Consider the following 56,668-nt stretch of genomic DNA (forward strand, 5'->3'; position numbering starts at 1 on the left):
TTAGTGAAAAAGTTTTTGAGTTATTTGAAATGGACTAGTGGTAATTGATTGTTGAAAATACTTGGGAAATAAGGGTTTGGTGGAGTTTATGGTTATTAGGATTTATAAGTAAAGTTTATAATATAAATAATTATAAAAAACCAAAATCCTATTTCAAATTATTTTAAATAGCTTTATTTTTAGTATTGCAATTAGAAAAATCATTTAATTTTAAAGAATTTGAATTTGAAATTTAGATTTTAAATCTAGCAATATCTAAGATTTATTTTAAACTCCTGTTTTAAATTCTTTAAGTACAAACAATAATAGCACCTCGTTTTAACACGATTTTATTATCATTTTTCAACTCTTTTAAAACCCTTGAAATACTTTCCCTTGAGCTACCTACTACTCTTGCTAATTCTTCGTGAGTGATTTTTAATTCATTATTACTTGCATTATCTTTTATATATTTTAAAACACGATTTGAAAGCGGCATAAAAGCAAAATCTTCTAAAAATTGCATAATTTCGCTAAGTCTTTTAGAAATAATGTCTAATTTTAGCTGTTTAAATTCTAAATATTTTTCGCTTAATTCTTCTAAATCTTTGCTAGGAATTACCCAAACATTAGTGTTTTTTACAAACTCAATATTAACATCAAAACTAATATTATTTAGCACACAAGAAGCTGATAATAAGCAATATTCATCATTTGATAAATTAAAAATATCAATCTTTCTAATGCCATTATCAATAAATATCTTAATACTTCCATCAATTATAAATATAAGCCCTTGACAATCCCATAAATCATCACCTTTTTTATAAGTCTTAAAAAGACCTTTTTCTAAACATTTTTTAATTAGCTCATTATTTGTAAATATAGAATTTAAAAAATCTTCAATCTTTTTCATTGTAACTTTATCACATACATAATTTTTAAAAACTCTTATACTTTATCAAAAAAAGGAATATTATGAGTTTAGATAGAAGAAATTTTTTAAAAATCGCAGGAATTGCTAGTGTAAGCAAGGTTTTTGCGAATACTAATCAAGAAAAAATGGCAAAACTAATTGATTTAAGCCTTTGCGATGGCTGTGCTAATTTAGCAACACCTTTATGCGTAAGTGCTTGTAAATTAAAAAATAAAGATGTTTTTCCTAAACCAATTAGCGAAATACCAAATTATTATCCACAAAAATTTTATGAAGATTATCAAGACAAAAAAGATGAGATTAATAGGCTAAATCCTTATAATTTCATATATGTTGAAAAATTAAACATAGATAATAAAAATATAAATATCCCAAGACACTGTATGCATTGTGATGACCCAACCTGCCTTAAAATATGTCCTTTTGGAGCAATTAGCAAAGATAATTCAGCAGTTAAGATTAACCCTAATGTTTGTTTTGGTGGAGCAAAATGTAAAGATGTTTGCCCTTGGCACATACCACAACGACAAGCAGGAGTTGGAGTTTATCTTAAAATAGCACCTAAATTAGCAGGTGGTGGAGTTATGTATAAATGCGATTTATGTGCTGATATTAGTATTCCTGCTTGTGTGAGTGCTTGTCCTAAAAACGCAATGATATATGCAAATAAGGAAAAAATAAAATTACTAGCCCTAAAAAAGGCACAAGAATATAAAGATTTAGCTAAAGATGATGGCACATATATTTACGGAGATAAACAAAACGGCGGAACTGCGACTTTTTATGTATCGCCGATTTCATTTGAAAAAATTCAAGAAGCAATAAGCAAAAAACACGCAAACAACACTCAAGGAATAGCACATATGAAAGTAGATATAAATAACAAAATAACCAGTAATGACAAAATTATTAAAAGTGTTTTATTAAGCCCTATTGCAGGTGTTTTAGCAGGTGTTTTACTAAGGAAAAAAAATGAAAATTAAAAGACAAAGTATATTTAATCAAATAACTCATTTAGGAATAATGATTAGTGTTTTTGCGTTGATTTTTAGTGGTATTTTGCAAATGCCTGTCGCAAAAAGATATATGATTTATAAACTACCTTTAATGTCTTGGAGTGTGGATTATTATATTAGTTTGATGATTCATTATATTTTTAGTATTAGCTTGATATTTTTTGTATTTTTGCATATTACATATTATATTTTACGCAAAGATTTTTCAATACTTCCAAAAAAAGGTGATATTAAAAAAAGCATAAAATTAATCTATGCAATAATTTTTAACAAAGAAGAAGAACCTTGCGAAAAATACCTACCAGAACAACGCCTTGCGTATTTAGGACTTGTAATTATTATGGCTGTTTTGATTATTACAGGGCTTATTAAAACTTATAAAAATTTAGCAGGAATTTCAATTAGTGAAAACTCTATATTTTTAGTAGCATTACTACATAATATTGGAATGTTTTTAATGATTTTTTGGATATTTATACATTTATTTGCTTTTGTTTTTAAGACTAATAGAGCACTTTTAGGTGCTATGTTTGGTGGAAAAATTGATGCTAAATATGTATTAAAAAGACATAAATTATGGCATGAAGGTGTAAAAGCCGCTAAAAAGGTCTTAAATATGTTATGAGCTTTACTAGCTTATATCGTAATTAAAATAATAAAATTTATAACAAACAATACAAATATTGTATAAATCAATAAATTATTTTATACAATTCATTGACTTATAAAATACCCATAATAAAATATAATTTTTTAAAATTCCCTAAACCTTATATGTTTAAAAACGCTTTGTTTTATACCATTTTCATCTTTTAAAACTTCTCTTTTTGTAGTGGAATAAATGGGTTTTAAAGCTTTTGATTTAGCGTAATTTATAAGTTTAAAACACAAGCCAAAATCCCCACTAATAAGCACATAATCACCTTTTTTGGTGCTTTCATCGATATATTCATAAAAATCTCTTGCATAATCATCTAAGTTATCAAGCTCTGGCGGGACATTGGAAAACTTAGTTTGCAAATCCTTTGGCAAGGCTTTAAATTCTACTATTTTTAGGCTAGTTTTAGCGTCGTTTATTTGCTCATCGCTTAATTCGTGTGAAAAAAATAAGTGCATAGCAATCATTTTACTTTTGCCTTTATGTCTAAAATCAATTTATCTTTTAATTCTTGACTAAAATTTAAATTATTAAATATTTCATCATAAGAATTAAAAAATTCTTCTATTCTAGTTTTATAATTGTTTTCATAATCATCGCTAAAGGCATCACAATGAGACATTCTATTCCTTAAATCAGCTATTTTTTTAGTTAAATTAATCACAGAATTAAATAATTTTATATCATCAGGAAAAGTGTTTTTATACTTAGTATATCTGTGATTATTTTGATTTACATTTGGCTTAGTTTCTTCAAAACTAAGTAAAAAATTTCTAATTGCTTTATATTCAGAATAACAATATTCATATTTAGCCCTATCTAGTTGTTGTTTAAACTCATTAAAAATATGTAAATATATAGATTCAAGTAAAAACTGAACGCAATTTAAAAAATAATCGTGTTTTTTATAAAGCACAGCTAATTCATAATAAAAAGCTCTTTTAGGCTTGATTTTACCATTACCTGCTGACTTGATATTTACTTTATTTAAGCCTTGTAATTCAAGCATTATCTCATTTATTAAAGGTTGCAAATTTAAAAGACTTTGCAATGGATTTCTTTCGTAATAAAAAAGATTTTTTAAATTTTTATTTATATCTTGAATTTGATTTTTAAAAAGCGCGTCGCTAAAACCTTTTAAAGCTAAATAAAGCGGATTATCAAGGTTATAATCAGGCACTTTTAAGCATTGTTTAAAAGTGCTTAAGACATTTGACATAACCATATTTTCAACATATTCATCAAGGCTTATAAATTCATATTCTTGTTGTTTGATTATCTCCTTTGCCACGATGAAATTTATCTTAAAATCTTTATTAATATTAGCTTGAATAAGCCCTGCAAAAATAGCCAAAATCGTATTATCTCTAAAGCCGTGGGTAATATCTATTATGATTTTTTTATACTTATTTGAACTAAAATCATTTTTTAAATCATTTATCAAATCCCCTAAAAATTTAGAATATTCTTTCTGATCAAACTCTTTTGGGGTAATTTTATCACCATAAATTGGGCTTTGCTTTTTATTTGATAATTTTGTGCCGTATAGTGTAAAGTCAAAATTATCGTTATTAAATTCTTTAAGCAAACACTCCGTAGCACTCCACATATCAAGCTTAATCGTATCTTTTTCTACTTCAAAAACCTTATAAAAATTGCTTGTTAGAATATATTGTGCTTGTTTTGGTTGTTTTAGTCCTTTTGTATTTATATCTTCTTTGCTTTTTATTTGAAAATCTTCTACATCTTTATAAGTATTTGTCATACCTAAAAAACTAATGATTTTTATTTTGGTTTTGCCTTGTAATGGTAAATTTTCGTTGGTTTGCTCTGCGCTTTGAGGGTTTTGCGTATTTTCACATTGCATTTTATTTTCCTTTTTATCAACACTTTTCTTTACAATTTGAAGTCCTTTTCTAGAAGGTATTTTTATTTCACTCATTTTTACACCTTTTGCAAGGCTTTTAACCTTGCTTTTTTATTAATTCACTAGGGAGTGGCAAAACCTTATCTTTATGCTTAAAATCGTTAATATCCATATATCTACTATCAATATTTTTTGATTTTTCATAATTAAGCATTATTTCTAGCTCTTTTAGTCTCGGCTCTTCCCATAAGCTATTATTTTTTGAACCAATTTGCTCCAAAATCTTGCTTTCAAACGCCTTTATATAGTCTTTTTGCTCGTTGATTAAACTTAGCTCACATATGCCATTATCTGAAAACAAATTCTCATAACTTTTAGCTATATCATACACGCTTAATTTAGCATTTATTTCAACACTTCCAAGCCCAAGTGGTTTAGCTCCGCCAAGCTTATGAAAACAATTTTTAGGCAAGTTCAAAACAAACATTAAAGCACCTAATTCATAATCTTTTAGATTAGAAAATCTGATTTTACCTTTAAAATTAACACCACTTTTTATAGCTCTTATAACATTTTTCATTTTTTCATTATCTGGGCGTTGTTGATCTGGAATAAATTCATAATCCTTTTCATTTTTTGTATCTTTATGGTGATACATTTTATAGCCTCTTAGCATTACATCATCATTATAATGTTTAACGCTACTAACTTTTGATTTTAAGCTATTTTCTAAATACATATTATAAGAAGTTGGTTTTGGACCTTGCAAATTTTGAGTTCTTGTTTCTTTTTGAAAAATATCTTTTAAATCACTTACTAGGTTTGCATCTTCAAAGAACACCCTAGAAGCAAATTTGCTTTCTTTACCAAAAATACATTCTGTTAAATCAAAATCATTTTCACCAAATTCATACTTAGGTATATGCTCTTTTACGCTTTTAAAATAAGGTATTCTAAAATACGGTGTATGACCAAAAAATACATATTTTATCCCTGCTCTTTCATGTTCAACAAAAAAGCACGGAACTCCGTTTGGGTATTTTTCATAATCATTTGCAAGCTTTACAAGGTTTAAAAACTTTTTATCCCTTTGTGGCTGTCTTTTATTATCAGCTTCGTAAAGCTCTATAAGCTCATAATCAAGACTTATTTTATCCAAAGCCTTTAACTCATCTTTGCTTAGTTTTTTGAATTTAAAATATGTTTTTTTAGCACTTTTAATATTTTTGCTATGATTAATTTTTGCCGTTGTAACTCCTGTATAAACTATATATTTATCACCAACCAAGTTAATTTCCATACTTTTATTTGCTATTTCTTGGCATAACTTTAAAGCATTTGGGTGCTTTTCTAATTCACTCAATCCTTTTAGATGGTTATCTTTATAAATACTACATTTATATGCTTGTTCTTTTGTAGCTTTATAAATTACATATTTTCTCTCGCTCTCTTTTACAAAATACCCAAACTTAGCGTTAGGTCTTGGCACCCCATCTTTATCTTTGCTTGACATTATTCTTGCATATTCAGCTTTAAGCGTGCTTTCACCTTTACCTGCCATATTTCTATAATAAAAAGTAGTTAGATTTGTATTTTCAAATTTGCCATAACTTACGATTTCTACAAGATTTCTTATCATTCCTCTTAGGCTTGAACCTGGAATTTTTGGAGTTGCTCCGTCTATACTAAAGAATTTTTTAACTTCTCCTTGTTTTTGTTCATCACCTATAAAAAATGGTGTTTTTGTGGTTATTGTTAGGTTTATTTCCCCACTAATTCCATTAAAATTGTCAAAATCATCAGGTTTTTTAAACTTAGCAAACTCATTTTTATGATTTAAGGGAATGAAATTATATGAAGCTGTAGCCTTGCCAACAATTCCACCTTCACTTTTAGTGCCACCTGATTGTTTTTTATGATTATTAAAATTAGCCTTTTCTTGTGCTTTTTCTTTTGTTTGCTTTTCTTGGTTATTTCTTTTAGCTATTTCTTTTTGTTTATTTGTTCCATTATTTGCAAAAAAATCTCCAAACGGATTATTCATCTTATCTCCTTTATTGCATAGCCTTTTATATAAGCTTGATTTGTGTCTTCGTGATAACCTATAATGTCGTATTTTTCTATGATGATTTCATTGTCCTTTTGTCTTTCAAGTGGCAAGTAAAACTTCCCACCCCTACCATCATCTACCTTGCTCCAGCCATTTTCACAATCCACAACTTTGCCTAACATTATTGTTGTACTATTTATTTCATCACCTTTAAATTCATAAAGCCTTGAATTATCACCCCAAAAATAAAGCTCTTTAACCTCATCAAATGCACGAAATTCTAAAATCTCATCTTTATTTAAAGTACTAATTCCTGATTGAAATTCCATTTCGCCGTTTGTTACCTTACCAAATAGCATTTTATCCTTTGTCCATATGATGATTTTTGCATTATCAAAATCTTTTAAAAGCTCTTTCATTTTAGCAACTCCTTAGCTATCTCACTCATCTCGTTTGGCTTTAACTCTTTGCCGTTTTCATAAGCGCTAAACTTACCACTAAACACCCCACGACCGATATTTTTACCCCCACCAACGGCTAAAAATCCAGCACACAAATCCCTTGCTACAAAAAGCATTAATGCTTTTTCTTTAGGGCTTGGGTTTTTTAGCTCTATACTTAGATTGATTTTGCCATCATAAATAACCTTAGCATCAAACAATGCTCCATCAATGGTCGCCCCACTAAATCTATCTATTTTATTTCTTTGATGAAGTTTTTCCATGACGTTTTTAATTTCACTTTCACCAACCCTAACTCTTGATTTTTGAGTATCGCCTGCTTTTTTAGTATCAGTATTTTTATCTACTGCGTAACCAAAAAGCTCATCTATAAAATCATCGCCTAAATTAAAAGTATTTGCTATTTTTAAAGCTTGATTTTTAATAGCACCTTTAAAGCTTGTCCCGCTTGCTATAAATTTGTCATTTTCTTTAAGACTAGCTACTTTTGCATTTTCATCATAGTTATTTACACTACCAATTAAAAGTGAGTTTGTGATATCCAAATCAATTTTTATTATAAATCCTAGTTTTTTGTCTTGTTTTTCTAGAATTTGACATTGTGCATTTTCGCTATTGTTTAAGAAATCCTTATATTTTTCAAAATCATTTGGAAATAAAAACTCGTATTTTTTAAGCTCTAATTTGTTATTTTCAGTATCTTTAAAAGCAAATCTACCAAGACCTGACATTGTTTTAGCACCTATATTTATTTCACTTTGTAAGATATCTTCATAAGCTTTTATATCATCATCTAAATTATCATTTTCATAAATGTTAATTTCACTTTCAAAAACAAAATCCGAACCAGCTGAAATAACTTCATAATCAAACAATGCTGTATCTTCTGCTATATTTGTTGTAGGAACTATCTTTATGCCATTTCTAATATTAACTTGATAATTACTTCTCTCATCTAAATAACAATCATTTAAAATAAGTCTACTTTTTTCACTCTTTTTATTATTTTCAGTTCCTAGCAAAAGACACTCGCCAAGCTCACTTTTTAGCACTCCAGCTAGACTTGTAGCGCTAATATAAGGCTTATCAGATTTATCCTTTAAACACATGCTATCTATGAAATCGCCTTCACTTGAGCCTATTTTAAAAGCTGTTTTATTTACTAAAGTTCCTTTATAAAATATCTTTTTTATTAATTTTTTATGCACTTCTTGGCTCATTTTGTCTCCTTTCTAGCTTGTTTGAGTTTGCTTATAAGTGTTTTAATTTTTAAATAAAACAAATACTCTTTATCATAGTATTTGTCATAATTTGGTAATTTAAATTTTTCAATATCAATACCGCTTAAATTAAGTCCTTTTTTATTTCTTTCCATTTTGTCTAAAAATTCATTTTGTTTTCCATTTTGCTTAGGCTTAAACTCTTTTTTAAACAAATCTATTATAGATTTTTCGTTATCAAATCCTATGATATTTAAAACCTTTTCAATTCTTGCCAATTCGCTTTTTGTCATTTTATCTTTACTACGATTTTTACATTCTGGATATTGAATTTCATAGTTTTTATACTCATTGCTTAAAAACACTCTTTGTTCTAGGTCTTTTTTTAAGATATTTTTAAGTGCCGGTTCTATGCTCTTAAGCTCATCATCACTTAGTTTTGGTTTTTCTAGTTTATTTTTAGAATTTTGATTTGTTTCATTATCTTTTTTATCACTTTTTAACTCTAAATTATCAAAACTTTTATAAGCTTTAAGCCACCCAAAACCAAATTCATCTTGAGTTTTAAGTTGCACTAATTCCTGATTTAAATTCCCGCTAACCTTAAACACACTACCTATGCTAAATCCCATTACTTGTGGGGTTTTACACTTGTAAGAATTGTTATAAAATTGTGCTTTTTCATATCTTGAAATTACGATTTTTTCTAGCTTTAATCCTTGTTTTTCTAGTTCGTTTTTAAGTGCGTCAAGACTAGGTTCAAATCCGCCAATTTCGTTTCTTAATAATACCGGACTAATTGCCACTAGATAAAACTCATTATTAAAATTACTTTCTTTATTGCTTGAACTCTCAAAGCTGATTTTTACCCTACCATATTGAGAATTTGCACTTTTGCCAAGTCTTAAAACCTTGCCATCAAGTTCGCTAAAATTCTCTTCATCCATTAGCTTTATAGCAAATTGTTGCCCCTTGCTAATTGCTGTGTATGAGAAGATTTTGTTTTTATATTTGCCTTCACTTTCATATTTTTCAAGCTCTTTAAGGCTCATATTTTCTTTATCGGCTAAGCTTACATGGGTTTTATTTATAGTGCTTATTTTTGCTTTAGCTAAAACGCCATTTTTTATACTTATATATCCACCTATGCTTGATTTTTTCTCTATTTTAAAATCATTATTTTTCTTTAGCTCTTCTTTTTCTTTTTCTTCATCAATTTCTGTGTAAATTTTCAAATTTTCTTGTGCATATTTAAGTTTTTTAAGGTTCATCGGTGCTGGATAAAAAATATTCTTATCATCATAAAAATAAGCATTTTGTGGCTTAGAATACTCCACCCCAAGCTTTTTAAAAGCACCTTTAATCGCACTAGCACTCAAATATTCCTTAGTATCAATGGTATTTTCATCGCCACTAAGATTTGTAAGCACCACATCATCAAGCAAAGTAAAGACCATAATATCCCCACTTTTTTTAGATATTTCATTGATTTTTTTATTTTTTATTATTTCGCATTTTACTTTACCAAAACCTCTAGTTCTTTTATGCCCTATATAACGAAGATTTAGGCAAATTAGTTCTAAGTCTTTTTGAAATTCCTGTTTGAAATTCTCATCAATCTCGCTTTCAAATATAAGCCCTTTATCATAAGCCCTAAAGCGTCTTAAACTTCCTTTTTTAGCTACTCCACGCTCATCTAAGCTAGTTTGACTTAGCACTACTGAAAAAGAGTTTTTAAACAAATCTGGCTTAAAATCATTTGATAATTTTTCTAAAATATCATAATCTTGCAATCTCGCATCGCTTAGTTTTATAATGCCTTCGTTGTTTTCATCGCCAAAAAGCCTAAGCACATTTATATCTTGCCCCATAGAAACAAGCTCATTTGCACTATCTTTTAGCATTCCCTTTAGGCGTTTTGCACTGATATATGGCAAGCCGTATTCATTATAATCGCAATCCAAATCTATTAAAGCATCGCCGTTGCCATTTGTAATTATCGTATTACTTAAAAGTGTAATTTTTAATATCATTGTCCGTCCTTTTGTGGGTAAAATGCACTTAGTTCTATTGCATCAAATAGCATATTTTTATGTTTTATTTCGTCGTTTTCTAGTAAGTCGCTAGGCTTAAACTCATCGTTTTCGCAATAAATCTCAATATATTTTTTAATATTTTCATCATCATTGTAAAACAGCAAATCCCTAATTTTCATCATCTTAGACCTTGCCATTTTGTTTAAAATCTTAACAAGCTTTAAAAGGTCATCAAAATAATAATGTTTGCATTTTTCGTTTTTATTTATAAAATATCCTTCGTGGTTTATGTATTTATTCTCGCCACTTAATCTCTCGCTTGTATAAGTCTTTTCAAGGTAATTTAATCCTGATTTTACTTGATTTGAAAGAATTAAAAATGCTAGGCTTGATTTAGAATTATCCTTTTTTGCTAGTGTTTTTGCCTTACTTGCTAGCTCTTCGCTAAGCTGATACGCCCTACTAAACGGCGTTTTAGCCTTGCATATTACTATCCCTGCACTTGCATAAAGACTATCAAAATATTTTTTAGAAGCATTTTCAAGCTCTTTTATAAAAGTCTTACTAAGCCAAACCCCAAGCCTACCTTCACTAACAAAAGTAAAATCATCTCCGTTTAAAATAATCGGTCTAATAGGTAGATAATATTTATTTTCTTTTTTAAAATCATCTTTAGTGATTTTTATATCTTTAAACTCAAAACCATCATTATCTAAGTGATTAATTAGCTTATCTATCATTTTCTCAAAGGCTTCTTGCATAATTTCATCAATTTGTTTAGAAAATTCTTTAGATTTTTCTTTACTATCAAGCTTTTTTACCTTTTCACTAAGTGCATTGATATCGCAATGCACCACACTTATAAAAGCGTTATTATGAATATAAATATCATCTAACTCATTGCTAAATTCATATCCTTTATTAACTAAATACTTATCAAATCTTTTAGCATTTTCTACCATCTTTCTTTTACTAGCTGTTGCGTTGCTAAACTCCCCACTCTCATTTACACCGATATTTGAGCTAGGGCATAATCTTTCAAAGCCAATATTTAATGAATGCGTAAGTGGATAAAAGCTGTTTCTAATATTATCTAACTCATCTTTAGCACCAGCGATATCTTTTTGATAATCCCCACTCATTTTGTAAGGCACTAGATAAGGCACTAAACTAGGATAAGTTTTAAGTAAATATAGGCTGTATTTTTCTATAAATTCTCTTGCAATTTCAAGCTTATCAAAAAACAAATAAGCATTCCCGCCACCACTAAAACAATCCTTTATCTTGCTTATCTCAAAATTAAATTCCTTACAATTTTCTTTTATTTTTGCAACATCACTCGCAAGGGCTATAATCTCACTAGCACCTATCATATCTTTAAGTTTATTTGAGCTAAAAATATATTCTTGTTTAGCCGCTATATCAATTAAAACTAGATAATCACTCATTTTCTATCCTTTCTAAATCAATTTTGCCAAAACCAAAAGCCGTATGTTTTCCGACCCCTATAAGCCTTGCAATCTCAAGCAATCTCACGCACTCATCACTAAGGTTATAAAAATCAATTTCGCCAATTTTTGCATAAAAATTCATTTTTTTGCTTTGATTATTTGAGTATCTTAATAATTTATAGTCCATTAATCTTTGACTAAAAGAAAAATTATCATCAAAAAACACTCTTTCGTTTATGCCATTTATTTCATTAAAACGGCGTTTTAACGAGATAAAAAAGCTAAGTGGGTTAAAATCTGTGCTTTTATCATTTATCATAAACGGGGTTTTGAAAATCACTTTTATATTTTTATAGGAATTTTGCGGGATTATTTCAATACTTTTTATATCTTTATTTAATAATTCACCTTTATTACTCATAAAAGGCTCATCGTTTAAAAATATTTTTTCATAATCATATTTTTGTCTATCTACTCCAAGCCCTAAAGCTCTCATTTGCTCCATAGCCAAAGCAAAATAAGGGGTATATTTTATATAATCATTAAAAAGATAAATACTAAAATCATAAGAATTAAAATCAATTTCTAAGCGGTATTTTGAACTTGCGTTGTCTTTATTAAAAAACATCTCAAATATATTCTCATCAACCCTTTTTAACGCCCAACCCAAAGTCCCCCGAACAGCCGAGCCATTAAACTCATTTTTAGGCTTAATATTTATGCCTTTTACACTTAATTTCACATATCTCACCACACCACCTTGTTTAAAAATAATCAGATATTATCATTCATCATTTGAAATTTATTTAATGAAATAGCAAATAAAAAAAGGAATTTGCAATAAGAATTATAATAATTTTATTGCAAATAAGCCTTTATTGATTGTTAATATTTAAAGCTAAAACTTAGATATATTTAAATCCAAAAAGAGAAAATTATGAATAATTCGCAAAAAACATCAAAACAAGTCTTGCATATAAACAAAGCAAATCTTAGCTTGGTTAAAGATAATGAATTTATAAGCATAAAAGATAATAAAGAAACTATAAGCAAAATCCATCCAAGCAAACTAAAATCAATTATCATAAATACAACGATAACAATAAAATCAGATGTATTATTTTTAGCAGCTTTATATAAAATACAAATAACATTTATAAATCAAGCCTTAGATAGTATAAGCTTGTATAAAAACCAAAGCTCAAGCAAAACATTGTTACTACAAGCAAAACTAAGTGATGAATTTAAATTAGAATTATCAAAGCAAATAATACTAGCAAAATGCAAAAATCAATGTAATTTCATAAAAAGAATGGATAAATATCACAAAACCTATAAAAACAATATCTCAAATATGAAAGAATATATATCAAAAATCAAACAAGCTAAAAACTCTCAAGAGTTACTAACTATTGAAGGAAAAGTTGCTCTATGGTATTTTGATGTATTTACAAAAAGATTTAATGATTATGGTTTTATAAAACGCCATAAAAAAGGAGCAAAAGACATTATCAATATGAGCCTAAATTATCTTTACGCCATACTTTATAACAAAATTCAAAAACTTATGATAGATATCAATATAAATCCATATTTAGGATTATTTCATTCAAATAATGATAAAAACACTAGTCTTGTATATGATTTTATTGAAGAATTTAGAGTGTATGTTGTAGATATGATTGTATTTGCGTGGTTTTCTCATCGTCCTAATGCTAGTAACGAATTAAATAGCGAACTTAAAGCTAAGCTTGGCAAAATGTTTGCTAAAAGACTTTTAGATACTTTATATTATGAAGGCAAAAATCTAAGCATAGATGAAATAATACAAAAACAATTAAAAAAACTAAAAATAGCAATCACAACAAATACAAAATACAAAGGTTTTTGTCCTAATATTTGCTAAATAATATTGAAATTATCTACGATTTTACCTATTGTATGACTTGGTATTTGCATTTTGACTGGGTATATTTTGATTATATCTGTTTTAGGATTGATTAGGGATTTGAAATATTTTATAAGTTTATTTAATTTATCACAGCTTATATTTAATTCAAATACACTTAAATTTATTCTCTCACCACAGCTTAATAAAGTATCGTGGATTATCTTACGAGTTTTATTAGAATTTATATCATAACAAACTATATAAAGCATTTAATCTCTTTTTTTTTTTTTTTAAACCATCATAATCATTTTTAGTCTATAAATCTATGACTATCTAAATAAATTAAAAGTTAAAATTCTTATTTAAATTCTATATTTTTCAATATTTTCAATTTATGGAATTTAAAACAAGAAATATCACTCTAAACCCCATTTTATCATTTCGCATTTACCTAGTTTTAGGCTTAAAATCAGCTTAAATATTTTAATTTTATGGGTTTTTGTGAATTTTTGCTTGGCATTTTCTAAAATTTATTTTTGTTTAAGATTTAAAAGCCCTAATTATGGGCTTTTTAGACTTTAAAAATTTCTTAAAATCAGAAAATGATAAGCAAATTAAAAATTTTTATAATGAAATAAGCGTTTTAGTAGTGAAATTTAACTTTTGCTTGGCATTTTCTAAAAAATTTATTGTATTAAAATTATTTGCTGATAATTAGGCATTAATCAAGGATATTTATAATGATTTTTTATTTTAGTTCTTTTACAAAGTATGGGAAAATTAAGGGTTAGAGAATATTGCCCCGCTTTAGGGGATTGAAACTTATCTTCTAGAAAAGATACCACTAAATCCCTTAAGTTAGAGAATATTGCCCCGCTTTAGGGGATTGAAACTTTATAACATTTTGTTTAACTTTTGATACTGCTTCTGTTAGAGAATATTGCCCCGCTTTAGGGGATTGAAACTAATTTAAACAATAATCGCCCCTTTGTGATTTTTTAGTTAGAGAATATTGCCCCGCTTTAGGGGATTGAAACAAAAGCTAGGGGCAAAGATCCAGATCTAGCTAAAGTTAGAGAATATTGCCCCGCTTTAGGGGATTGAAACTTTAGCATCTATCTCAGACATATTTCTTTGCCAACGTTAGAGAATATTGCCCCGCTTTAGGGGATTGAAACTTAATTCTTCAACTTTTTGCATAGCGTCTTTATATAGTTAGAGAATATTGCCCCGCTTTAGGGGATTGAAACTAAAAAATATAAAATTACGATAGCTTTGTACCATGTTAGAGAATATTGCCCCGCTTTAGGGGATTGAAACACATAAAGCTTTTACTATATCTTCTGCTCTTTGTGTTAGAGAACATTGCCCCGATTTAGGGGATTGAAACCTTTACACCTACAATTAAACCCATTTGGTGGATAAGTTAGAGAACATTGCCCCGATTTAGGGGATTGAAAAAATCCAGCCTTTGCATTAACATGGTTGATATTTGTAAAAGTCAAATGGCATATAAAATTTCAAAAGTGGTATAAAAATAAAAAATCACATATAAAGAAACGGAAGTTTAAAATAAGAAAGGTGATAAAATTATACAATTATAAGTGAAATATTTTGATTATAGTGATAATGATTTTTTAATGTATTCTCATTATAAAAAAGTATTTTTGTAATACATATTCTTAAGAATGTTTATGTATTACAACATATTCTTATCAAATAAATTTAGATTTTAATATTAAATATATTATTTTTTGATTTTCTTTACTTCTCCTTTTGATTAAATTTTGGCTTTTAGATTTATTTTAATAACTCATCAAAATCATCAAAAGTATTATCTAAGCGATTTGAATTACCTGAATTATTTGAGCTTATTATTGCCAATGCTATCGTTGTTATTGTGCCTGCTATAATTTTTAAAGCCAATTCGCTAATTTTTATTTCCATTTTTTTCTCCTTTTAATCTCGTTGTATTTATTAAACAATGAAATAATATACTTTTAAAGTCCTATTATTATTGACTAAAACAATAAGGAATAAAAATGATAAGAACAAAAACCAAAAGAAAACCAGCAAACTTAGATAACTTCACTCTATATTTAAATATTATAAAAATAATTTATGAAAAAGGCGAAAAAGGTGCTACTAGAGAAGATATAACTAAGTATTTAAAAGTAAAACTAAATTATAATATTTCAAAACAAAGCATTTCAAAAATCATTGAAAACATTAAAATATCAAATTATCTTAGTCAATATATTAAAATGTATGAAGAAAAACGCCCATTTAAATACATAATAAATTCTGATTATTTAAATGATGATTTTTTGAGATTTTTTACAGATAAAAAATATAATTATGATGAATTTTTAGCATTTAATACATTAAAAACATTGAATTCTAACAACATAACAGAACTTACAAAAGATTTAAAAAATAACTTTATGTGTCTAGATAATCCTTTAGTAGATACAAAAATGAGTGAATTAGAATTAAAATATACTAAAAAAATTTTCAAATTAATGAATAAAAAATTAAAAGCTACTATTACAATGAAAAGCAATGAAGTTTATAAAGTAATTTTTCTAAAAATAATTTATAGTGATAAAAATTGGTATGCTTTAGTAAAACAAGAAAATGAAAGCATTGAACTTAAGAGATTAGCATTTATTGAAGATATCACTGAAATTATTGGCTCTAACTATAAAGACATAGAAATTCCAGATAAATTAGATATAAAACTAAAAAAATTAAATAATGCTTTAAGTAATTATAATAATTTAGATAATGTAAATACGGCTACATTAGAAATTAGCGACAATATAAAACAATATTTTCAAAAAGATATGAAAAAATTTTTTAAACATCAAATAATAATTCAAGAAAATCCACTAATAATAGATATACAATATACAAGTGAGCTTGAAATATTAAGATTTGTTAAAAGTTGGTTGCCTGATATAAAAATATTAGAACCAAAAACATTGCAAGAAAGCTTTAAGCAATCATTAAAACAAGCATTGAATACCTATCAATAGTGTAGATAAATTAAAACTTGTGATGATTTATAAGAATTTAAATTTGCTTAAAATATAGTCTATTATTGTTTTACTTTTAGCTTTGATTTTACTCAAATCTTCAACCAAGAAAAACTTAGAAAATATAAATATATTCAAATAACGCTCAATAATAGAAAAAATAGCGATAGATATTAAAAAAATCGCAAATAATATAAAGATAAAAAATACAAAATTTTCATTAGCTAAATTCTTATTTGAAGTGGCAAAAATTATTGTAATAATAGCGCTAATAAAACCAAAAATAACGCTCAAAGCATTGCTAAAAGAAAAGCCATTAATTTTGCTTTTTAAAATATAAAAAGCATTGCAATTAGGACATTTTAGACTAATAAATCCTAAATCTTTTTTATAAGTTAATTTTGAGATTTTACAAGAACAAATATCGCACTTTTTATAAAATATATTTATATTTTTACTAAGATTAATCATAAAGTCTTTTAATTTGCTTAACCTAGATTTTTTAATTTCAATTGTTTCACTATTATCAAATAAAACAAATTTTGAAAATATAAACAATTCTAAATAATCATGAATGAATGAAAAAATACTTGCAATAATCAAAAAAGTTAAAAACCATATTGCTACTTGAATAATTCTGCTATTAATAAATTTATCCAATAAAGCAATAGGCACAATAGAAAGCAATGCACAAACCCAACGAGAAATATCCACTAAAGCAGCATCTATCATAACAAAAGACATTTTGTCTTTTAATCTATACAAGGCATTACAATTAGGACATTTTAGACTAATAAATCCTAAATCTTTTTTATAAGTTAATTTTGAGATTTTACAAGAACAAATATCACACTTTTTATTGATAATTTCCACTTTAATTTCCTTGTAACAAAATGTTTTATTTTATATCAGATAATACTTGTGATTTTATCACTAATTTAAATTCTTTTAGTTATATTTAGCTAGTTGTATCTTATTAATATTTGCTTTTTTACTTCATTTAAAAATAAGAATATTTCTTGATATTTTTTTGCATAATTAATATAAAAATATTTTGTTTAATATATTTAATTATGAAAAATTAATTCAAATAATTATATTAAAAATAAAAATGTGTATTCTAAACTACAACTCATTTTAATTCTCCTTTTAATTTATTTAAATAATTTTTATAAACATCATTAGAGCAACTACCACTGCTAGAATAATTACCTAAATCAAGATAATAATTATCAACAAATAACCTAGCAAAGGAATTAGAAATTCTATCAAAATCAGGATGCTCTGGGATTTTTAGCTCTCTAAAAGACATATATGATTTTGCATAGTTACAAGGCACAAAATAACCATAAATATCATAATTTATTAGCTTATCTTTGCTAAGTCTAGTTGGTAATTTTGAAGCTTCTTCTTCAAAAATTTTTTCATATTTTTTATAATTTTCATATATTTGCACTTCTTTATCAACTATCAATTTTACACTTTTAAAAAATTTTCCATCTATCGTATAGTTTTGCTTTTCAATTGTGCTTAATAATAAGGTATTTGGTTTTTTAAGTTCTGTTACTTCGTGCTTTGGACTTTGCTGTAAATTAAAATGACTTATTAATAATATTCCGTGAAAAGCAATCATTAAAAATGAGAAAAAATAAAAGATAACTTTAATAAATTTTTGATTTTGTTTCATTATTAACTTATAAAACCACCAAATTAATAGTGAAAATACAATTGGTAGCAATAGTTGTAAAACTACAAATCCCCCACCGATATCTCTATCAATAAGCCCAACTCTTATAACCAAATAAAAAAATAAAATATATAAAGCTATTATAAATCTAGGATAAAGGTTCATTCCTATAAAAAATGTAAGGGCAAAAAGCGTAGGATAGGTAATAAAAAATGGCACATAATCTATAGGAATTAAAATACTAATAATTCCACTAGCTAAACCATGTAAATTATCTAAAAAATATGTTAGATATATTAAAAACTCATTCATATCTTACCTTTAAAATAAAGTTAATTTAGTAATAATACATTCTTTATTACACTAAATCAAACCAAAAATCTTAAGCAAAACAATAACTAATCTAATAACAAAATAAACACAAGCTAACTGCAAACCAAATATAACAACTTTCATAAAAGGATTGTAGTATTTGTTAAAAAATCTAAAAGCTTTATCATAGTATTTATAAAAAAATCTAAAAATATTAAAACCACGCACGCCGTATTTTTTATATATTGACAATTGTTTTAGAAGTAGTTCTGTTTCTTTTACATGTTCTTTGAAAAATTCCTTCTCGCGTCTAAAAGCATCAAGCAAATCTTCATAATACCATGCACAATCATGATAAAACTTCTTTGGTATATCATTTATCATAGTTATATTTTCATTTTTCATAATCTCTTTACAAGTAGCATGAACAAAACTATGACTAGGATTATCGCTTACTATCACACGCACCGCACCTGATGTCTCTCGTGCAAAACGCTTTAAAAGAGTCTCATACATAATTTCAAATTCCACATAAGCTTTGTATTCTTTTGTATCATGCAATTCTTTGTTTAAGCGAGAGCTAAATATATTATAAATATCAACACACTTAAACATATCGCTTTTTAAGGTTTTTAACAAGCTTTGCTCGTCTATATCAAAAACCCTTATAAAAGCGTTTTTCAAGCTTGTATTTGTATCAATATCCAAAAACTTTAAAGCGATAGTTTTATCAATACTTCTTGTATCTTTTATATCATTTACCCCTTCGCAAAAAACGGTGTATTTATTAAAAACTCCAAGATATCTTAAATCTAAATGCTTTGCTATATAATCAAAATACCCTGTATCATCAGCAATATCCAAAATTTCGTTTGCCTCATCTAATGATAGTTTTGTTTGTTCTAACTTTTGTTTAGTTATCTCATCTAAAACATATATTTTTCCTCCATAGCCTTTACAAGCTAACAAAGCATCTTTTACTACGCTAAAGATTTCATCTTTGCTAAGCGGTGATTTATCTTTAATGTCTAAAACTCTACATATATAATCATACCCTATTACATTAAAGCCTTCTTTGTTATCTTTAATAGTAGAATCAAGCACTTTTATATCTAAAATCTCATAGATATAATCATACATCTCGTTTCCAATCATCTCGTGCAAATTATAATCTATCACAAGCTCTATAAAGGTATTTTGATACCACATAATATACACAGCCTTGCTAAGATAAGCATGATCAAACTCTGGGTCTTCATAATGGTAGCATTCAAGCAAAAAACACTCTTTATCACTATCAAATAAAAACTTTTTTCTTTCTGGAATAGTTTTATACCTTCTATTGTAAATGTTAAATATTTTAGATAATTTATATTTTTCATCAAGTTCTTTTGTAATTACTACATTTTCAAAAGCCATTTTTACCCCACTTTTTATAATATTTTAAAATAATACTATTTTTATATTTTAAAATCATTGTATTTTTTAAATACCTTTAAATTAAAATATAAAATATGAAAAATATCAATAAAAAATATCTAAAGCATTTATTTAAATTCTACTAATTTTAAAGAATTTAAAACAAGATTTGAAAGCTAAAAAATGTAGTTAAAAATTATAGCTATTTAAAATATTCATATTTATTTAAATATTGTAATTAGAAAATATATTGTGGTATTAATAATAAATAAGGGGATTATATCCCCTTACAATTAGTCGTTTTTATGAATTTGTAATTTTGCTCTTGAATAAAGTCCCGTTCCAACAGGTATCATTCTACCTAAAACAACGTTTTCTTTTAAGTCTTCTAAATAATCTACTTTACCAGTTACACTAGCTTCAGTTAATACCTTAGTAGTTTCTTGGAACGAAGCAGCCGAGATAATACTATCACTGCTAACTGACGCACGAGTAACACCCGTTAAGCGTGGTTCTGCAATAGCTGGACTTCCACCAAATTTCATAACAGCTTCGTTTTCTTCAGCAAATCTACGCTTGCTTACTACATCGCCTACTATAAACTTAGTATCTCCACTATCTATAATGGTTACTTGTCTTAACATTTGTGAAATAATAATTTCTATATGTTTATCACTAATTGCAACGCCTTGTCCGCTATAAACTTGCTGAATTTCGCTAATTAAATAATGGTGCAATGCTTTCTCACCTAATATTCTTAAAATATCATTACTTGTAATTGTTCCATCAGTTAAACGTTCACCTGCATGAACCATCTCACCATCTCTTACTTGGATTTGGCTATGGCGGTCAATTGTATGCTCAACTAAATTGCCATCAGCACCTTCTATAGTAATAACTTGACGCATACGGCTAGCTTGACCTAGTCTTACAATTCCATCAATCTCAGCTAATGTAGCAGGGTTTTTAACCTTTCTTACTTCAAATAATTCAGTAACTCTTGGAAGACCACCCGTAATATCCTTAGACTTAGTTGCTGCCTTTGGAGTTTTAGCTAGAATTTGAGCTACTTTTACCTTTTCATTATTATTTACATAAATAACGGTTTTTGATTCTAGTTGATATCTGATTGTGCTTCCATCATCTTTTGTAATCACAATAGCAGGTTTCATACTAGCAGGTAAATATTCATTAACTACTAAAGAGCTATTTCCTGTTAATTCATCAGTTTGCTCTTCAACACTAAAGCCTGGTTCAATATCTACAAAGCTTACAACACCATCGCTCTCAGCTATTATAGGGTTATTATATGGGTCCCATTGAGCTATTATATGGCTTTCATTACTTGCATCTGTAACTATTAAATCATTAGCGTTTTTAATTATTTCATTACTTCCAAATTCTATTTTAGATTTTCTTGGAACATAATGGCGAATAGCTTCTCTATCATTTCCATCTGAAATAATTACAAATAAACCTTTTTCATTAACTATATGACCTTTTTTAAGCTCAATTTTTTCTAAACCATCGCTTTTTTGAATGTAATAGTTTAATTTACCAACCGCATTTGCTCTAATATCTTGAGCTACTGGTGCTCCATCTTCTATTAATAATTCTGATGCGTAAGGAATACGTCTTGGAATGTTATAGTCTTCTTTAATAACTTCAACTATACTTTCATTTTCAACAACTTTATCACCTTCTTTATAAGGTAAATAAAGCTTTCCTAATAAGTTTCCGCTAACACCAGCTAATTCGTTGATTTTTGCAACATCGTGTTTTCTTAAAATATATTTTTGCTCTTTTTTACCTGATTTTACAACTATAGTTATATCATCGTGCGCATTAATATATGAAATACTTCCATCAAATGGAGCTTTAATCTTAGGCTCAACTAAAAGGATATTTGCATTTCTACGATTTGCGATAATTTGTTTGCCTTCATTATTTTTATAAGTTTGAACATTATAAAATCTTATAAAACCTTCTTTTTTAACTTCTACTTGTCTATCTTGCATATCAGTTGTAGCAGTTCCCCCGCTGTGGAAAGTTCTAAGTGTTAGCTGAGTTCCTGGCTCACCGATTGATTGAGCTGAAATAATACCAACAGCTTCACCAGTTTTAACTAACTTACTTTCAGCAAGGCTAATCCCGTAGCACTTAGCACAAATTCCTTTTTTAGCTTTACAAGTAATTGGAGTTCTAATTGTAACTGATTTGATATTGCTTTGAACAATACTTTTTGCTTTTACTTCATCAATTAATGTGCCTTCATTAAATAATACCTCATTGCTAATTGGATCAATAACATCATCAGCTAAAACCCTACCTATAATTCTATCGTGTAAGTTTTCAACTACAACACCATCAGCAGTAATTTCGCTAACTTCTATACCTTCGTGAGTTCCGCAATCATTCATAGTAATTTTCACATTTTGAGCAACATCAATTAGCTTTCTTGTTAAGTGTCCTGCACTTGCGGTCTTAAGCGCTGTATCGGCAAGACCTTTTCTAGCTCCGTGAGTTGAGATAAAGTATTCAAGAACATTTAGCCCTTCTCTAAAGTTTGAAGTAATTGGTGTTTCAATAATAGAACCATCAGGTTTAGCCATAAGACCACGCATAGCTGCTAGCTGTGAAATTTGAGCCGTTGAACCCCTAGCACCTGAATCAGCCATCATATAAATTGAGTTAAATCCTGCTTTATCGTTTTTCATTAAATTAATCATATTTTTTGATAATTCATTATTAGTATTTTTCCAAATATCAATAATTTTATTGTAACGCTCACTAGCAGTGATTAGACCTTGGTTAAATGAATTTTGGATTTCTCTTACTTTTGCTTTTGCATTTTCTATATTATCGCTCTTTTCATCAGGAACAATAATATCAGCAATAGAAATTGAAATACCAGCTTTTGTAGCGTATTCAAAACCTAAATTCTTAAGATTATCAAGGAAACTTGCACTAATTTCTAAGCCACCATTTTTATAAACATAATCAACTAATGCTCCGATATCCTTTTTCTTTAAAACCTTATTCCATAATTCTTCAGGAACAAAATCAGGTAAAATTGATTTGATAATTAAACGACCCGCAGTAGTTTTAATACTCTTACCATTTACAACTGATTTGATTGTAGCATGAATATCAAGTGAGCCTGTTTGCATAGCCATTAATACTTCATCAACACCAGTGCAAATCTTATTAGCACCTTTTGCATCTGTTTTTTCAAGCGATAGATAATAAATACCTAAAACCATATCTTGTGATGGAACTGTTATAGCCTTACCACTTGCAGGTAATAAAATATTCATTGAGCTTAGCATTAATATCTTACATTCTGCTATTGCTTCTTGGCTAAGTGGAACATGCACAGCCATTTGGTCGCCGTCAAAGTCAGCGTTAAATGCAGCACAAACTAAAGGGTGTAACTGAATAGCTTTACCTTCAACTAGCACTGGATGGAAAGCTTGAATTGAAAGCTTGTGTAGAGTTGGTGCACGGTTTAGCATTACAGGATGATCTTTTACTACTTCTTCTAAACATTCCCATACTTCGTTAGTCTTTTCGCCTATCATTTTATGAGCTTGTTTAACCGTAGTTGCATAACCTTTTTCTTCAAGTTTAGCTAATAAATGTGGTTTAAATAATTCTAAAGCCATTTGTTTAGGTAAGCCACATTGATCCATTCTAAGTTTTGGACCAACAACAATTACGCTACGACCTGAAAAGTCAACACGCTTTCCAAGTAGGTTTTGTCTAAAGCGTCCTTGCTTACCTTTGATGATTTCAGTAAGTGATTTTAGAGTTCTTTTATTCGCACCTTTAGCTGCTCCTGTTTGTTTTCTAGCGTTATCAAACAATGAATCAACAGCTTCTTGAAGCATTCTTTTTTCGTTTCTAATAATAATTTCAGGCGCATCAAGTTCAATTAATCTTTTTAAACGAGAGTTTCTGTTAATTACACGGCGATATAAATCATTCACATCAGAAACAGCAAATTTTCCACCATCTAAAGACACTAATGGGCGTAAATCAGGTGGTAAAACAGGTAAGCATGTAATCATCATCCATTCAGGGCGATTTCCTTCTCCACTTTGAGAACTTGCTAAAAAGCTTTCTACAATTTTTAATTTTTTAATAATTGCAGGTTTTTTTGATTTTGGAGCTAGTTCGCAAGCTTCTTTTAATTCTCTTACCATATCTACTAAATCAAGTTCAGCTAATAAATCGTGAATTACTTCTCCACCCATTCTAGCTTTAAAGCCAGTATCTTCATATCTTTCATTTAAAGCTTGGAATTGTTCTTCGCTGATTACGCTATATTTTGTAACTTTTTTATTATCATCATAAGTTGCAGTATGCGCATCTCCAACAGCTTCTACAATATATGCTTCATAGTATAAAACACGGCTTAAATCTTTTGTAGAAATATCTAAAAGTGTTGAAATTCTTGCAGGTATTGCATTTGAATACCAAGTATGAGCCACTGGAGTAACTAATTCAATATGACCCATTCTAGTGCGGCGAACTTTACTTGTAGTTACTTCAACTCCACATTTTTCACATTTAACGCCTTTAAAACGCATTTTTTTATATTTTCCGCAAAGGCACTCATAATCTCTAATTGGCCCAAAAATCTTAGCACAAAATAAGCCGTCTCTTTCAGGCTTAAGTGTGCGATAGTTTATAGTTTCTGGTTTTTTTACTTCACCAAATGACCATGAACGAATAGCCTCAGGGCTAGCTATTTTAAACCCTATGGCATCAAATTGACTTGGTTTTTCTTCTTCGTTAAGTTGGATTTTTTTATATTTCTTATTCATCATCATTATCCTCTTTATAAATCTCAACATCTAAAGCTAAAGATTTTAGCTCGTTTGTAAGAACAAAAAATGTCTCAGGAATTCCTGCTGAAGTTACATTTTCTCCTTTTGCAAGTGCTTTATACGCTGCAAATCTTCCATCAATATCATCAGATTTAATAGTTAGCATTTCTCTTAAGGTATGTGCTGCACCATAAGCTTCTAATGCCCAAACCTCCATCTCTCCAAATCTTTGACCTCCGAATAATGCTTTACCACCAACAGGTTGTTGTGTAACAAGACTATATGGACCTGTACTTCTTGCGTGAACTTTCTCATCTACTAAGTGGTGAAGTTTAAGCATATACATAACGCCCACATTTACACGCTCTTTCATCTTTTCGCCTGTGCGACCATCGTATAGCTCACTTTTGCCATCCATATCTATTCTAGCCATTTCAAATAGCTTTTTAAATTCTTCTGCAGTTACACCTTCAAAAACAGGAGCTCCAAATTTAACGCCCTTGCTCCAATCTCTTGCGTGGCGAATAAACTCATCATCACTCATATCTTTAAGATAAACTTTAGCGTCCATTAATCTTGAAATATCGCAAATATCAATCATTTTTTGGCGTAATTCTTTAATAAAATCAGCTCTTTTTGCATCAAATATTTCTTGAATTTGTTCTCCTAGTCTAAGTCCTACTAAACCTAAATGGCTTTCTAGAATTTGACCTATATTCATACGGCTTGGAACACCTAGTGGATTTAAAACAATATCAACAGGTCTTCCATCAGGTAAATAAGGCATATCAACTTCAGGAACTATGCAAGAAACTATACCTTTATTTCCGTGACGACCTGCCATTTTATCCCCAACTTTTAACTTACGCTTAGTTGCTATATAAACTTTTACAAGTTTTACTATACCATTTTGTAAAATATCATCTTTTTCTAATATTTCTAATTTTTCATCATGTTCTTGTTTTAAAGCTTTTTTCTCATTTTGGAAATGATTTTTTAAATTCTCATAATAAGCTTGCACATCTTTAGGATAAGCTTTAATAATACTTCCAATAGCAAAACGATTTAAATTAGATAAATCATCTTCTTTTACGATTTCACCTTTTTTATAAGATGTTCCACCTATAGTTTCAGCTTTTTCTAAAGGAGTTTCTTTTAATAATTTAGCAATCTTTAGATTTTCTTCTCTATCCATCATTAATAATCTATCATGATAGTCTTTTTCTAATACTAAGCGTTCAGCGTCTTGAGCTGCTTTTGCACGAGCATCTTTTTCATGACCTTTTTTTGTAAATACTTTTACATCAATTACAACGCCTTCAACACTAGCACCTGCGTATAAAGATTTATTAACTACATGACCTGCTTTTTCTCCGAAAATCGCTCTTAATAATCTCTCTTCAGGAGTTGGTTTTACTTCACCTTTAGGAGAAACTTTACCTACTAAAATCATACCAGGTTTTACATGTGTTCCGATTCTTACAATACCGCTTTCATCTAAATGTGCTATATCTTCATCTTTTACATTCGGAATATCACGAGTAATTTCTTCAACGCCATCTTTTAATTCACGAGCTTCTATTTCTTTTTCATAAACATGAACACTAGTAAATGCGTCTTCACGAATCATTTTTTCGCTCATTACAATAGCATCTTCGTAGTTGTAACCATTCCAAGGCATAAATGCAATTAAAGCATTTTTACCAATAGCAAGCTCTCCTTGATCCATAGAAGGGCCATCTGCAATTACTTGTCCTACTTTTACTATATCGCCTTTTCTTACAATTGGTTTTTGAGAAAATGTTGTATTTTGGTTTGTTCTTAAGTTCTTTTCTAGTTTGTAATGGTCTATATATAAACCATTATCATCTTCGCCTAATATAAATATATTATTGCTATCAACTTTTTCTACTTTACCTGAACGCTTAGCTTTGATTGCTTCCCACGCATCTCTTGCTACTACTCTTTCCATACCTGTTCCAACTATTGGAGCAGTAGCAGTAAGCAATGGAACTGCTTGACGCTGCATGTTTGAACCCATTAGCGCACGGTTTGCGTCATTGTGTTCTAGGAAAGGAATTAACGAAGCTGCAAGCCCAACGATAGCCCCTGAAGTAAGGTCAATAAGTCCTACATCTTCGCGTTTTGCTAGTATCGTTTCTCCATCTATTCTAGCTTCAATTAAATCATCAACAATATTTCCATTTTCATCTACTTTCGTAGAAGCTGGTGCAATACAAATTCCTTCTTCTTGAGTAGCTGTTAAATACACAATTTCATCGCTTATTTTACCATCTACAACTTTTCTATAAGGAGCTTCAACAAAACCTAAATCATTAACTTTTGCATAAGTTGAAAGTGAGTTAATAAGACCGATATTTTGACCTTCTGGAGTTTCAACAGGACAAATTCTTCCATAATGAGTTGTATGAACATCACGAGCTTCAAAACTTGCTCTTTCTTTTACTAAACCACCCTCACCTAAAGCCGATAATCTTCTTTTATGTGTAACTTCACTAAGTGGATTTGTTTGATCCATAAATTGTGATAATTGACCACCCGTAAAGAAATCAAGTAGTGTAGAAGTAATCATTTTTGAATTCACTAAATCACTTGGCATTAATTCTTCAATAGGAGTAGTAATTGAGCTTAATTTATCTTTAATACCTTTTTGAATTTTTGCAAAACCTATGTGTAATTCATTAGTTAATAACTCACCAATAGCTCTAATTCTTCTATTTCCTAAATGGTCTCTATCATCTAAATATCCACGACCTGATTTAATTCTGTAAAGATATTGAATAGTTTTTACTATATCTTCTCTAGTTAAAACGGTTACATATTCAGGAACATCAAGTCCTAATTTATGGTTCATTTTCATACGACCAACTCTTGTTATATCGTATCTTTCAGGGTTAAATAACATATCTAAAATATAAGTTTTTGCTGCTTCTAAAACAACAGGATCACCTGGTCTTAATACTCTAAATATTTTAGCTATTGCAAATTCTTCTTCGTTTTCATAGTTTTCTGAACGCTTAAATGATTTAAACATATCTAAATCATTTTGAAGAGTTTTTAACATTGAATCATCAATTCCTGAACCAACATCATTAGCTATTTTAAAATCACTACCATTATGAACTAAAGCAATTAGCTTATCTTCATCAAGCATTGTAAGAGTATCAAATAATAATTCCCCAGTATTTTTATCATATACAGGCTCTGCTAATTGACGATTAGCTAAAATATCAACAGGATATTCTATTAATTTTAAACCTGATTCTTCAAGCTCTTTAATTTTTCTTTTAGTTAATTTCTTACCTGCTTCGTGAACAACTTCACCTTTTTCATTAATTAAATCAAATTCAACTCTATCGCCTATAGCATTAATATCAAATTTTGTATAGAATTTATGTTTTTTTAGTGTTATTGTTTGAATTGGATAAAATAATTGAATAATATCTTCTTTGCTATATCCTAATACTCTTAATAAAAGTGTTGCTTGGAATTTTCTTCTTTTATTAATTCTTGCATATAAAATATTTTTTGAATCAAATTCAAAATAAATCCAAGCTCCTCTATCAGGTATAATTTGGCTAGAATAAAGTAATTTATTACCTTCTTCGCTTTCTTTAAAAATAACACCTGGACTTCTATGAAGCTGATTTACAACTACTCTTTCAACCCCATTGATAACGAAAGAAACTCTATCTGTCATTAAAGGTATATCACGAATAGTAATATCTTGTTCTTTTATATCTTTAATTCCAATTTTTTCACCAGTTTTTTCATCTCTATCATATAACGTCAAGCGAATTTTTGCACGCAAGTTAGCTGCATACGTAAGACCTCTTTCCATACACTCTCTTACTGTGTATTTAGGCTTTACAAATTCACAAGATACGTAATCTAAACTTAATCTATTTTGAGAATCACTAACAGGAAAAAAAGATTTAAAAACTTTTTCTATACCACTTTCCCTGTCTTCATTACCAATATTTAAAAAATAATCAAAGCTTTTTTGCTGTAATTGTAATAGATTTGGAATCTCAATTTGCTGTGGAACGTTTGAAAAATCCACCCTTAATCTGTTTCCTGAATGTAAGCTATTTAACATATATGTACCTCTTGGTAAGTTTTGAAAGAATAGTTTTGTTGTAAAAACAACACAATACAAAAATAGCCCTAAAAATAGGGCTAAATAAATTATTTAAGTTCAACCTTAGCGCCAGCTTCTTCAAGTTGTTTTTTAGCTTCTTCAGCATCTGCTTTGCTAACACCTTCTTTTAATGTTGATGGAGTACCTTCAACAGCATCTTTAGCTTCTTTTAAGCCTAATCCTGTTAATGCACGTACTACTTTAATAACATTAATTTTGTTAGCACCTGAATCTACTAACACAACGTTAAATTCTGTTTTTTCTTCTTCAGCAGCAGCTGCAGCACCACCTACAGCACCAGCAACCATTACAGGAGCTGCACTAACACCAAATTTTTCTTCAAATTCTTTAACTAATTCAGATAGTTCTAAAACACTTAGATTTGAGATATATTCTAATACATCTTGTTTTGTAATTGCCATTTTTTATCCTTTATAAAATTATTCTTGTTCTTTTTTTTCTTTAAGTGCATTTAAACCGATTGTGAAATTTTGAATCGGCGCATTCCAAACTTGCAATAACATAGCAAGTAACTCTTCACGAGATGGCATTTTAGATAATGCAGTAATTTTATTAGCATCTGCAACTTCACCATCTATGTGACCAAACTTAACTTCAAACGCATTATTTTTTTCAGCAAATTTAGCTGCTACTTTTGTAACTGCTAACGCGTCTTCTCCCCAAAGATAAATATTTGTATCTTTAAGTGTTAAACCATTTTTGCCTGATTTTTCTAAAGCAATACTAGCTAAAGTATTTTTAATAACTTCTACTTTAACATTAGCAACTCTTGCAGAATCACGTAATACTTCTAATTGCTTAGTAATAATACCTTTATAATTACAAACAACAACAGCATTGTTTGTTGTAAATTCATCAGAAAGTCTAGCTATTAGTTCTTCTTTTTGGTTTCTTGTCATCGTTTCTCCTTTCCGATTTATGATTTAAGCAGAGAGACAAAAGTCAATTAAGTAATAAACCTCGGCTGTCACAAATCAAATTTTTATTTAAATTCTTTACGCAAAAAAACTAAAATAAAAATTTGAAAAAGAATAGCTATATTTTTAACATAAAAAGTTTAAAAAATAGCTATTCATAGAAAAAATTATTTTAAATCTAATAATTCTTGAGTTTCAAGTTTTAAACCTGGACTCATTGTTAAAGATAGAGTTGCACTCTTAATATATCTACCTTTTGCAGTTGCAGGTTTGTGTTTATTAATTGCTTTTACAAAAGCACTAACGTTATTTAATAATTTTTCTTCAGAAAAACTAACTTTACCTAAACCAGCATGAATATTTCCTTGTTTATCTACACGGAAATTAACTTGTCCTGATTTAGCATTTTTAACAGCTTGAGCTACATCCATAGTAACTGTTCCTGTTTTAGGATTTGGCATTAAACCTTTAGGTCCTAAAATACGGCCAACTTTACCAACTAGCCCCATTAAATTTGGAGTTGCTATTAATACATCAAAATTAATATTACCTTTTTGAATTTCTTCTACTAAATCATCATCACCAACAATATCAGCTCCTGCTGCTTTCGCTTCATCAGCTTTAATATCTTTTGCAATCACAGCTACACGAACCTTTTTGCCAGTTCCTTCTGGTAATACTACTGAACCTCTTACCATTTGATCAGCATGTCTTGGATCAACATTTAATTTCATTGCTATTTCAACGGTTTCATCAAATTTAGCTGATGATAAAGTTTTAATAACTTTAATACCATCATTTAGTGAATATTCTTTTGTTAAATCAACTTTTTTTAATAATTCTTGAATTCTTTTTGCTTTTTTTGCCATATTTTTCTCCGCATTTTTTAAAGTGCTTCCGCCTTAACCCGGCGGTTAGGTTCTTATTAATCTACTACTTCAACACCCATTGATCTAGCAGAACCTGCAATAATCTTAGCAGCTTGCTCACGATCTTTTGTATTTAAGTCAGCAATTTTTCTATCAACAATTTCAAGTATTTGAGCTTTAGTTAGCTTACCTACTTTATTTTTTAAAGGATTATCAGTTCCTTTTGAAATACCTGCAGCTTTTTTAATTAAATCTGTAGCAGGTGGTTGTTTTGTTATAAATGTAAAACTTTTATCAGCATATACTGTTATAACTACTGGAATATTATATCCCGCCATATCTTTTGTACGCTCATTGAAAGCCTTACAAAATTCCATAATATTAACACCTTGTTGTCCTAAAGCAGGTCCTACTGGTGGTGATGGATTTGCCTTTGTTGCAGCTATTTGTAATTTAATTTCCCCAACAACTTTTTTAGCCATAATGACTCCTTAATTTATTAAATAATTTTTTCTACTTGTGAATATAGTATTTCAACTGGCGTACTTCTTCCAAAAATTGAAACATTAAGTTTTAAAGTACCCCTAACCATATCGTATTCTTCTACAATACCTGTAAAATTCGCAAACGAGCCTTCAGTAATCCTAACACTTTCTCCATTTTCAAAGAAAATTTTAGGTCTTGGAGCTTTTTTATTATTAGCTTTTTCTAAAATCAAATTAACATCCTTCTCACTTAAAGGAGTAGGTTTTTTAGATTCTCCAATAAATCTTCCAACTTTAGGCAATTTTTGAATTTTATGCCATAACTCTATATCTAAATCAATGTTTGCAAAAACATAGCTAGAATATAAACATTTTGCTGTAATTTTCTGTTTTCCATTCTTACCTGTTTCAATAACATCTTCTGTAGGAACCAAAACTTCTTTTAATCTATCAGAAATTCCATTTTCATAACATAATTTCTCAATAGCTCTTTTTACAGCCATTTCGCTACCTGCGTAAGTCTGAATTGCATACCATTTAAAATTCATCTCGCGCCCTTATAAAATACTCTTTAATGAAAAAGACATAATAAAATCAACAAAAGCTAAAAATAAAGAAATAACGGTAACTACAACAACTACCGTAATAAAAGCATTTTTTACTTGTCCTTTAGTTGGAAAAAATACTTTTGCTAACTCAGCTTTTGATAACTTAAAATAATTTATTAATTTTTCCATTTTAAAACCTTTAATTGGCAGGGCAAGAGGGATTCGAACCCCCAACCATCGGATTTGGAATCCGGCGCTCTACCGTTGGAGCTATTGCCCTAAAATTAGCTTTTTAACTTAACTTCTTTATGAACTGTATGTTTTCTTAATCTTGGGCAATACTTTTTAAGTTCTAACTTTTCAGTAGTATTCTTTGAATTTTTAAACGTACTATAATTAATATCGCCTGTTTCTTCGCATTTTAAACCAATTTTAATTCTCATAACATTTCCTTTTAGTTTTTAGAGTAGGTCATAAAACCTACTCATTTAAATTACTTAATAATTTTTGATACAACACCTGAACCAACTGTTCTACCACCTTCACGGATAGCAAAACGAGTACCTTCTTCAAGTGCAACTGGTTGAATTAATGATACAGTAATTCTTACGTTATCACCAGGCATAACCATTTCTGTGCCTTCTGCTAACTGAATAGAACCTGTAACGTCAGTTGTTCTTACATAAAACTGTGGTCTATAGTTATTAAAGAATGGAGTATGTCTACCACCTTCTTCTTTAGTTAAGATATAAACTTCAGCTTCAAAGTCTGTATGTGGAGTAATAGTTTTTGGTTTAGCAAGAACCATACCACGAATAACATCTTCTTTTTTTGTTCCGCGTAGTAATACACCTACGTTATCACCAGCTTCACCTTGCTCCATTTCTTTTCTAAACATTTCAACACCAGTAACTGTTGTTGTTTGAGTATCTCTAATACCAACGATTTCAATAGTATCTCCAACTTTAACGATACCTTTTTCAATACGTCCTGTTACAACTGTACCACGACCTGAAATTGAGAATACGTCTTCAATTGGCATTAAGAAATCTTTGTCAGTATCACGAACTGGAGTTGGGATATAGCTATCTACTTGAGCCATTAACTCTAAAATTTTAGCTGACCATTCGCCATCTTTACCAGCTTTTGCTTCTTCTAAAGCCTGTAAAGCTGAACCAGATACGATTGGAGTGTCATCGCCTGGGAAATCATACGAACTTAATAATTCTCTAATTTCCATTTCAACTAGCTCTAATAATTCAGCATCATCAACCATATCAGCTTTGTTCATAAATACTACGATATATGGAACACCAACTTGGCGTGATAGTAGAATGTGTTCTCTAGTTTGTGGCATTGGGCCGTCTGCTGCTGAAACAACAAGAATAGCGCCATCCATTTGTGCAGCACCTGTAATCATGTTTTTAACATAGTCTGCGTGGCCTGGGCAGTCTACGTGAGCGTAGTGACGATTTTCAGTTTCATACTCAATATGAGAAGTAGCAATTGTAATACCTCTTTCTTTTTCTTCTGGAGCATTATCAATATTATCATAATCTTTAAGCTCTGCAAGACCTTTTCTTGATAAAACAGCTGAAATAGCAGCAGTTAAAGTAGTTTTACCGTGGTCAACGTGACCAATTGTTCCGATATTCACGTGTGGTTTATTACGTGAGAATTTTTCCTTTGCCATAATACTTCCTCCGTATTAATAAAATTAATTACTAGTCTAAAATTATTACCTTTTTGAATAAATGGAGCTCATAGTGGGACTTGAACCCACGACCTCTCCCTTACCAAGGGAGTGCTCTACCTCTGAGCCATACGAGCGCTCAGAAAAATTATAACTTTAGACAACAAATACACTAAAACTTAAACTATTTTTGGAAAAACTTGTGAAGCGATAAAAATTACAGCTCCCAGTTCTTGCAAAAAAGTTGGAGCGGGAAACGAGACTCGAACTCGCGACCCTCAGCTTGGAAGGCTGATGCTCTAGCCAACTGAGCTATTCCCGCATCTATAATGGTGGTGAGTCGTGGATTCGAACCACGGAAGGCAAAGCCAGCAGATTTACAGTCTGCCCTCGTTGGCCACTTGAGTAACTCACCTTTATTTATAAAAATAAAGCCTTTTTTGTTCTGGTCAAACACTGCTAAAAATAAAATGGAGCTGGTTAAGGGACTTGAACCCCCGACCTGCTGCTTACAAGGCAGCTGCTCTACCAACTGAGCTAAACCAGCATAAATCAAAAATGAAAGACGGCATTATATGTAAAAATTTTTCATTTGTCAAGAGTAAGTTATAATTTTTTTAAAAAAAGGAGCAATATGAAAATTTTGTTTTCACCAAGTGAAGAAAAAATAAATAGCTTAAATGCTTGTAATATAGATGAATTAAAGATATTTTTTACTAATTTAAATTTAGACAATCTCTCAATAAAATCTCAATTTAGAAAATCATATATAAAGGAATATATAAATCATTTTGATAATTTAGAATTAATTTTTGGTGTTAAAAATACCCAAAATATATTAAATAATTTCTCTAATAAATTATATAAAGCAATAATTTTATATCAAGGAGTTAGCTATAAAGAATTAGATTACAATAGTTTAAGTAATGAAGAAAAAACATATATTGATGATAATGTAATTATATTTTCCAACCTTTTTGGACCTATTCTTGCAAATGATGAGATACCATTTTATAAACTCAAACAAGGGGTGAAATTAAACAAAATCAACCAAGCTAAAGAATATTTAAAAGATACAACAAATAATCTAAATGAAATAATAAAAGAATTTGCAATTGACCTTAGAGCTGATATTTATAAAGACTATTATCAAATTCAAATTCCGCACGCAACTTTTATTTTTATGAAAAATAATAAGCAATTATCTCATAGTTCAAAAGTCTATCGTGGCAGGGTTTTAAGGCTATTAGCACAAAATAATATTACTAATATTAAAGAATTATCTAATATGATTTATACTAATTTTTCTGTAATAAATATAGAAAATATAGAAAATAAAACAATATTTTATATTGATATAAAGGATTAAAATGGGAAGCTTGTATTTACTAGTTATACTAATCGTATTTTTACTGATAGCATTTTTAATTACGCAATATTTCAACGCAAGAATAAATCTATTAAAACAAAAAATATCAGTAATTGATGATAAATTAAACGAAGCAATGAAGCTAATAGAAAGAAATAGATTATTAATAGAAGATAATAAAGAAAATATATTAGCTCAAAAAAAAGCTAGAAAGGACGAAGAATGAATTATTTGCACTTATTAAAAACTCGTTTTGCTTGTAAAGAATTTAATAACGAAAAAGTTTCTCAAGCAAAAATCAATGCTATTTTAGAAGCTGGAATTTTAAGCCCTAGCTCATTAGGGCTTGAGCCTTGGACTTTTTATGTTTTACAAAATCCTGAAAACATTGAAAAATTAAAACAATTTTGTAATTCTAAAAGACAATTTGAAACTTGTGCTTTTGCTGTAATTGTAGCTGCAAAAAATAATTTTGACCCAAAGGGTAGCGTAGTTCAAAATGCACTTAAAAGAAGAGAAGATTTTGATAAAGTTTATGAATTATATTCGCCTTATCTAAAGCGTTTAGAAACTAGAAACGCTCACGAATATGGAGCTTTACAATGCTATATAGCAGCTACAAATATGGTAAATTGCGCTCATACTTTAGGCGTTGATTCTTGCATTATCGGAGGATACGACGAAGCACCGATTAATGAAGAATTTTTACCAAAAGATGAATTTTGCGCTTTGGTTTTAACTTTTGGTTATAGAGCAAACGGACAACCAAAACATAAAAAAATGAGATTTTCGTTTAACGAAAAAGTAAAATTTATATAAATCTTACGAAATAGGAAAATTCAAATTCCTATTTCAAATTCTACAATTTTTTTAAGCATTTTAAATAGTTTTAAGCATAAATTAAGAATGGGGGGGGGGGTATTATCTCGTTTTTATTTTATTTTAAAAGGATTAAAAATGAATGCGACGATTTTATTCTCTTCAATTCAAGACAAGTTGCCTAAAAAAATAGGTAGATTTAGAAAATTTCTCATAAAAAATATAAAGTCATCAGAACCTATTATGAGTAATGAAGAATTATTAAAAAAACTAGAAAGTTTAAGCGAGACAGAGCTTAACGAAGTTGCTAAAATACTAAAAAAAGACAAGCTTGATAGTCCTGTTACTTGCTTTTGGCTTTATAATCTATTATTAGGTTGTTATGGTGTAGCTTGGTTTAGAATTAATATGTTTTCGGTAGGTTGTATGAAATTAATTTTATTAATAATAGCATCTAATCTCAAGGAAATAAATCCAGAGATATCGGGTATTTTAGATTTAGACAAATTCATTGCTTTTTGGTGCCTATTTGATTTATTTATAATAGGTGCAATTTTAAGAAATAAAAACTTAGAAAAGGTTAATAATATCATAGACTTAGTAAGGGCAAGAAATGCAAATTAAAAAGCCTTTTATTGATAGTAAAAACTATCCTTTCAAACTAATTTATAAAGATAAATATTTTGAAGTAGTAGTCGGTGAAGCACAGACAAATAAGGGTGAATTATCAATAGGGATAAGGACAAATCATTTTCCTAAGGATAATTTTCACAATGATTGTTATTTTATTTTCCCATCGCATTTTGGCGTTGAGTTTTTAAAATTATTTATATTAGACAATAACCCAAATAATGAAAACATCTCTCAAGCTATTGCAAAAATATTTGAAGATAATAGGAGTAACAATGAAAAAAATAATAATTAGTTTATTTTTAAGCACATATTTAAGTGCTTTTAATTTTTCTTTTTTTGATAATACACCAAAATGCAATGATGAAGTAGCGCTTGAAGCCTTAGAAGAGCTTATAAGAGAAAATGCTCCTGAAGTAATATTTAAATACGGCGTTATTAAAGCATTTCAAGATGAAGTAGAAAATACGATAATTAAAGTGCGAGAGTTTAAAGATTATGATTATTCATATAATGGTAATTTTGCCGAAAGCTACGCAGCAAATGCTTATAAACCCGTAATTGATTTATTAAATCAAATAATAAAATATGTAAGCAGTAATGTTAAGATGGATTTTTCTAGCTTTGTAACACTAAAAAACGAAGATGATAGAGCAAGATATTGTAATGCTAATTTGAAATTTGTTTATCCAACTATGCCAAATGAATTAAGCAGTAAAATAACAGATGGTAAGATAAAAGGCATAGTTGTGAATGGTGGAGAAAACGAAACTACAATAAAATATAAAACTTATTACACAGATGATAAAGAGCAAGTTTATGTAGAGCTAATTGATTATTAAAATATTTTTACTCAAACCTTTAAAGGCTTGAGTAAATTTTAAAATTTATAGCTTAATGCAAGTCCTATGCTAACGCCTTTGCTAATATCATTAACATAACCAAATCTTACTCCTGCATAAATATTATTCGCAAATGTATAACCTAAAGATATATCAAATTCTGCATTCAAATCTTTTTCTTTTATAGTGTCAAAATAATATTTAAGATACACACCGCCACTCATTGTAAAATTATTTTCAAATTGTTTTCTAGCTGCAACACCGGTCTTTAAAAACATTGAATTTGCACTAACATTAATATCATTTGTATCAATATTATAAAACTTAGTTTCAAAACTTCTACTAGCATAACCTAGACCACCTAACAACGATAAAGACATATCATTACCAACTAAAATTCCATAACCACCAAGTGCTGAAAAACTATTAAAGCTATCTTTGATTTTACCTTTAACATTATATGAATTTACAAAATCACTATTAATTTCAGCGTGGGTAAATCTAATATCATATACAAAATGATTTTCTTCATTTGTGTAAAATCTATTTGTATACAAATCAGCTCTACCAACAAAATTATCTTCTAAACTAACTCCATTTTCTTCAACCAAACTAGTTCCATAAATATCCAAACCAACAAAATTGCTTGCAAAAGCATTTACGCAAATTAACGAAAAAACTAATTTTTTCATAATATCTCCTAAAATAATTTTAAAAATATAATAATACCCCTCCCCCCACTCTTAATAAAAGCTTAAAAATAAAATTATTAAAACCAATTTTTAAGGAATTTAATTATTTATTATTTTATAATCACAAAAATTTTTTAAGCAAAATAAGGAGCTAAAAACACTAAAAAATATGGGGCAAAAATTTGCCAAAAAGCGCGAAATCATAAATAATTTCAAAGCTTGTTATATCTTATTGGATGATTATTGTGAATTAATAAAAAAAGATAAAACAAATTACTCTTATCAAAACTTAGTATCAGCAATACAAAAAGCTAAAAATTAATTCAAGAACTTGAAAGAGATTTTAATGAAGTTATATCTAAAGAAAATCTTGATTTAGACAAATATAAGTTATATAACAAAAAGAAAAATTGTTTTATTCTCTGCTTTAAAAGGTATGAAAAGTATTGTATTTGATAATCAATTGTTAGATTATTGATTTAACTTTAACTACTAATTTTAAATTCTTTAAAACTCAAGAATTTAAAATCAAAATCTAATGTTTTGCTCTATATCTAAAAGATAAAGCTATTTTTATATCTTTTTCGTTTATTTTTAATCTCTCTTCAAAATCAGCCAAAGACCTAGCAACCTTTAAAACCTTATTAGCAGCCCTAGCACTTAAATGATAATTATTAATAGCTTTGTTAAAAATATCTCTTGCACTATCTTCTAAAATGCAGTATTTTTTAATATCTTCATCGCTTAATTTACCATTAAACTCATCTTGCTTTCTTATCTCTTTTTGAAAGATAAAAGCCTTTAAAATCTCATTAGCTAAATCCTTGCTACTAACACTTGCTTTTGCGTTCATATCAACCTCATCAACCGCCACATATAAATCAATCCTATCATAAATCGGCTCTGAAATCTTGCTTTTATACCTTATAATATCACGCTCAAGGCATTTGCAATTTTGCTCTTTTTTAAAGAGATTTCCACAAGGGCAAGGATTTAAGGCTGATATGAATAAGAATTTAGTTTTATAAGATATTTTTGAATTAACCCTTGAGATATTGATTAAATTATCTTCTAAAGGCTCTCTTAGGCTTTCTATAATTTGCTTATTAAAATAAGTAAATTCATCAAAAAACAAAACCCCATTATTTGCCAAAGCAATTTCGCCTATCCTAGCATTTTTAGTCCCACCACCTAAAATTGAGCTAATAGTTGAGCTTCTATGCGGACTTCTAAAGCTTCTAATAGACGAAAAATCAAGCTTCTCGCCATTTAAGCTCCTATAAGCATTATTTTCTAAAATCTCATCAACGCTAAGTGGAGGCATTATATAAACTAGCCTTTTAGCACACATACTCTTACCACTTCCAGGTGAGCCTTCTAGCATAATATTGTGCATTCCTAAAGCTGCTATTTTACAAGCTAATTTTGCTTGTTCTTGCCCCCTAATGTCTATAAAATCTAGTGGGTAATTTGTATTTTTTATATAACTTTTATTATTGATTTTGATTAAAGAATTAAAAATATTTTCATTATAGTTTATTCTGAATTTTTCCTTATCTTCGCTAGTAAAAAATTCAAAAGCTTCAAGTAAATTCCCGACAGCATAACACTGCAAATTATAAATCAAGCTAATTTTATTTGCTAAGTCTTTAGGCACTAAAACCTTAGAATTTGGCTTAAATCTAGCTAAAAATAATAAAATAGAAAAAAGCCCCGAAGTGCTTTTAATATCCCCATTTAACCCAAGCTCTCCAAATACATAATAATCATTATCTAAATCTTTTTCATAAAAATATACTAAAAGCGCAATTGCTAAATCAAAATAACTACCATTTTTAGGAATATCTGATGGGCTTAAATTTATTACGATTTTTTTGCAAGGCATTGTAAAGTCATCAAGATTAGCAAAAGCTGATTTTATCCTATCTACGCTTTCTTTGATACTAGTGCTTGCTAATCCTACGATATTAAAAGCAGGTAAGCCCTTTGACATCATTGCTTCAATATTTATTATATTTAGTTCGTTTGTATAAATTGCTGATTTTATATTTTTCATATTTTTACCTTTTCTTTAGAATACTTTAAGTTTATTAATACAAACCTGCAATTTATTTGATAATTTTAAAAAAAACTATTATATTATAAAATAATTTATGTCATTAAATTATGCTATTAAGTACTTTCAAGTCCCACTCAGTATCTATATCAAGTGAATGGGATTTTTCCATAATAAAAGCTATTTCGTTATCATTAAAACTCGTATTTTCATCTAAGTCTTTAATATAATTTATATAAATAGCTCCATTAATTTTATAGTTTTTCTTAAAATCTTGACGTCTTATAGTACTATTTTGTTCTATTATTTTTTCTAATTTACCATCACTGATAGTTCTTAATAAAACAACATTATCACCTTCACATACACTAACTACACTTTTTTTATACTTTAAAAATGTATTAAAAGCTCCTTTAATATCTTCGGCATCTCTAAGTGGTGATGTTGGTTGTAAAATTATTAAAATATCAAATGTTTTATCTATTTTTTTATACTCATCTAGGACTTCTAAGATACAATCTAAGGTTTTAGCTGTATCACCACTTGTTTTTTCTGAACGTAAAAATGGCACACTTGCACCATATTTTTTAGCAATACTCGCATATTCTATACTATCAGTAGACACCATTATTTCATCAAAAATTTCAGATTTAATAGCTGCACTAATTGTATATGCCATTAAAGGAATTTTATTTACTAATCTAATGTTTTTGTCTTTTACACCTTTACTACCACTTCTTGCCGGAATAATTGCTAAAACCTTCATAAATCATTGAACCTTTTTTGCAAATTAATTTTCCAAGTCTTTTTATTATTTAAAATTTTAAGAAATTCACCTGCACAATTTCCACTACTAAAAGAATTATCTTTATTTTTTATATTAAAATTATGTGTTTTAATAAAATCAAGTAATTGCATATCATCTGATTTAAATGTTTTTATATATTTTATATTTTCTTTTACTCTTGAATTTTGCCTTGAACCTATATTTATACAATAAGTCCCATATACTCTAGCTTCTCTAATACCAGCTGAACTATTTCCTATAATAAATTCAGCATATTTTAAAAGTGTTAAAAATTTTTCAAATTTAATTGATGGAAATAATTTAAATTTTGAATTAGTTTTTAACTTCTTTAATTCATTTAAAATAATATCGCTACCCAAATCATTATTCGGATATATGCAAATATAGTTTTTATTACTATTAATTAATAGTTGAATTAAATTCTCAATTTGATATTGCATAGAATGAACTTCAGTTGTAACAGGATGAAATGAAAATATTGCATAATCTTTAAACTCTATATTGTAATATGACTTAACATCATCTAAATTTGGCAAATTATCACTTAACATTACATCAATATCTGCAGAACCTATCACAAAAATAGTTTTTTCATCTTCTCCTAGTTGAATAAGTCTAGCCTTAGCTTCATCATTTGCGACAAAATGTATATGAGATAGTTTAGTAACCGAGTGTCTTATACTATCATCTATAGTGCCACTTTTTTCTCCACCTTCAATATGGGCTACTAAAATATTATTAAATGCTCCAACAATAGCACCACCTAAAGCCTCCGGTCTATCCCCGTGAATTACTATCATATCAGGTTTATATGAACTTACAAACTCGCTAAAATCACTTATAAAATGAGATAAATTTATATCAGTTTTATTTGTTTTATATTTTTTTGCTAAATATAAATTTGAAAATCCATCTTTGATAATTTCTTTATAAGTGCTTCCAAATTGCTCTAGTAAATGCATACCACAAGCATAAATCATATAATTTAAACTATTATCCTTTTGAATTTTTTCTATTAATGGTTTTATTTTCCCCCAATCTGCTCTTGTTCCACTTACAAAAAGTATTTTTTTACTCATTTACCATATCCCAAGTTATATGAGTATCATTTTCTATATCATATCTTGCTTTTTTACCCAATAAACTTTCATAATGTTCAGCTAGTATTTCACCTGTTCCAGGGCGTTTTACCCAAAGATTATCCACGCTAAACATCTCTCCTTTTTTAATAGGTTTTATGCTTACACAAGTTGCAAATGCAAAATCAATGGTTACTTTTTCTTCTTTAGCTGCTTCTTTTTTGCCACCTTTCATTTGATGAAGTTCTTTTGCAGCATTTACAAGCTCTCTTGCTTCATTTTCATCCATAGAACAAACTATATCTTCACCAATTCTATTTTTATGATCGGTAAAATGTCTTTCAATTATCGTTGCTCCTAAAGCAATAGCTGCAATTGATGAGTTATTGTTTAAAGTATGATCGCTAAGTCCAATTTCTAAATCAGGGAATTCGTTCATCATCTCTTGCATAGCCCCAAGCCTTACTAACTGTGGTGGTGTTGGATAAAGATTTGTTGTATGAAGTAATGCAATAGGGGTATTTTCATCTTTGAAAATCTTTACAGCTTTTTTAATAGAAGCTATATCATTCATGCCTGTTGATATAATTGTCGGTTTATGAAAGCTAGCAATTAATTTTAAAAGTGGGTAATTATTCATCTCGCCAGAACCTATTTTATATGCACCTACTCCAAAACTCTCTAATCTAAGAGCTGCTGCACGGCTAAATGGGGTTGATATAAAAATCATACCTTTACTTTCTACATATTTTTTAAGCTCTAGTTCATCAACCTCATTTAAGGCACATCTAGCCATAATATCATATATACTATCGTTTGAGTTTCCTGGAATTACCTTCTTAGCTTCTTTACTCATCTCATCTTCTACTATATGGGTTTGATGTTTTACAACTTCAATTCCTGCACGATGAGCCGCATCTACCATTTGTTTAGCAACTTCAAGGCTACCACCATGATTAATACCAATTTCCGCAATAATTAGAGCTGGATGATTTGTATCTATAATTCTATTTAAAATTTGCATTTAAACCCCTTATTTTATTTTTAAACACTATAATATATTTTAAATGTAACAAAAAAGGAACTTTAAAATGCTTCAATTCAATAGAACTAGCGACAATTTAATAGTGGCTGGAAATGGCCCAAGTCTTAAAAATATAGATTTAAATTCAATGCCAAAAGAATATGACGTATTTAGGTGTAATCAGTTCTATTGTGAAGATAAGTATTATTTAGGAAAAAACATAAAACTTGTTATGTTTAATCCAATGGTTATTTACTCTCAATTAAAAACATTAAATACTTTAATAAGCAAACAAGAATACCATGTTGAATATGTATGTTTAAATTATATAAATAAAAATTGGGATATAAACTTCAATATAAATGATTTTATACAAACAATGCCTTTTGTGATGATATTAAATAATTTTATAAACAATACAATCTTAAAAGAACTATGTTTGCTAAATGAATTTAATGATTTAAGACCTACATCTGGTGTATTACTAATGTTGTTAGGTAAATCTTTGGGATATAAAAACATATACTATACTGGCATAGATTTTGCCAATAATAAAAACATAAGTCATATTAATTATAATAAGGATAGTATTATACATAATTTCATATATAAAGATATGTTATTTTCATCTAATCATACTCCAAATACAGATTTACTATTTATAAAAAATAATAATTTTTTACAATTAAATACCCTAGAAAGCACAATACAAAATCATGTTGTTAAAAATAATTACATAAATGATATAATAAAAGATACAAGGGACAATATTTTTATACAAACACCAGAAATACAAATAACCAAAAAATCTATGCTTGCAAAAATATTAAATAAATTTAAATAATAAATTTTGAAAAACAAGCTATTATTCTATAATATTTTTTTCTTAAACTCAGTATTAATCTAAAAATCAGCTTAAACTTTGGAAATACTTGAGAATTATAAAGATATTGTTTGTAAGCTAAAGATAATTTTAATCTATACAATAATACTTTTTTTATTCTATTGGTATTATCTATATATGTATCACTAATAATATTTAAAACATAACGTTCATTTATAATATTATTTTTTAATACATCAATACTGCTAATATTCATTGATGAATTTGGATTGTTATAATAATTATAAATACAATCAGAAATTGATTTGATTATATTTATATTAGCAAGAGCAAAATAAAACAATAAAGCATCTTCTGCCATTAAAATTTTAGTACTAATTTTTGTATTATTAATAGACTCTAATAATTTATGTTTCTTAAAACATTTAAAACATAAATTCCAAAAAGAATCCTTTGTATTAATAAATTGTTCAAAATTATATACATAAAATATATTGTTATTAAACACTAGCATATTTTTTATAGTGCCATCTAAATTAATTTTTCTAGCATTAAAACATAACATATCACTTCCATCTAACATATTAGTATAAACAATCTCACAAGCATTAAGCTCTAATTCATCATCTGGGTCTAAAAACATAATTAATTCAGAATTAGCATTTCTTACACCTATATTTCTAGCTTCATAAGTGCCTTTATTTGTTATATTATGAATAATTTTTATCCTACTATCTTTATTTGCATATTCATATGCAATATCAATGCTTTTATCTTGACCTTTATCATCTACTACTATTATTTCTATATCTTTTAAAGTTTGATTTATGCAGCTTTCAAGTGCTCTTGCAATATACTTTTCAACATTATAAGTTGGTAGGATTATTGATATTAGTGACATATTTTTAACTTTAACTTATTTATTTCATACGATATTTTACCAAGTAATCTACCTATAATATTACAATTTAATTCTTTTTCTGATTTATATTTCAGTCTTATTAGCATATATAAATTTGATATATAAATTTTATTATTAAAATCTTGTGGATATTTATTTTTCATAGTATTAAAAAACCTTATAATCATATTTATTATACGCAACTTTAATTTTAAATCAAATTGACTACTATTTGTTAAAGAATTAGTATTTTTATAGTATTTATATAATTTATTTTCAATATAAGAATAATTATTTGTTTTGTTTATTAATAAAAAACCCATTGTAACATCTTCAATAAAATTTATATTATCTAAACCATACTCTTCCACTAACAACAAACAATCCAAATATAATTGTTTATTAATCAAAACACCCCACATTAAAAAATCATAATATACATGTTTTCCACTTAATTGAATATATTCATCATAACTATGTGCCACATTTAAATTATATGTTTCATCAAAACCTATTAAAGAAAAATTACATCTTAGCAACTTAAACTCATTATTGTAATGAATATATAAAATCTCACAAGCATTAAGCTCTAATTCATCATCTGGGTCTAAAAACATAATTAAATCGCTTGTAGCTACCTTTACCCCTTCAGCTCTTGCATGGAGTAATTTTAAATTTTCTTTATTATGAATAATTTTTATCCTACTATCTTTATTTGCATATTCGTATGCAATATCAATGCTTTTATCTTGACCTTTATCATCTACTACTATTATTTCTATATCTTTTAAAGTTTGATTTATGCAGCTTTCAAGTGCTCTTGCAATATACTTTTCAACATTATAAGTTGGTAGGATTATTGATATTAGTGGCATTTATTTTCCTTAAAATTTATTTTTATTCTCATAATTCTCCACAAACTTTTTAGCATAAATTTTAATGTTAATTTTATCATTGATATCTTCCATCAGAATCAACTTTTCTATATTTACACAAATCTTCAAAAATTTCATGTCTTTTGCTAGCTTTAATATATAATATTATAAAATAATTAGTGTATTTGGTATTACTGTATACTATCCACCAATCGGTAATTTTCACTTTTATAGTTTTTTTCATACGCAAACTTGCCTTAAAACTTTTATATTAATTAGTAATATATTATAGAATTTTACAAAACAATCTTAATAATCTTCTAAAAATATTACCTAATTTTTATAAGTCTTTATAAATTTATAATCTAAATTTAAATAATTAAATTTTATAAAATCTATTGGTTATTTAATAAAGACTTACTCTTTGTTAAAAGCATTATATTTGTTTACTTTTATTGCAAAAAAAATAAAAATATTTATCAAATTATTTTTCAAAATTCTCTTCATTGTCCTTTTCCCACCAATCAACAATCCTTAGTTTTATTTATTTCAAAACTTTTCCTTATAATTTTCATAAACACTTCTTATACCTTCTTCGAGGCTTATTTTTGGCTTAAAACCAAGTTTATTTAACCTTGAGCTATCTATAAGTTTTTTCATAGTACCATCAGGCTTAGTAGCGTTAAAAACTATCTCTCCACTAAATTCGACAATATCTTTTATCATATAAGCTAAATCTTTTATACTTATATCACTTCCAAAGCCAACATTTATATGAGTATTTTTTATCTCGCCCTTTCCACAAATATCTTTAAAGTCTACACTTTCAAGCACAAATACACTTGCAGCTGCCATATCATCAACATGTAAAAACTCTCTTAAAGGCTTACCACTACCCCAAATCTCTACACTTTTATCGCTCACACCAAATTTAGCTAAATATTCTTTAGCCTTATTTATATCAGCTATACCTAAATCCTTACAAACCTCATCAAATTTATTTTCATTAAGTAGTTTTGCAAGGTGCATTTTACGAATAAGTGCTGGCATTACATGAGATTTTTCTAAATCAAAATTATCATTATTTCCATAAAGATTTGTTGGCATTACTGAGATGAAATTTGTGCCATATTGTAAGTTATATGACTCGCACATCTTAAGACCAGCTATTTTTGCTACCCCGTAAGGCTCGTTTGTATATTCTAGCTCATCGGTTAATAAGTATTCTTCTTTTATAGGTTGTTTTGCGTTCTTTGGATAAATACAGCTTGAGCCTAAAAATAAAAGCTTTTTAACACCATACAAATATGCACTATGGATAATATTATTTTGGATTTGCAAGTTTTCATATATAAAATCAGCTCTATAAGTATTATTTGCCATTATACCGCCAACTTTTGCAGCCGCTAAAACTACATAATCAGGCTTTTCTTTGGCAAAAAAATCCGATACTTTTGCTTGATTTGTTAAATCTAGCTCATTATGAGACAAACATACGAAATTTGTATAACCCTTATCTTTTAAATATTTTAAAATAGCAGAGCCAACAAGCCCATTATGCCCTGCTATATAGATTTTATCAGTTTTTTTCATTTTATCCCGATCATTATTTTAATTTTATCAAAAAGTCCAATTTTTCTTTTAATAGCTTTGTCTTTGCTAAGACAAAAAATATTATCCAAAAATTCATCTAGTTTCCCATAATACATTTTATAATAATCTATATCTTGTAAAAAAATAGGTTGATTTATCATATCCAAATAAGCTTGTTCATTATTATCAATTTCCTTAATTTTTTCTAAAACTACATTAAAACCTGAATAATTTTGTATATTTATGTATGAATTAGGATTAATTATTTCATTTATACTTGGATCACCCCAATATATAGGAATACATCCTGATTCAAAAGCATGAAATATTTTTTCAGTAAGATATCCACTTGAAGATGAGTTTTCAAAACAAATATTAAATTTATATTCTTGCAACCATTCTAGTTTTGATTTTTTAAAATTATTAAATCTATCACCTACCCTATAGCCTAAATTATTTAAGTGTCCACCGCCACTATCTATTTTTTTATACATATTTAAAAAATTAAAAAAATCATCTCTTGGAGAGTTTACAGCTTTTGCACTAACTAAAAAAGAACAAAATTTATTTTTAAATTTTAATTTTTCTAGCCTTTTTTCCAATGTTAAATTATAAAAAGAATCAGATAAATAATGATAATGTTTTAAATGTCTTTCATCGTCAGCAAGATTACTATCAAAATCAATACCATAATCACATTCATCAAAATTTGCAATCTTATTTTCAAGTGTAAAAAAAATCTTAACACAATTGTTAAATTTCCTATGATTATCTCCAAATGGACCATATAATAAATAATCAGGTGTATTAGAATAAACTACTTTATATTTTTTTTGCAATCTTTTAATAATTAAATTATTATAAAAATTAGCTTCATTGTTTTCACCCCACCAATCAGTAATAAGCATTTTTAACGTTTTCATTCAAAATACCTTAAGATTTTATACCCACCATCTTGCAAGTATTTATCTTTTTGCATTAGTTGTAAGTCCGATTTTGCCATATCTTTTACAAGCATATTTAGATCATATTCTGGAACCCAGCCAAGCTTTTCTCTAGCTTTACTTGCATCACCTACTAGTAATTCTACTTCAGTAGGTCTAAAATACCTTGGATCAACTGCTACAATTTCTTTACCAATTTCAAGTTTAAAATCTCCATGACAAGCCTTTACATAGCCTCTTTCATCTACTCCATTGCCACGAAACTCAACTTCAACTCCAAGCTCAGCAAACGCAAGTCTTACAAACTCTCTTACTTCAGTTGTAACCCCTGTTGCTATTACCCAATCTTCTGGCTTAGGGGCTTGAAGAATTAACCACATCATTTTCACATAGTCTTTTGCATGACCCCAGTCCCTTTTAGCTGATAAATTACCTAAATATAACTTATCTTGCATTCCAAGAGCTATTTTTGCTGCTGCACGAGTTATCTTTCTAGTTACAAAAGTTTCCCCTCTAATAGGGCTTTCGTGATTAAATAGTATTCCATTACAAGCAAAAATATTGTAAGCTTCTCTGTAATTTATAGTTATCCAATAAGCATAAAGCTTAGCACAAGCATAAGGAGAGCGAGGATAAAATGGGGTTTTTTCTGTTTGTGGGACTTGCTGAACTAAACCAAAAAGCTCACTTGTAGATGCTTGATAAATTTTAGTTTTATCGGTTAGCCCTAAAAATCTAATCGCTTCAAGAAGTCTAAGAGTGCCTATACCATCAGCATTTGCAGTGTATTCAGGCGTATCAAAGCTAACATGTACATGGCTCATCGCAGCAAGATTATATATCTCATCAGGTTTTACTTCACTTACAATTCTAGTTAAATTCATAGAATCAGTCATATCACCATAATGTAAGAAAAAATTATTATTAGATACACTACTATCTTCCATAAGATGATCAATTCTATCTGTATTAAAAAGCGATGCTCTTCTTTTAATCCCATGAACTTCATAACCCTTATTTAGCAAAAACTCAGACAGATATGCTCCATCTTGACCAGTTACCCCTGTAATTAAAGCTACTTTTTTACTCATTTAAATTCCTTTCAATTTCTATTATAATCATCTTCAAATCTTACTATATCATCTTCGCCTGTGTATTCTCCCACTTGAGCTTCAATTAATACAAGTGGGATTTTACCATCATTACTTAGGCGATGTATTTGCCCCATTTTTATATACACAGACTCATTTGCCCTTACAAGCTGCTTAACCCCATCAATCTCAACACTTGCAGTTCCGCTTACTACTATCCAGTGTTCGTTTCTATGAAAATGCTTTTGCAAAGACAGTCTTTTGCCTACGTTTACAACGATTTTTTTAATCTTATAGCCATTTGCAACTTCAAGCACACTATAACTTCCCCAAGGTCTATAAGCTGTAGTGTGGGCTTTTGCTCTTTCATCATCTTTTAGACTCTTTACTATTTGCTTTACATGATGAGATTTGCCCTTTTTTGAAATTAGCAAGGCATCTTTTGTATCAACTACAATTAAATCATCAACATCTATTAAAGATACTAATTTATCACTATATACAAAGTTATTGTTTGAATTTACACTTTTAAATTCTGTGCTTTTAATCTCTTCACTTAATGCTTCAAAGCTACCCAAATCAGACCAATTAATATCAGCAGGGACAACTTTCATTAGGTTTGATTTTTCCATAACAGCATAATCAATGCTATTTTCAGGGATTTTTGCCATATCATCGATTTTTATTCTAGTGGTATTATTGTTTTTGGTAGATTTTTTATAAGCACTTAATGAAGTTTCGTAAATATCGTTTGAATGTTTTTTAAGCTCTTCTAAAAATACTCCAACTTTAAACATAAACATTCCAGAATTCCAAAAATACCCCCCCCCATTATATATTTTTGAGCTGTTTTAAAATCAGGCTTTTCATAAAAACCATCTACATTTAAACCATCGCTTGATTTTATATATCCATAGCCTGTTTCAGCGTGAGTTGGTTTGATACCAAAAGTTACCAAAAAGCCTTCATTTGCCAAATCTTTAGCCTTTGATATGACTTTTTCATAAGATGATAAATCTTTTATAAGATGGTCGCTTGGAGTTATCAAAACCACTTCTTCATCACTAAGTCCAAAACAAGCCAACGCTATTGCTGCAGCTGTGTTTTTAGCAAGTGGCTCAAGCAAATATGATGTGTTTTTATAAATTTCGTTTCTTTGACCGATTTCATCAAGTGCCAAAAAATACTGCTGTTCGTTTGATACAATAAGAGTTTTTTCACAAAGCTTTGAATTTCTCTCACACGTGAGCAAAAATAAAGATTTATTATCAAAAATCCTAAGAAATTGTTTAGGCATAAGACTTCTACTAAGTGGCCAAAGTCTAGTCCCACTCCCACCACATAACACTATATTAACCATAACTTTTCCAATCTTAAATATAAATTAACGCATTATTGCTAAACTTTTTTAATATTTATTAGCAAAAAGGAAGAAAGATGATAAAAACTTGCATATTTCCAGCAGCAGGTTATGGAACTAGATTTTTACCTGCAACAAAAACTTTACCTAAAGAAATGCTACCTATTTTAGATAAGCCATTAATACACTATGCTATGGAAGAAGCTATTGAAGCAGGGCTTACAAATATAGGTATTATTACAGGCAGAACAAAAAGAGCTTTAGAAGATTATTTTGATATATCTTATGAGATTGAAGACGCAATAAAAGGCAGTGAAAAAGAAAAATTACTTGATGATGTTCGTAGGCAGATGGAAGTATGTAATTTCACATTTACTAGGCAAAGAAAAATGAATGGATTAGGTGATGCGATAAATTGTGCTAAAAATATGGTTAGTAATGAACCTTTTGGGGTAATTTTAGCAGATGACTTGTGTGTAAATGATGCTTGTGGTGTAATGAGCCAAATGGTAAAAGCATATGAAAAATATCGTTGCAGTATTGTTGCACTTATGGAAGTTCCAAATAAAGATACTAAAAAATATGGGATTATTGAAGGCGTAAAATTAGAAGATAATATTTACAAAATCACAGATATGGTTGAAAAACCAGACCCAAAAGACGCAAAAACAAATCTAGCAATTATTGGAAGATATATTCTAACCCCTGATATTTTTGATATTTTAGATAATACCAAACCTGGTCGTGGTGGAGAAATTCAAATTACTGATGCTCTTAATACTCAAGCAAAAGAAGGTAGATGTATAGGATTAGTATTTAGTGGTCTTAGATTTGATTGTGGTAGTGTAGAAGGTTTTTTTGAGGCGACTAAATACTTTTATGAAAGAGATTACAAATGATTACCTATCAAGAGTATTTTGAAAAAACTTCGCAAGAAAACATAAGTCTTTATCTAAAAAGAATGAATGAAGAAAGGCAAAGTGGCGAAGTTGGGTTTTATGATTTGCCTTTAGAATTTGATTTAGGAATTTCAAAACTTCAAAAAGTAAAAGAAAAATTTGCTAACAAAAGTCATTTTATAGTTATTGGAATGGGTGGAAGTAGTGTTGGCACTAGGGCTATTACGAGTTTTTTGGGGATAAAAAATATTGATTATTTAGACAATATTTCAAGCACTCTTTTTAATGAAATATTAGAAAAAATTGACCTTGAAAAAACGCTTTTTATATTAGTATCAAAATCTGGAAATACAATTGAATGTATAAGTTATTTTAGGATTTTGCTTGATGTTTTAGGTTTAAATGTAGATGATTTAAAGCATCACTTAATAGGAATTTGTATGCAAAATACCAAATTTTATGAGTTTTTAAAGACAAATGAAATAACGCATTTTGATATAGAAGAAAATGTTAGCGGTAGATTTTCAGTGCTTAGTAATGTTGGACTTGTGCCGTTATTTTTAGCAGGGGCTAATGTTGATGAGCTTATCAAAGGCGCTAAAGATTGTATGCACGAGCAAAAAACAAAAGAACATATACTTAATCTAGCCTACACGCTAAGCACAAAAATGATAAATAAAAATTATGTTTTATTCACTTATTGTGAAGAATTACGCCATTTTAACGAATGGTTCGTTCAGCTTGTAGCCGAAAGTCTTGGGAAATTTAAAGAATATAAACGCGTAGGACTTACACCAATTAGTCTAATAGGACCAAAAGACCAGCATTCGTTTTTACAACTCATAATTGAAGGGCCAAAAGATAAATTCGTAGAATTTATCCGTATAAAACCAAATCCAAATAGCCCCAAAATAAAGCACATAAAAGGACTTGAAAATCTTGAAAATCAAAGCGTAGGACATAGTTTAGATGAGCTACTTTACGCTCAAAGTAAATCGTGTCTTGATGCGATAAAAGCTGAAGGAATAGAAACAAGTCTAATTGAGCTTGATGGCAAAAGTGCTTACAATATCGGATATTTAATATATTATTATGAGTTATTAGTTGGTGCTTGTGGGCTTATGATAGGCATTAGCACTTACGATCAACCTGGTGTTGAAAGTGCAAAAAAACTTCTAAAAATATTATTAACTACAAAATAATCATAAAATAAAATTAGGAATTTCAAATTCCTAATTTTTAACTATTTTATAAAGTCTTAATGTATTTAGCTAAAGCTTTAAAATCTTCATCATTTAGATTTTTTACTTGTAATTGCATAGTTTTTTGAGATTTACCACCAAAAGTTCCCGCCTTATATCCACTTAAAGCTTCATAAATTTCGCTCTCGCTTAAAGTATTTATTACAACTTCAGCCCCAGGAGCTAATTTTTCTGCATTTTTTCCATGACAAGCAATACATTTTTTAAATAAAGTCGCCGCATCAGTTTTTAAAACATTTTCAACACTACTACTAACCTTATCAATGCCATCAGTAATTGCTTTAGCTGCACTATCTGTGCTTTCTTTTATTGTATTTGCAACTTCATTGGTGCTTTCTTTTAAATTATTAGCAACGCTTTTTGTAGTATCACTAATGCTATCTACTGCAGAATTTATCATAGGTTCAACTTGATTTGCAGCAGTATTTATATGTTCATCAACCTTTGTTGCCACATTATCTACAATTGTATCTATTTTCTTAGCCACTTCTTCAGTGCTTGATTTTACATTTTGACTAAGCTCTTGAGCTGGTTTTTGCTCTTCTTTTTTATCGTTACAACCTGTTTGAATTATTAAAGCACTAATTGCTGCTAAACTTAAAAATATTTTTTTCATATTTTCTCCTTAAATAAATTAAAAGGCAAAATACTAGCATTTTTTAATAATTGTAATATTAAAATAAAAAATTAATTTATTATATATTATTTTATATAATAAGCTTTTAAATTCAGTTTTATTAAAGATTTTTTAATATATAATTTTTTATATTTTAAAGGAGTAAGTATGAAAAAAGCATTATTATTTTTAAGTTTAAGTTCTTTTGCATTAGCAAATACTTTAAATATCGCAGCAGCTGCAAATATAAGCTATCCACTAAACGAATTAAAGCAAAAATTTGAAAAACTACACCCAGATATAAAACTTAATGTCAATACAGGTGCTAGTGGTAGCTTTAACGCACAAATTAAAAATGGAGCAAATTATGATGTATTCTTATCTGCAAATATGGAATTTGCTAAAGATTTAGAAGAATTAACTAAAAATCAAGCAATCACTTATGCAACAGGAAAGCTAATATTATTTTCAGCTAAAAAAAAGCCTAATTTAGATGATTTAAAAACCGCATCTTGTATAGCTATAGCAAACCCAAACACAGCTCCTTATGGAAAAGCAGCTAAAGAAGTATTAAATCAAATTCCAAATAGTTCAAACATAATAACGGCTACAAATATTTCAGCAACATTACTACAAGCTACAAAAGCTTGTGATTATGCTTTTGTAGCTGCGTCTAGCGTAGAGCAAATTAAAGAATTAGGTTTTAGTGATGAAAACATATTAAAAATTGATGATAAATTATACGAACCAATTTTGCAAGGTATGATAATTACAAGTAAAGAAAAAAATGCTAAAGTGTTTTATGATTTTATATTAAGCCCTGATGCAAAGGAAATTTTTAATAAATATGGCTATGAATGAGCTGGATTTAAAACATGATTTTAAAGACTTTAAAATAAATGCTAGCTTAAGCTTTGATGATGGGGAAATTATCGCATTGTTTGGTGATAGCGGAAGTGGTAAAAGCACTATTTTAAAATTAATAGCTGGGCTTATTAATAAGCCTTTGCTAAAAGATATTGCTTTTTTATTTCAAGATTGCACATTATTTGATAATTTTAATGTATATGAAAATCTAGTTTTTACAAATACTAAAACTCTTTTAGATGATTTAAAATATATTTTTGGTAAAAAATTAGATAAAAATACAAGTAATTTTTACGATGAATTATTAAAACTAGCTAATTTAGAAGAACACAAAACTAAAAAAATCAGCACTCTAAGTGGAGGACAAAAACAAAGACTAGCATTAATTTGTGCCTTAAGTAAAAATGCAAAATATATATTATTAGACGAGCCTTTAAGCGCACTTGATGATAGTAACAAAATAGCACTTATAAAACTAATCAAAAAAATAAATCAAGACTACAAAAGAACAATTATTTTTGTATCTCATTCGTGTTTTGAAATAAATGCCCTTGCTGATAAAATATATTTTGTAAAAAATGGTAGTTTTGAAAAATGTCTTAATAAAGAAGAATTTTTTATAGAAAAAATCCAAAATAATGAGTTTTTATGCAAGAATTAACACCAATTTTCTTATCACTTAAGTTATCTTTCGTAACTACTATAATATTATTTTTTATTTGCTTATATCCTGCATTTTATCTAAGCCAAAAAGAGTTTTTTGGTAAAAAAATACTATTAAGTATAATTTCATTGCCACTTGTGCTACCCCCTACCGTTTTAGGCTTTTATTTATTGGTGCTATTAAGTCCTAATAATTATTTAGGGCAATTTTTGGCTAATTTTGATATTAAACTTGTTTTTAATTTTAAGGCTTTATTGATTGCTTCAATAATTTATTCTATGCCTTTTATGTTTAATCCTATTTATAGTGCATTTAATGCTTTGCCTAAAAATCTTTTTGATAGAGCTAAATTACTTGAAAAATCTCAGGCTAACATAATATTTCGCCTTTGTTTGCCACTAATAATCCCTAGTATAATAAGTGCTAGTGTTATGAGTTTTGCTCATACTATGGGAGAATTTGGTGTAGTAATGATGATAGGCGGTAGCGTAGCAGGAGAGACAAAAGTCGCTTCTATTGCCGTATTTGAAGCATTAGAAACACTAGATTTAAATAAAGCAAATGAGCTTAGTATAATATTATTGGCTATTTCTTTTATTATTTTATTTGCCTTACAATTTATAAAACAAAATAAATATAAATCCTAATTTAAATTCTTTAAACTAAAGAATAAATAATGATAAAAATTGAGAGTATAGAGAATATAATAATAGGTTAAAAGCTGTAGGGTAAAACTTAAAGGAAAGCTTATTTTTAAAATAAAATAAATAATATAGGAAAATATTATGCAAAACAACAATGAGCCTATTTTTGTGATGAATAGAAAAAAATCTTTTTTCGTATCTCTTTATTATATATTTGTTTTTATATGGGATTTAGCAACTTTACTGATTGGAATATGTTTTATAGATTTAGATAATTTTTTAGCAAATATTATTGGTTTTATTATAGTTGCTATTATACCTTATCATTTTTTTTGTGCAATTGATATTAAAACGGTTATTTGTTATGAAGATTTTTTCATAATTAAGAGAAAGTTTTGCACTCAAAAGGTTTGCTATAACAAATTTAAAGATTATTTCTTTTTTACTTCTATTGCTAATAATAACATAGTAGTTAGGTTTAAGAAGTTTCAATTTCCGATACATATAAATCAAAATATGTTTACACAAGATGAAATTAAAAATTTTATTGAAATTTTAGAAAAAAATAATATAAAGCGTTATAGTTGGTTTGATTAATTAAGTATTATAAATACTACTGAAAGGATTTTATGAAACTAGTATTTCTTGCTATGATAGTTGTAGGATTTGCATTCTTATGTGAAGCTTACCCGTATAAAAAATTTAATGCTAAACTTTTCTTTAAATGTGTATTTTGCTTTCGTTATTTTAAAGTAATTTCAAAAGAATATAAACTAAAAGATAAAAACCACATATATTATAATTTTATAGAAAATTTTCTTTATTATTTTAAATTTGTAATATTAGTTCTTTCATATGCGCTTTTTTATTCTGGAATACTATTATTATGCCTTAATCTAACCCTTTAGATTAAAAATTTTATAAGCTATGTTATTAATCTAAAAAATTAATTTACTAACAACTCAATTTAAATCTAATAAGCAAGGCTAAGCCACTATTATAAATCTTATTTAATCAACACTAATTATATTAAACACCATACCTACAATTCAATCAATCACCAAATCCACTAATTTATAAGCTATTTTTTATTACACTAAAAAATACTACCGCAATCATTTCCTAAATCATCTTATAAAGCATTTTTTAAATAACTCATATCAAACTACATTAAAAATACTTAAGATAAATTCCTATATTAAATAAAATAAAAATTTATCTATCAATTTGTATTAAACCC

The 56,668-nt window shown here is 28.2% G+C and carries 52 protein-coding genes, 5 tRNA genes, 2 pseudogenes and 1 CRISPR repeat array; of the genes and pseudogenes, 18 read left to right on the top strand and 41 right to left on the bottom strand.

From position 1 onward, the window contains the following. Nucleotides 1-289 precede the first annotated feature (289 nt). Nucleotides 290-895 carry a Crp/Fnr family transcriptional regulator gene (locus AVBRAN9334_RS06060; protein ID WP_239803264.1) on the bottom strand — a complete coding sequence of 202 codons (606 nt, stop codon included), beginning with the start codon at nt 893-895 and terminating at the stop codon, nt 290-292. Nucleotides 896-957: 62 nt separating this feature from the next. Between AVBRAN9334_RS06060 and AVBRAN9334_RS06065 the strand changes: the two genes are divergently transcribed. Then, nucleotides 958-1,899 carry a 4Fe-4S dicluster domain-containing protein gene (locus AVBRAN9334_RS06065; RefSeq protein WP_336607268.1) on the top strand — a complete coding sequence of 314 codons (942 nt, stop codon included), beginning with the start codon at nt 958-960 and terminating at the stop codon, nt 1,897-1,899. Then, complete coding sequence (locus AVBRAN9334_RS06070) at nt 1,889-2,557, top strand: cytochrome b/b6 domain-containing protein (protein ID WP_336607269.1); 669 nt, start codon at nt 1,889-1,891, stop codon at nt 2,555-2,557. The genes AVBRAN9334_RS06065 and AVBRAN9334_RS06070 overlap by 11 nt, the downstream gene beginning before the upstream one ends. 128 nt (nt 2,558-2,685) lie before the next feature. Here AVBRAN9334_RS06070 and csx20 read toward each other — a convergent pair whose 3' ends face one another. Genes csx20 through cas6 form a run of 8 tightly spaced genes read right to left on the bottom strand, consistent with a single transcriptional unit; the run spans nt 2,686 to nt 12,426 of the window. Then, complete coding sequence (csx20, locus tag AVBRAN9334_RS06075) at nt 2,686-3,057, bottom strand: CRISPR-associated protein Csx20 (RefSeq protein WP_336607270.1); 372 nt, start codon at nt 3,055-3,057, stop codon at nt 2,686-2,688. Further along, nucleotides 3,054-4,532, bottom strand: coding sequence for a CRISPR-associated DxTHG motif protein (locus AVBRAN9334_RS06080; protein WP_336607271.1), 1,479 nt, complete (start codon nt 4,530-4,532; stop codon nt 3,054-3,056). The genes csx20 and AVBRAN9334_RS06080 overlap by 4 nt, the downstream gene beginning before the upstream one ends. A gap of 22 nt (nt 4,533-4,554) precedes the next feature. After that, nucleotides 4,555-6,501, bottom strand: a complete 1,947-nt coding sequence (locus AVBRAN9334_RS06085) for a TIGR03986 family type III CRISPR-associated RAMP protein (RefSeq protein WP_336607272.1) — start codon at nt 6,499-6,501, stop codon at nt 4,555-4,557. Then, nucleotides 6,498-6,926: a type III-D CRISPR-associated protein Csx19 gene (gene csx19 / locus AVBRAN9334_RS06090; RefSeq protein ID WP_336607273.1), complete on the bottom strand. Its 429-nt coding sequence runs from the start codon at nt 6,924-6,926 to the stop codon at nt 6,498-6,500. The genes AVBRAN9334_RS06085 and csx19 overlap by 4 nt, the downstream gene beginning before the upstream one ends. Further along, nucleotides 6,923-8,188 carry an RAMP superfamily CRISPR-associated protein gene (locus tag AVBRAN9334_RS06095; protein WP_336607274.1) on the bottom strand — a complete coding sequence of 422 codons (1,266 nt, stop codon included), beginning with the start codon at nt 8,186-8,188 and terminating at the stop codon, nt 6,923-6,925. Before AVBRAN9334_RS06095 ends, csx19 begins: the two co-directional genes overlap by 4 nt. Then, complete coding sequence (locus tag AVBRAN9334_RS06100) at nt 8,185-10,221, bottom strand: RAMP superfamily CRISPR-associated protein (protein WP_336607275.1); 2,037 nt, start codon at nt 10,219-10,221, stop codon at nt 8,185-8,187. The genes AVBRAN9334_RS06095 and AVBRAN9334_RS06100 overlap by 4 nt, the downstream gene beginning before the upstream one ends. Next, complete coding sequence (locus AVBRAN9334_RS06105; RefSeq protein ID WP_336607276.1) at nt 10,218-11,672, bottom strand: Cas10/Cmr2 second palm domain-containing protein; 1,455 nt, start codon at nt 11,670-11,672, stop codon at nt 10,218-10,220. The genes AVBRAN9334_RS06100 and AVBRAN9334_RS06105 overlap by 4 nt, the downstream gene beginning before the upstream one ends. Beyond that, nucleotides 11,665-12,426, bottom strand: coding sequence for a CRISPR system precrRNA processing endoribonuclease RAMP protein Cas6 (gene cas6, locus AVBRAN9334_RS06110; protein ID WP_336607277.1), 762 nt, complete (start codon nt 12,424-12,426; stop codon nt 11,665-11,667). Before cas6 ends, AVBRAN9334_RS06105 begins: the two co-directional genes overlap by 8 nt. 186 nt (nt 12,427-12,612) lie before the next feature. Here cas6 and cas1 point away from each other — a divergent pair, with 186 nt between their 5' ends. Next, nucleotides 12,613-13,581: a CRISPR-associated endonuclease Cas1 gene (cas1, locus tag AVBRAN9334_RS06115; protein WP_336607278.1), complete on the top strand. Its 969-nt coding sequence runs from the start codon at nt 12,613-12,615 to the stop codon at nt 13,579-13,581. Here the strand turns inward: cas1 and cas2 are convergent. Next, nucleotides 13,578-13,835, bottom strand: coding sequence for a CRISPR-associated endonuclease Cas2 (cas2, locus tag AVBRAN9334_RS06120; protein ID WP_336607279.1), 258 nt, complete (start codon nt 13,833-13,835; stop codon nt 13,578-13,580). The genes cas1 and cas2 overlap by 4 nt on opposite strands. Nucleotides 13,836-14,128: 293 nt before the next feature. On the opposite strand from cas2, the gene AVBRAN9334_RS06125 reads away from it, so the two are divergent. After that, the gene (locus AVBRAN9334_RS06125) at nt 14,129-14,284 is read left to right on the top strand and encodes a hypothetical protein (protein WP_336607280.1); all 156 of its coding nucleotides are present in this window, start codon (nt 14,129-14,131) and stop codon (nt 14,282-14,284) included. Between the two features lie 68 nt (nt 14,285-14,352). Continuing rightward, nucleotides 14,353-15,027: direct repeats of the CRISPR family, unit length 36 nt; unit sequence GTTAGAGAATATTGCCCCGCTTTAGGGGATTGAAAC. Between the two features lie 339 nt (nt 15,028-15,366). On the opposite strand, the gene AVBRAN9334_RS06130 is transcribed toward AVBRAN9334_RS06125, so the two are convergent. After that, nucleotides 15,367-15,513 (bottom strand): hypothetical protein, encoded by a 147-nt coding sequence (locus AVBRAN9334_RS06130; protein ID WP_214150606.1) that lies wholly within the window; start codon nt 15,511-15,513, stop codon nt 15,367-15,369. 95 nt (nt 15,514-15,608) lie between these two features. On the opposite strand from AVBRAN9334_RS06130, the gene AVBRAN9334_RS06135 reads away from it, so the two are divergent. Next, complete coding sequence (locus tag AVBRAN9334_RS06135; protein ID WP_336607281.1) at nt 15,609-16,604, top strand: WYL domain-containing protein; 996 nt, start codon at nt 15,609-15,611, stop codon at nt 16,602-16,604. Nucleotides 16,605-16,631: 27 nt separating this feature from the next. Here the strand turns inward: AVBRAN9334_RS06135 and AVBRAN9334_RS06140 are convergent, their stop codons facing one another. From AVBRAN9334_RS06140 to AVBRAN9334_RS06225, 18 genes are all read right to left on the bottom strand, one after another. Continuing rightward, complete coding sequence (locus AVBRAN9334_RS06140; RefSeq protein WP_336607282.1) at nt 16,632-17,477, bottom strand: hypothetical protein; 846 nt, start codon at nt 17,475-17,477, stop codon at nt 16,632-16,634. A gap of 259 nt (nt 17,478-17,736) precedes the next feature. Then, nucleotides 17,737-18,603 (bottom strand): hypothetical protein, encoded by an 867-nt coding sequence (locus tag AVBRAN9334_RS06145; RefSeq protein ID WP_336607283.1) that lies wholly within the window; start codon nt 18,601-18,603, stop codon nt 17,737-17,739. Between the two features lie 51 nt (nt 18,604-18,654). Continuing rightward, on the bottom strand, nt 18,655-20,022 hold the full coding sequence (locus AVBRAN9334_RS06150) for a hypothetical protein (protein WP_336607284.1): 1,368 nt from the start codon (nt 20,020-20,022) through the stop codon (nt 18,655-18,657). A 293-nt stretch (nt 20,023-20,315) separates the two neighbouring features. Then, on the bottom strand, nt 20,316-24,854 hold the full coding sequence (rpoC, locus tag AVBRAN9334_RS06155) for a DNA-directed RNA polymerase subunit beta' (protein ID WP_442862233.1): 4,539 nt from the start codon (nt 24,852-24,854) through the stop codon (nt 20,316-20,318). Beyond that, on the bottom strand, nt 24,844-28,974 hold the full coding sequence (rpoB, locus tag AVBRAN9334_RS06160) for a DNA-directed RNA polymerase subunit beta (protein ID WP_214119982.1): 4,131 nt from the start codon (nt 28,972-28,974) through the stop codon (nt 24,844-24,846). The genes rpoC and rpoB overlap by 11 nt, the downstream gene beginning before the upstream one ends. A gap of 89 nt (nt 28,975-29,063) precedes the next feature. Then, on the bottom strand, nt 29,064-29,438 hold the full coding sequence (gene rplL / locus AVBRAN9334_RS06165; protein WP_214118192.1) for a 50S ribosomal protein L7/L12: 375 nt from the start codon (nt 29,436-29,438) through the stop codon (nt 29,064-29,066). Between the two features lie 18 nt (nt 29,439-29,456). Further along, nucleotides 29,457-29,936 (bottom strand): 50S ribosomal protein L10, encoded by a 480-nt coding sequence (gene rplJ, locus AVBRAN9334_RS06170; protein WP_214118194.1) that lies wholly within the window; start codon nt 29,934-29,936, stop codon nt 29,457-29,459. 185 nt (nt 29,937-30,121) lie between these two features. After that, entirely contained in the window at nt 30,122-30,823 is a 702-nt protein-coding gene (gene rplA / locus AVBRAN9334_RS06175; protein ID WP_214118196.1) for a 50S ribosomal protein L1, read from the bottom strand. Nucleotides 30,824-30,879: 56 nt separating this feature from the next. After that, nucleotides 30,880-31,305: a 50S ribosomal protein L11 gene (gene rplK, locus AVBRAN9334_RS06180; RefSeq protein ID WP_214118198.1), complete on the bottom strand. Its 426-nt coding sequence runs from the start codon at nt 31,303-31,305 to the stop codon at nt 30,880-30,882. Nucleotides 31,306-31,322: 17 nt separating this feature from the next. Further along, on the bottom strand, nt 31,323-31,856 hold the full coding sequence (gene nusG / locus AVBRAN9334_RS06185) for a transcription termination/antitermination protein NusG (protein WP_214118200.1): 534 nt from the start codon (nt 31,854-31,856) through the stop codon (nt 31,323-31,325). Nucleotides 31,857-31,865: 9 nt separating this feature from the next. Beyond that, nucleotides 31,866-32,045: a preprotein translocase subunit SecE gene (gene secE / locus AVBRAN9334_RS06190; RefSeq protein ID WP_214118201.1), complete on the bottom strand. Its 180-nt coding sequence runs from the start codon at nt 32,043-32,045 to the stop codon at nt 31,866-31,868. A 15-nt stretch (nt 32,046-32,060) separates the two neighbouring features. Then, a tRNA-Trp gene (locus AVBRAN9334_RS06195) sits at nt 32,061-32,136 on the bottom strand. A 4-nt stretch (nt 32,137-32,140) separates the two neighbouring features. Continuing rightward, nucleotides 32,141-32,299 (bottom strand): 50S ribosomal protein L33, encoded by a 159-nt coding sequence (gene rpmG, locus AVBRAN9334_RS06200; protein WP_214118203.1) that lies wholly within the window; start codon nt 32,297-32,299, stop codon nt 32,141-32,143. A 50-nt stretch (nt 32,300-32,349) separates the two neighbouring features. Beyond that, nucleotides 32,350-33,549 (bottom strand): elongation factor Tu, encoded by a 1,200-nt coding sequence (tuf, locus tag AVBRAN9334_RS06205; RefSeq protein ID WP_214118205.1) that lies wholly within the window; start codon nt 33,547-33,549, stop codon nt 32,350-32,352. A 62-nt stretch (nt 33,550-33,611) separates the two neighbouring features. Next, nucleotides 33,612-33,686, bottom strand: a tRNA-Thr gene (locus AVBRAN9334_RS06210). 108 nt (nt 33,687-33,794) lie between these two features. Further along, nucleotides 33,795-33,871, bottom strand: a tRNA-Gly gene (locus AVBRAN9334_RS06215). Nucleotides 33,872-33,879: 8 nt separating this feature from the next. Further along, a tRNA-Tyr gene (locus tag AVBRAN9334_RS06220) sits at nt 33,880-33,964 on the bottom strand. A gap of 56 nt (nt 33,965-34,020) precedes the next feature. Next, nucleotides 34,021-34,096 (bottom strand) — tRNA-Thr (locus AVBRAN9334_RS06225). A gap of 87 nt (nt 34,097-34,183) precedes the next feature. Between AVBRAN9334_RS06225 and yaaA the strand changes: the two genes are divergently transcribed. The 6 genes from yaaA to AVBRAN9334_RS06255 all read left to right on the top strand — a co-directional run bounded on the left by yaaA (nt 34,184) and on the right by AVBRAN9334_RS06255 (nt 37,209). Beyond that, nucleotides 34,184-34,918, top strand: coding sequence for a peroxide stress protein YaaA (gene yaaA / locus AVBRAN9334_RS06230; protein WP_214118207.1), 735 nt, complete (start codon nt 34,184-34,186; stop codon nt 34,916-34,918). Nucleotide 34,919: 1 nt separating this feature from the next. After that, nucleotides 34,920-35,144 carry a hypothetical protein gene (locus tag AVBRAN9334_RS06235; RefSeq protein ID WP_214118209.1) on the top strand — a complete coding sequence of 75 codons (225 nt, stop codon included), beginning with the start codon at nt 34,920-34,922 and terminating at the stop codon, nt 35,142-35,144. Continuing rightward, nucleotides 35,141-35,737: an NAD(P)H-dependent oxidoreductase gene (locus AVBRAN9334_RS06240; RefSeq protein WP_214119985.1), complete on the top strand. Its 597-nt coding sequence runs from the start codon at nt 35,141-35,143 to the stop codon at nt 35,735-35,737. Before AVBRAN9334_RS06235 ends, AVBRAN9334_RS06240 begins: the two co-directional genes overlap by 4 nt. Before the next feature lie 138 nt (nt 35,738-35,875). Next, a complete protein-coding gene (locus AVBRAN9334_RS06245; protein ID WP_239803254.1) occupies nt 35,876-36,361 on the top strand; it encodes a hypothetical protein in 486 nt (161 codons plus the stop codon). Then, nucleotides 36,351-36,662, top strand: a complete 312-nt coding sequence (locus AVBRAN9334_RS06250; RefSeq protein WP_214149832.1) for a hypothetical protein — start codon at nt 36,351-36,353, stop codon at nt 36,660-36,662. Before AVBRAN9334_RS06245 ends, AVBRAN9334_RS06250 begins: the two co-directional genes overlap by 11 nt. Further along, nucleotides 36,643-37,209 carry a hypothetical protein gene (locus AVBRAN9334_RS06255; RefSeq protein WP_336607285.1) on the top strand — a complete coding sequence of 189 codons (567 nt, stop codon included), beginning with the start codon at nt 36,643-36,645 and terminating at the stop codon, nt 37,207-37,209. Before AVBRAN9334_RS06250 ends, AVBRAN9334_RS06255 begins: the two co-directional genes overlap by 20 nt. A 38-nt stretch (nt 37,210-37,247) precedes the next feature. Here AVBRAN9334_RS06255 and AVBRAN9334_RS06260 read toward each other — a convergent pair whose 3' ends face one another. From AVBRAN9334_RS06260 to AVBRAN9334_RS06280, 5 genes are all read right to left on the bottom strand, one after another. Continuing rightward, the gene (locus AVBRAN9334_RS06260; RefSeq protein WP_336607286.1) at nt 37,248-37,901 is read right to left on the bottom strand and encodes a hypothetical protein; all 654 of its coding nucleotides are present in this window, start codon (nt 37,899-37,901) and stop codon (nt 37,248-37,250) included. Nucleotides 37,902-38,436: 535 nt separating this feature from the next. After that, entirely contained in the window at nt 38,437-39,957 is a 1,521-nt protein-coding gene (locus AVBRAN9334_RS06265) for a YifB family Mg chelatase-like AAA ATPase (RefSeq protein WP_336607287.1), read from the bottom strand. A gap of 103 nt (nt 39,958-40,060) precedes the next feature. Next, a complete protein-coding gene (locus AVBRAN9334_RS06270; RefSeq protein WP_336607288.1) occupies nt 40,061-40,723 on the bottom strand; it encodes an acylneuraminate cytidylyltransferase family protein in 663 nt (220 codons plus the stop codon). Further along, entirely contained in the window at nt 40,720-41,844 is a 1,125-nt protein-coding gene (gene neuC / locus AVBRAN9334_RS06275) for a UDP-N-acetylglucosamine 2-epimerase (RefSeq protein WP_336607289.1), read from the bottom strand. The genes AVBRAN9334_RS06270 and neuC overlap by 4 nt, the downstream gene beginning before the upstream one ends. Then, the gene (locus AVBRAN9334_RS06280; RefSeq protein WP_336607290.1) at nt 41,837-42,868 is read right to left on the bottom strand and encodes an N-acetylneuraminate synthase family protein; all 1,032 of its coding nucleotides are present in this window, start codon (nt 42,866-42,868) and stop codon (nt 41,837-41,839) included. The genes neuC and AVBRAN9334_RS06280 overlap by 8 nt, the downstream gene beginning before the upstream one ends. A gap of 67 nt (nt 42,869-42,935) precedes the next feature. On the opposite strand from AVBRAN9334_RS06280, the gene AVBRAN9334_RS06285 reads away from it, so the two are divergent. After that, on the top strand, nt 42,936-43,712 hold the full coding sequence (locus AVBRAN9334_RS06285) for an alpha-2,3-sialyltransferase (protein WP_336607291.1): 777 nt from the start codon (nt 42,936-42,938) through the stop codon (nt 43,710-43,712). Here the strand turns inward: AVBRAN9334_RS06285 and AVBRAN9334_RS06290 are convergent. From AVBRAN9334_RS06290 to AVBRAN9334_RS06315, 6 genes and pseudogenes are all read right to left on the bottom strand, one after another. Continuing rightward, complete coding sequence (locus AVBRAN9334_RS06290) at nt 43,705-44,613, bottom strand: glycosyltransferase family 2 protein (protein WP_336607292.1); 909 nt, start codon at nt 44,611-44,613, stop codon at nt 43,705-43,707. The two genes, AVBRAN9334_RS06285 and AVBRAN9334_RS06290, sit on opposite strands and share 8 nt — an antisense overlap. 572 nt (nt 44,614-45,185) lie before the next feature. Next, nucleotides 45,186-45,488: pseudogene (locus AVBRAN9334_RS10230) on the bottom strand (glycosyltransferase family 2 protein); the annotation flags it as partial. 549 nt (nt 45,489-46,037) lie between these two features. Beyond that, entirely contained in the window at nt 46,038-47,081 is a 1,044-nt protein-coding gene (locus AVBRAN9334_RS06300; protein WP_214118238.1) for a GDP-L-fucose synthase family protein, read from the bottom strand. Then, nucleotides 47,078-48,004, bottom strand: coding sequence for a glycosyltransferase family 10 domain-containing protein (locus AVBRAN9334_RS06305; RefSeq protein ID WP_214118240.1), 927 nt, complete (start codon nt 48,002-48,004; stop codon nt 47,078-47,080). Before AVBRAN9334_RS06305 ends, AVBRAN9334_RS06300 begins: the two co-directional genes overlap by 4 nt. Continuing rightward, nucleotides 48,001-49,116 (bottom strand): GDP-mannose 4,6-dehydratase, encoded by a 1,116-nt coding sequence (gene gmd / locus AVBRAN9334_RS06310; RefSeq protein ID WP_336607293.1) that lies wholly within the window; start codon nt 49,114-49,116, stop codon nt 48,001-48,003. Before gmd ends, AVBRAN9334_RS06305 begins: the two co-directional genes overlap by 4 nt. 11 nt (nt 49,117-49,127) lie before the next feature. After that, nucleotides 49,128-50,476 (bottom strand): annotated as a pseudogene (locus tag AVBRAN9334_RS06315) (mannose-1-phosphate guanylyltransferase/mannose-6-phosphate isomerase). Between the two features lie 77 nt (nt 50,477-50,553). On the opposite strand from AVBRAN9334_RS06315, the gene galU reads away from it, so the two are divergent. Beyond that, the gene (gene galU / locus AVBRAN9334_RS06320) at nt 50,554-51,375 is read left to right on the top strand and encodes a UTP--glucose-1-phosphate uridylyltransferase GalU (RefSeq protein WP_214118246.1); all 822 of its coding nucleotides are present in this window, start codon (nt 50,554-50,556) and stop codon (nt 51,373-51,375) included. After that, complete coding sequence (locus tag AVBRAN9334_RS06325) at nt 51,372-52,577, top strand: glucose-6-phosphate isomerase (RefSeq protein ID WP_336607294.1); 1,206 nt, start codon at nt 51,372-51,374, stop codon at nt 52,575-52,577. The genes galU and AVBRAN9334_RS06325 overlap by 4 nt, the downstream gene beginning before the upstream one ends. Nucleotides 52,578-52,623: 46 nt before the next feature. Here AVBRAN9334_RS06325 and AVBRAN9334_RS06330 read toward each other — a convergent pair whose 3' ends face one another. Further along, entirely contained in the window at nt 52,624-53,253 is a 630-nt protein-coding gene (locus AVBRAN9334_RS06330) for a c-type cytochrome (protein WP_250325654.1), read from the bottom strand. Between the two features lie 168 nt (nt 53,254-53,421). Between AVBRAN9334_RS06330 and modA the strand changes: the two genes are divergently transcribed. The 4 genes from modA (at nt 53,422) to AVBRAN9334_RS06350 (ending at nt 56,025) form a co-directional block, all read left to right on the top strand. After that, on the top strand, nt 53,422-54,114 hold the full coding sequence (gene modA / locus AVBRAN9334_RS06335; RefSeq protein WP_336607295.1) for a molybdate ABC transporter substrate-binding protein: 693 nt from the start codon (nt 53,422-53,424) through the stop codon (nt 54,112-54,114). Further along, complete coding sequence (locus tag AVBRAN9334_RS06340; RefSeq protein ID WP_336607296.1) at nt 54,077-54,781, top strand: ATP-binding cassette domain-containing protein; 705 nt, start codon at nt 54,077-54,079, stop codon at nt 54,779-54,781. Before modA ends, AVBRAN9334_RS06340 begins: the two co-directional genes overlap by 38 nt. Then, nucleotides 54,769-55,431, top strand: coding sequence for a molybdate ABC transporter permease subunit (modB, locus tag AVBRAN9334_RS06345; protein ID WP_336607297.1), 663 nt, complete (start codon nt 54,769-54,771; stop codon nt 55,429-55,431). Before AVBRAN9334_RS06340 ends, modB begins: the two co-directional genes overlap by 13 nt. A gap of 138 nt (nt 55,432-55,569) precedes the next feature. Next, on the top strand, nt 55,570-56,025 hold the full coding sequence (locus AVBRAN9334_RS06350; protein WP_336607298.1) for a hypothetical protein: 456 nt from the start codon (nt 55,570-55,572) through the stop codon (nt 56,023-56,025). Nucleotides 56,026-56,668 lie beyond the last annotated feature (643 nt).

The sequence above is a fragment of the Campylobacter sp. RM9334 genome, from assembly GCF_020138145.1.
Taxonomy (GTDB): domain Bacteria; phylum Campylobacterota; class Campylobacteria; order Campylobacterales; family Campylobacteraceae; genus Campylobacter_E.

Bases quoted from the DNA above. Each gene is read 5' to 3' on its own strand.
- AVBRAN9334_RS06060 (WP_239803264.1), bottom strand. From the start codon at position 895: ATGAAAAAGATTGAAGATTTTTTAAATTCTATATTTACAAATAATGAG.
- AVBRAN9334_RS06065 (WP_336607268.1), top strand. From the start codon at position 958: ATGAGTTTAGATAGAAGAAATTTTTTAAAAATCGCAGGAATTGCTAGT.
- AVBRAN9334_RS06070 (WP_336607269.1), top strand. From the start codon at position 1,889: ATGAAAATTAAAAGACAAAGTATATTTAATCAAATAACTCATTTAGGA.
- csx20 (WP_336607270.1), bottom strand. From the start codon at position 3,057: ATGATTGCTATGCACTTATTTTTTTCACACGAATTAAGCGATGAGCAA.
- AVBRAN9334_RS06080 (WP_336607271.1), bottom strand. From the start codon at position 4,532: ATGAGTGAAATAAAAATACCTTCTAGAAAAGGACTTCAAATTGTAAAG.
- AVBRAN9334_RS06085 (WP_336607272.1), bottom strand. From the start codon at position 6,501: ATGAATAATCCGTTTGGAGATTTTTTTGCAAATAATGGAACAAATAAA.
- csx19 (WP_336607273.1), bottom strand. From the start codon at position 6,926: ATGAAAGAGCTTTTAAAAGATTTTGATAATGCAAAAATCATCATATGG.
- AVBRAN9334_RS06095 (WP_336607274.1), bottom strand. From the start codon at position 8,188: ATGAGCCAAGAAGTGCATAAAAAATTAATAAAAAAGATATTTTATAAA.
- AVBRAN9334_RS06100 (WP_336607275.1), bottom strand. From the start codon at position 10,221: ATGATATTAAAAATTACACTTTTAAGTAATACGATAATTACAAATGGC.
- AVBRAN9334_RS06105 (WP_336607276.1), bottom strand. From the start codon at position 11,672: ATGAGTGATTATCTAGTTTTAATTGATATAGCGGCTAAACAAGAATAT.
- cas1 (WP_336607278.1), top strand. From the start codon at position 12,613: ATGAATAATTCGCAAAAAACATCAAAACAAGTCTTGCATATAAACAAA.
- cas2 (WP_336607279.1), bottom strand. From the start codon at position 13,835: ATGCTTTATATAGTTTGTTATGATATAAATTCTAATAAAACTCGTAAG.
- AVBRAN9334_RS06125 (WP_336607280.1), top strand. From the start codon at position 14,129: ATGGGCTTTTTAGACTTTAAAAATTTCTTAAAATCAGAAAATGATAAG.
- AVBRAN9334_RS06130 (WP_214150606.1), bottom strand. From the start codon at position 15,513: ATGGAAATAAAAATTAGCGAATTGGCTTTAAAAATTATAGCAGGCACA.
- AVBRAN9334_RS06135 (WP_336607281.1), top strand. From the start codon at position 15,609: ATGATAAGAACAAAAACCAAAAGAAAACCAGCAAACTTAGATAACTTC.
- AVBRAN9334_RS06145 (WP_336607283.1), bottom strand. From the start codon at position 18,603: ATGAATGAGTTTTTAATATATCTAACATATTTTTTAGATAATTTACAT.
- AVBRAN9334_RS06150 (WP_336607284.1), bottom strand. From the start codon at position 20,022: ATGGCTTTTGAAAATGTAGTAATTACAAAAGAACTTGATGAAAAATAT.
- rpoC (WP_442862233.1), bottom strand. From the start codon at position 24,854: ATGATGAATAAGAAATATAAAAAAATCCAACTTAACGAAGAAGAAAAA.
- rpoB (WP_214119982.1), bottom strand. From the start codon at position 28,974: ATGTTAAATAGCTTACATTCAGGAAACAGATTAAGGGTGGATTTTTCA.
- rplL (WP_214118192.1), bottom strand. From the start codon at position 29,438: ATGGCAATTACAAAACAAGATGTATTAGAATATATCTCAAATCTAAGT.
- rplJ (WP_214118194.1), bottom strand. From the start codon at position 29,936: ATGACAAGAAACCAAAAAGAAGAACTAATAGCTAGACTTTCTGATGAA.
- rplA (WP_214118196.1), bottom strand. From the start codon at position 30,823: ATGGCAAAAAAAGCAAAAAGAATTCAAGAATTATTAAAAAAAGTTGAT.
- rplK (WP_214118198.1), bottom strand. From the start codon at position 31,305: ATGGCTAAAAAAGTTGTTGGGGAAATTAAATTACAAATAGCTGCAACA.
- nusG (WP_214118200.1), bottom strand. From the start codon at position 31,856: ATGAATTTTAAATGGTATGCAATTCAGACTTACGCAGGTAGCGAAATG.
- secE (WP_214118201.1), bottom strand. From the start codon at position 32,045: ATGGAAAAATTAATAAATTATTTTAAGTTATCAAAAGCTGAGTTAGCA.
- rpmG (WP_214118203.1), bottom strand. From the start codon at position 32,299: ATGAGAATTAAAATTGGTTTAAAATGCGAAGAAACAGGCGATATTAAT.
- tuf (WP_214118205.1), bottom strand. From the start codon at position 33,549: ATGGCAAAGGAAAAATTCTCACGTAATAAACCACACGTGAATATCGGA.
- yaaA (WP_214118207.1), top strand. From the start codon at position 34,184: ATGAAAATTTTGTTTTCACCAAGTGAAGAAAAAATAAATAGCTTAAAT.
- AVBRAN9334_RS06235 (WP_214118209.1), top strand. From the start codon at position 34,920: ATGGGAAGCTTGTATTTACTAGTTATACTAATCGTATTTTTACTGATA.
- AVBRAN9334_RS06240 (WP_214119985.1), top strand. From the start codon at position 35,141: ATGAATTATTTGCACTTATTAAAAACTCGTTTTGCTTGTAAAGAATTT.
- AVBRAN9334_RS06245 (WP_239803254.1), top strand. From the start codon at position 35,876: ATGAATGCGACGATTTTATTCTCTTCAATTCAAGACAAGTTGCCTAAA.
- AVBRAN9334_RS06250 (WP_214149832.1), top strand. From the start codon at position 36,351: ATGCAAATTAAAAAGCCTTTTATTGATAGTAAAAACTATCCTTTCAAA.
- AVBRAN9334_RS06255 (WP_336607285.1), top strand. From the start codon at position 36,643: ATGAAAAAAATAATAATTAGTTTATTTTTAAGCACATATTTAAGTGCT.
- AVBRAN9334_RS06260 (WP_336607286.1), bottom strand. From the start codon at position 37,901: ATGAAAAAATTAGTTTTTTCGTTAATTTGCGTAAATGCTTTTGCAAGC.
- AVBRAN9334_RS06265 (WP_336607287.1), bottom strand. From the start codon at position 39,957: ATGAAAAATATAAAATCAGCAATTTATACAAACGAACTAAATATAATA.
- AVBRAN9334_RS06270 (WP_336607288.1), bottom strand. From the start codon at position 40,723: ATGAAGGTTTTAGCAATTATTCCGGCAAGAAGTGGTAGTAAAGGTGTA.
- neuC (WP_336607289.1), bottom strand. From the start codon at position 41,844: ATGAGTAAAAAAATACTTTTTGTAAGTGGAACAAGAGCAGATTGGGGG.
- AVBRAN9334_RS06280 (WP_336607290.1), bottom strand. From the start codon at position 42,868: ATGCAAATTTTAAATAGAATTATAGATACAAATCATCCAGCTCTAATT.
- AVBRAN9334_RS06285 (WP_336607291.1), top strand. From the start codon at position 42,936: ATGCTTCAATTCAATAGAACTAGCGACAATTTAATAGTGGCTGGAAAT.
- AVBRAN9334_RS06290 (WP_336607292.1), bottom strand. From the start codon at position 44,613: ATGTCACTAATATCAATAATCCTACCAACTTATAATGTTGAAAAGTAT.
- AVBRAN9334_RS06300 (WP_214118238.1), bottom strand. From the start codon at position 47,081: ATGAAAAAAACTGATAAAATCTATATAGCAGGGCATAATGGGCTTGTT.
- AVBRAN9334_RS06305 (WP_214118240.1), bottom strand. From the start codon at position 48,004: ATGAAAACGTTAAAAATGCTTATTACTGATTGGTGGGGTGAAAACAAT.
- gmd (WP_336607293.1), bottom strand. From the start codon at position 49,116: ATGAGTAAAAAAGTAGCTTTAATTACAGGGGTAACTGGTCAAGATGGA.
- galU (WP_214118246.1), top strand. From the start codon at position 50,554: ATGATAAAAACTTGCATATTTCCAGCAGCAGGTTATGGAACTAGATTT.
- AVBRAN9334_RS06325 (WP_336607294.1), top strand. From the start codon at position 51,372: ATGATTACCTATCAAGAGTATTTTGAAAAAACTTCGCAAGAAAACATA.
- AVBRAN9334_RS06330 (WP_250325654.1), bottom strand. From the start codon at position 53,253: ATGAAAAAAATATTTTTAAGTTTAGCAGCAATTAGTGCTTTAATAATT.
- modA (WP_336607295.1), top strand. From the start codon at position 53,422: ATGAAAAAAGCATTATTATTTTTAAGTTTAAGTTCTTTTGCATTAGCA.
- AVBRAN9334_RS06340 (WP_336607296.1), top strand. From the start codon at position 54,077: ATGCAAAGGAAATTTTTAATAAATATGGCTATGAATGAGCTGGATTTA.
- modB (WP_336607297.1), top strand. From the start codon at position 54,769: ATGCAAGAATTAACACCAATTTTCTTATCACTTAAGTTATCTTTCGTA.
- AVBRAN9334_RS06350 (WP_336607298.1), top strand. From the start codon at position 55,570: ATGCAAAACAACAATGAGCCTATTTTTGTGATGAATAGAAAAAAATCT.